General features: G+C 68.1%; 44 protein-coding genes, 2 tRNA genes, 1 pseudogene and 1 riboswitch. Of the genes and pseudogenes, 23 read left to right on the forward strand and 24 right to left on the reverse strand.

The features are described from left to right. Window positions 1–128 precede the first annotated feature (128 nt). Window positions 129–1961 carry a phosphoenolpyruvate carboxykinase (GTP) gene (locus RCH07_RS12545; RefSeq protein ID WP_326967808.1) on the reverse strand — a complete coding sequence of 611 codons (1833 nt, stop codon included), beginning with the start codon at window positions 1959–1961 and terminating at the stop codon, window positions 129–131. A 284-nt stretch (window positions 1962–2245) separates the two neighbouring features. Here RCH07_RS12545 and RCH07_RS12550 point away from each other — a divergent pair. The 5 genes from RCH07_RS12550 (at window position 2246) to RCH07_RS12570 (ending at window position 7812) form a co-directional block, all read left to right on the forward strand. Continuing rightward, window positions 2246–2319: transfer RNA gene (locus tag RCH07_RS12550), tRNA-Arg, on the forward strand. A 367-nt stretch (window positions 2320–2686) separates the two neighbouring features. Next, window positions 2687–4213 carry a dihydrolipoyl dehydrogenase family protein gene (locus RCH07_RS12555; protein ID WP_326967809.1) on the forward strand — a complete coding sequence of 509 codons (1527 nt, stop codon included), beginning with the start codon at window positions 2687–2689 and terminating at the stop codon, window positions 4211–4213. 178 nt (window positions 4214–4391) lie between these two features. Further along, on the forward strand, window positions 4392–5111 hold the full coding sequence (locus tag RCH07_RS12560) for an ABC transporter ATP-binding protein (RefSeq protein WP_326967810.1): 720 nt from the start codon (window positions 4392–4394) through the stop codon (window positions 5109–5111). Beyond that, window positions 5108–7156, forward strand: coding sequence for a YhgE/Pip domain-containing protein (locus RCH07_RS12565; RefSeq protein ID WP_326967811.1), 2049 nt, complete (start codon window positions 5108–5110; stop codon window positions 7154–7156). Before RCH07_RS12560 ends, RCH07_RS12565 begins: the two co-directional genes overlap by 4 nt. After that, the gene (locus RCH07_RS12570) at window positions 7153–7812 is read left to right on the forward strand and encodes a TetR/AcrR family transcriptional regulator (RefSeq protein WP_326967812.1); all 660 of its coding nucleotides are present in this window, start codon (window positions 7153–7155) and stop codon (window positions 7810–7812) included. The genes RCH07_RS12565 and RCH07_RS12570 overlap by 4 nt, the downstream gene beginning before the upstream one ends. A 530-nt stretch (window positions 7813–8342) precedes the next feature. Here RCH07_RS12570 and RCH07_RS12575 read toward each other — a convergent pair. From RCH07_RS12575 to RCH07_RS12595, 5 genes are all read right to left on the reverse strand, one after another. Further along, on the reverse strand, window positions 8343–9419 hold the full coding sequence (locus RCH07_RS12575) for an EamA family transporter (protein ID WP_326967813.1): 1077 nt from the start codon (window positions 9417–9419) through the stop codon (window positions 8343–8345). Between the two features lie 91 nt (window positions 9420–9510). Next, window positions 9511–10005 (reverse strand): hypothetical protein, encoded by a 495-nt coding sequence (locus RCH07_RS12580; protein WP_326967814.1) that lies wholly within the window; start codon window positions 10003–10005, stop codon window positions 9511–9513. A gap of 127 nt (window positions 10006–10132) precedes the next feature. Further along, a complete protein-coding gene (locus RCH07_RS12585) occupies window positions 10133–10660 on the reverse strand; it encodes a SixA phosphatase family protein (protein ID WP_326967815.1) in 528 nt (175 codons plus the stop codon). 55 nt (window positions 10661–10715) lie between these two features. After that, complete coding sequence (locus tag RCH07_RS12590; RefSeq protein ID WP_326967816.1) at window positions 10716–10919, reverse strand: dodecin family protein; 204 nt, start codon at window positions 10917–10919, stop codon at window positions 10716–10718. Window positions 10920–11215: 296 nt separating this feature from the next. After that, window positions 11216–12076, reverse strand: a complete 861-nt coding sequence (locus RCH07_RS12595) for a winged helix-turn-helix domain-containing protein (RefSeq protein ID WP_326967817.1) — start codon at window positions 12074–12076, stop codon at window positions 11216–11218. Between the two features lie 678 nt (window positions 12077–12754). On the opposite strand from RCH07_RS12595, the gene RCH07_RS12600 reads away from it, so the two are divergent. The 3 genes from RCH07_RS12600 (at window position 12755) to RCH07_RS12610 (ending at window position 16374) form a co-directional block, all read left to right on the forward strand. Then, entirely contained in the window at window positions 12755–13495 is a 741-nt protein-coding gene (locus tag RCH07_RS12600; protein WP_326967818.1) for a response regulator transcription factor, read from the forward strand. 3 nt (window positions 13496–13498) lie between these two features. Beyond that, entirely contained in the window at window positions 13499–15199 is a 1701-nt protein-coding gene (locus RCH07_RS12605) for a sensor histidine kinase (RefSeq protein WP_326967819.1), read from the forward strand. Window positions 15200–15391: 192 nt separating this feature from the next. After that, a riboswitch (cyclic di-AMP (ydaO/yuaA leader) is annotated at window positions 15392–15551 on the forward strand. Then, window positions 15550–16374, forward strand: a complete 825-nt coding sequence (locus RCH07_RS12610; RefSeq protein WP_326967820.1) for a hypothetical protein — start codon at window positions 15550–15552, stop codon at window positions 16372–16374. It overlaps the preceding riboswitch by 2 nt. 154 nt (window positions 16375–16528) lie before the next feature. Here the strand turns inward: RCH07_RS12610 and upp are convergent, their stop codons facing one another. Beyond that, window positions 16529–17164, reverse strand: a complete 636-nt coding sequence (upp, locus tag RCH07_RS12615; protein ID WP_326967821.1) for a uracil phosphoribosyltransferase — start codon at window positions 17162–17164, stop codon at window positions 16529–16531. Window positions 17165–17214: 50 nt separating this feature from the next. Beyond that, window positions 17215–18096, reverse strand: a complete 882-nt coding sequence (locus tag RCH07_RS12620; protein ID WP_326967822.1) for a phosphatase PAP2 family protein — start codon at window positions 18094–18096, stop codon at window positions 17215–17217. Between the two features lie 61 nt (window positions 18097–18157). Here RCH07_RS12620 and RCH07_RS12625 point away from each other — a divergent pair, with 61 nt between their 5' ends. Next, window positions 18158–18661 carry a nucleoside deaminase gene (locus RCH07_RS12625; protein ID WP_326967823.1) on the forward strand — a complete coding sequence of 168 codons (504 nt, stop codon included), beginning with the start codon at window positions 18158–18160 and terminating at the stop codon, window positions 18659–18661. A 49-nt stretch (window positions 18662–18710) separates the two neighbouring features. On the opposite strand, the gene RCH07_RS12630 is transcribed toward RCH07_RS12625, so the two are convergent. From RCH07_RS12630 to RCH07_RS12645, 4 genes are read right to left on the reverse strand one after another with little or no spacing between them, the layout of a single operon-like run. Beyond that, entirely contained in the window at window positions 18711–20003 is a 1293-nt protein-coding gene (locus tag RCH07_RS12630; RefSeq protein ID WP_326967824.1) for a DNA glycosylase AlkZ-like family protein, read from the reverse strand. 4 nt (window positions 20004–20007) lie between these two features. Further along, window positions 20008–20397, reverse strand: coding sequence for a hypothetical protein (locus RCH07_RS12635; RefSeq protein WP_326967825.1), 390 nt, complete (start codon window positions 20395–20397; stop codon window positions 20008–20010). Window positions 20398–20405: 8 nt separating this feature from the next. Continuing rightward, a complete protein-coding gene (locus RCH07_RS12640) occupies window positions 20406–20804 on the reverse strand; it encodes a 6-pyruvoyl trahydropterin synthase family protein (RefSeq protein ID WP_326967826.1) in 399 nt (132 codons plus the stop codon). A 3-nt stretch (window positions 20805–20807) separates the two neighbouring features. Continuing rightward, window positions 20808–21860, reverse strand: coding sequence for a zinc-dependent alcohol dehydrogenase (locus tag RCH07_RS12645; protein WP_326967827.1), 1053 nt, complete (start codon window positions 21858–21860; stop codon window positions 20808–20810). A gap of 118 nt (window positions 21861–21978) precedes the next feature. On the opposite strand from RCH07_RS12645, the gene RCH07_RS12650 reads away from it, so the two are divergent. Further along, window positions 21979–22066: transfer RNA gene (locus RCH07_RS12650), tRNA-Ser, on the forward strand. Between the two features lie 184 nt (window positions 22067–22250). Here the strand turns inward: RCH07_RS12650 and RCH07_RS12655 are convergent. Further along, window positions 22251–23231: a hypothetical protein gene (locus tag RCH07_RS12655; protein ID WP_326967828.1), complete on the reverse strand. Its 981-nt coding sequence runs from the start codon at window positions 23229–23231 to the stop codon at window positions 22251–22253. Between the two features lie 206 nt (window positions 23232–23437). Between RCH07_RS12655 and RCH07_RS12660 the strand changes: the two genes are divergently transcribed. The 3 genes from RCH07_RS12660 (at window position 23438) to RCH07_RS12670 (ending at window position 27440) form a co-directional block, all read left to right on the forward strand. Then, window positions 23438–24256, forward strand: a complete 819-nt coding sequence (locus RCH07_RS12660) for a pyruvate, water dikinase regulatory protein (RefSeq protein WP_326967829.1) — start codon at window positions 23438–23440, stop codon at window positions 24254–24256. Between the two features lie 150 nt (window positions 24257–24406). After that, window positions 24407–26806: a phosphoenolpyruvate synthase gene (gene ppsA, locus RCH07_RS12665; RefSeq protein WP_326967830.1), complete on the forward strand. Its 2400-nt coding sequence runs from the start codon at window positions 24407–24409 to the stop codon at window positions 26804–26806. Window positions 26807–26984: 178 nt separating this feature from the next. After that, window positions 26985–27440, forward strand: coding sequence for an SRPBCC family protein (locus RCH07_RS12670; protein ID WP_326967831.1), 456 nt, complete (start codon window positions 26985–26987; stop codon window positions 27438–27440). Window positions 27441–27467: 27 nt separating this feature from the next. Here the strand turns inward: RCH07_RS12670 and RCH07_RS12675 are convergent, their stop codons facing one another. The 6 genes from RCH07_RS12675 to RCH07_RS12700 all read right to left on the reverse strand — a co-directional run bounded on the left by RCH07_RS12675 (window position 27468) and on the right by RCH07_RS12700 (window position 33432). Beyond that, window positions 27468–28196 (reverse strand): glucosamine-6-phosphate deaminase, encoded by a 729-nt coding sequence (locus RCH07_RS12675; RefSeq protein ID WP_442784827.1) that lies wholly within the window; start codon window positions 28194–28196, stop codon window positions 27468–27470. 61 nt (window positions 28197–28257) lie between these two features. After that, on the reverse strand, window positions 28258–29250 hold the full coding sequence (locus RCH07_RS12680) for an N-acetylglucosamine kinase (RefSeq protein WP_326967832.1): 993 nt from the start codon (window positions 29248–29250) through the stop codon (window positions 28258–28260). 5 nt (window positions 29251–29255) lie between these two features. Continuing rightward, window positions 29256–30152, reverse strand: a complete 897-nt coding sequence (locus tag RCH07_RS12685; protein WP_326967833.1) for a carbohydrate ABC transporter permease — start codon at window positions 30150–30152, stop codon at window positions 29256–29258. Further along, the gene (locus tag RCH07_RS12690) at window positions 30152–31117 is read right to left on the reverse strand and encodes a carbohydrate ABC transporter permease (RefSeq protein WP_326967834.1); all 966 of its coding nucleotides are present in this window, start codon (window positions 31115–31117) and stop codon (window positions 30152–30154) included. Before RCH07_RS12690 ends, RCH07_RS12685 begins: the two co-directional genes overlap by 1 nt. Beyond that, the gene (locus RCH07_RS12695; RefSeq protein ID WP_326967835.1) at window positions 31096–32403 is read right to left on the reverse strand and encodes an ABC transporter substrate-binding protein; all 1308 of its coding nucleotides are present in this window, start codon (window positions 32401–32403) and stop codon (window positions 31096–31098) included. The genes RCH07_RS12690 and RCH07_RS12695 overlap by 22 nt, the downstream gene beginning before the upstream one ends. A gap of 96 nt (window positions 32404–32499) precedes the next feature. After that, window positions 32500–33432: an N-acetylmuramic acid 6-phosphate etherase gene (locus tag RCH07_RS12700; RefSeq protein ID WP_326967836.1), complete on the reverse strand. Its 933-nt coding sequence runs from the start codon at window positions 33430–33432 to the stop codon at window positions 32500–32502. Window positions 33433–33618: 186 nt separating this feature from the next. On the opposite strand from RCH07_RS12700, the gene RCH07_RS12705 reads away from it, so the two are divergent. From RCH07_RS12705 to RCH07_RS12730, 6 genes and pseudogenes are all read left to right on the forward strand, one after another. After that, complete coding sequence (locus tag RCH07_RS12705) at window positions 33619–34524, forward strand: MurR/RpiR family transcriptional regulator (protein ID WP_326967837.1); 906 nt, start codon at window positions 33619–33621, stop codon at window positions 34522–34524. Window positions 34525–34652: 128 nt separating this feature from the next. Next, window positions 34653–35264 (forward strand): hypothetical protein, encoded by a 612-nt coding sequence (locus RCH07_RS12710; protein WP_326967838.1) that lies wholly within the window; start codon window positions 34653–34655, stop codon window positions 35262–35264. Between the two features lie 194 nt (window positions 35265–35458). Beyond that, window positions 35459–36151, forward strand: a pseudogene (locus RCH07_RS12715) (YcnI family copper-binding membrane protein); the annotation flags it as partial. A 164-nt stretch (window positions 36152–36315) separates the two neighbouring features. Continuing rightward, window positions 36316–36990, forward strand: a complete 675-nt coding sequence (locus RCH07_RS12720; RefSeq protein WP_326967840.1) for a DUF4232 domain-containing protein — start codon at window positions 36316–36318, stop codon at window positions 36988–36990. A gap of 195 nt (window positions 36991–37185) precedes the next feature. Further along, the gene (locus RCH07_RS12725) at window positions 37186–42399 is read left to right on the forward strand and encodes an Lhr family ATP-dependent helicase (RefSeq protein ID WP_326967841.1); all 5214 of its coding nucleotides are present in this window, start codon (window positions 37186–37188) and stop codon (window positions 42397–42399) included. Further along, on the forward strand, window positions 42392–43381 hold the full coding sequence (locus tag RCH07_RS12730; protein ID WP_326967842.1) for an Fpg/Nei family DNA glycosylase: 990 nt from the start codon (window positions 42392–42394) through the stop codon (window positions 43379–43381). Before RCH07_RS12725 ends, RCH07_RS12730 begins: the two co-directional genes overlap by 8 nt. Before the next feature lie 133 nt (window positions 43382–43514). On the opposite strand, the gene yczE is transcribed toward RCH07_RS12730, so the two are convergent. Then, window positions 43515–44150, reverse strand: coding sequence for a membrane protein YczE (gene yczE, locus RCH07_RS12735; protein WP_326967843.1), 636 nt, complete (start codon window positions 44148–44150; stop codon window positions 43515–43517). A gap of 61 nt (window positions 44151–44211) precedes the next feature. Here yczE and yczR point away from each other — a divergent pair, with 61 nt between their 5' ends. Continuing rightward, a complete protein-coding gene (gene yczR / locus RCH07_RS12740) occupies window positions 44212–45717 on the forward strand; it encodes a MocR-like transcription factor YczR (RefSeq protein WP_326967844.1) in 1506 nt (501 codons plus the stop codon). 209 nt (window positions 45718–45926) lie between these two features. On the opposite strand, the gene RCH07_RS12745 is transcribed toward yczR, so the two are convergent. Together RCH07_RS12745 and RCH07_RS12750 are read right to left on the reverse strand one after the other, a co-directional pair. Next, window positions 45927–46619 (reverse strand): SRPBCC domain-containing protein, encoded by a 693-nt coding sequence (locus RCH07_RS12745; RefSeq protein ID WP_326967845.1) that lies wholly within the window; start codon window positions 46617–46619, stop codon window positions 45927–45929. Further along, window positions 46612–47301: an ArsR/SmtB family transcription factor gene (locus tag RCH07_RS12750; RefSeq protein ID WP_326967846.1), complete on the reverse strand. Its 690-nt coding sequence runs from the start codon at window positions 47299–47301 to the stop codon at window positions 46612–46614. Before RCH07_RS12750 ends, RCH07_RS12745 begins: the two co-directional genes overlap by 8 nt. Window positions 47302–47513: 212 nt before the next feature. Here RCH07_RS12750 and RCH07_RS12755 point away from each other — a divergent pair, with 212 nt between their 5' ends. Both RCH07_RS12755 and RCH07_RS12760 read left to right on the forward strand, forming a co-directional pair. After that, window positions 47514–48491, forward strand: a complete 978-nt coding sequence (locus tag RCH07_RS12755; RefSeq protein ID WP_326967852.1) for an RluA family pseudouridine synthase — start codon at window positions 47514–47516, stop codon at window positions 48489–48491. Window positions 48492–48578: 87 nt separating this feature from the next. Continuing rightward, window positions 48579–49202, forward strand: coding sequence for a DedA family protein (locus tag RCH07_RS12760; protein WP_326967847.1), 624 nt, complete (start codon window positions 48579–48581; stop codon window positions 49200–49202). Between the two features lie 22 nt (window positions 49203–49224). Here RCH07_RS12760 and RCH07_RS12765 read toward each other — a convergent pair whose 3' ends face one another. After that, a complete protein-coding gene (locus RCH07_RS12765) occupies window positions 49225–49530 on the reverse strand; it encodes a hypothetical protein (RefSeq protein WP_326967848.1) in 306 nt (101 codons plus the stop codon). Between the two features lie 101 nt (window positions 49531–49631). Then, window positions 49632–52445 carry a phosphoenolpyruvate carboxylase gene (gene ppc / locus RCH07_RS12770; protein ID WP_326967849.1) on the reverse strand — a complete coding sequence of 938 codons (2814 nt, stop codon included), beginning with the start codon at window positions 52443–52445 and terminating at the stop codon, window positions 49632–49634. A gap of 916 nt (window positions 52446–53361) precedes the next feature. On the opposite strand from ppc, the gene RCH07_RS12775 reads away from it, so the two are divergent. Beyond that, a complete protein-coding gene (locus tag RCH07_RS12775; RefSeq protein WP_326967850.1) occupies window positions 53362–54606 on the forward strand; it encodes an endonuclease in 1245 nt (414 codons plus the stop codon). Window positions 54607–54746 lie beyond the last annotated feature (140 nt).

Raw genomic sequence — 54746 nt, forward strand, 5'->3', positions numbered from 1 at the left:
TAACCTTTGCCCCCCCACCGCCCATATTTCGGCAACAATCGGGCGGTGGGGGACAAATCTTTTTTTTACCCCGGGCGCCCCCCCCCTTGCCCCAGGGGGGGGGGCCGCCGTCGTTGTTATGCTGGCCGCTACTGGGCCGCCAGTCGTTCCTTCAGGCCGTCGAACTCGGACCGCAGGGCCGCGGGCAGCGAGTCACCGAACCTGGAGTACCACTCTTCGATGGACGCCAGCTCGGTGTCCCACTCCGCACGGTCGACGCGGACGGCATCTTCCACCTGGGCGGGGGTCAAGTCCAGGCCGGAGAGGTCCAGCGAGTGGCCGGCCGGGACATAGCCGATGGGGGTCTCGACGGCGTCAGCCTTGCCCTCGATGCGCTCGATGGCCCACTTCAGTACGCGTGCGTTGTCACCGAATCCTGGCCATGCGAAGCCGCCGTCGGCTGTTCGGCGGAACCAGTTCACCAGGAAGATCGTGGGCAGGCGATCCTGGTTGGCCTTGGCGGAGAGATCCACCCAGTGCTTCAGGTAGTCACCGGCGTCGTAGCCGATGAACGGCAGCATGGCCATCGGGTCGCGGCGGACCACGCCCACCTGCCCGGCGGCGGCGGCCGTCGTCTCCGAGGAAAGCGTGGAGCCCATGAAGACGCCGTTGGACCAGGTGCGGGCCTGCGTCACCAGCGGAATGGTGGTCTTGCGGCGGCCGCCGAACAGGATCGCGGACAGCTCCACCCCGTCCGGGCTGAAGTATTCCTCGGCCAGCATGTCGACCTGGGAGATCGGCGTGCAGAAACGGGAGTTCGGGTGGGCCGCCGGCAGGTCCGAATCGGGCGTCCAGGAGTTGCCCTGCCAGTCGGTCAGGTGCGCCGGGACTTCCTCGGTCATCCCCTCCCACCAGACCCCGCCGTCGTCGGTCAGCGCGACGTTGGTGAAGATACTGTGGCCCTTGGCGATGGCGCGCATGGCGTTGGGGTTGGTGCCCCAGCCGGTGCCGGGGGCCACACCGAACAGGCCGGCTTCCGGATTGGTGGCGCGCAGTTCGCCTTCCTTGCCGATCCGCATCCAGGTGATGTCGTCTCCCAGGGTTTCGACCTTCCACCCCTCGATCGTCGGATCCAGCAGCGCCAGGTTGGTCTTGCCGCAGGCGGAGGGAAAGGCAGCGGAGACGTAGTAGGACTTCTTCTCGGGCGAGGTGAGCTTGAGGATCAGCATGTGCTCGGCGAGCCAGCCCTCATCGCGGGCCATGACCGAGGCGATGCGCAGGGCGTAGCACTTCTTGCCCAGCAGGGCGTTACCGCCGTAGCCGGAGCCGTAGGACCAGATGGAGCGCTCCTCGGGAAAGTGCACAATCCACTTGTCCGGGTTGCAGGGCCACGCGACGTCGGCCTGTCCGGCGGACAGCGGGGCGCCGAGGGAGTGCAGCGCGGGAACGAAGAAAGCGTTAGTGGCGGTGATGCGGTCCAGGACCTCGGTGCCGATCGTGGCCATGATGCGCATGGACGCGACAACATAGGCGCTGTCCGTGATCTCCACGCCGAACTTGGGATCCGCGGCATCGAGGTGGCCCATGACAAACGGGATGACAAACATGGTGCGGCCGCGCATGGAGCCGGCGAAAAGGCCGCGAAGCTTCTCCTTCATCTCCGCCGGAGCCATCCAGTTGTTAGTGAAGCCCGCATCGCGTTCCTGCTGGGAGCAGATAAAGGTCTGCTCCTCGACGCGGGCAACATCAGCGGGATCGGAGAATGCCGCGAAGGACTGAGGGAACAGCTTCTCGTTCAGCCGGGTCAGTGTGCCCGCGGCGACGAGCTCGTCTGTGAGCCGCGTGTTCTCCGCCTCGGAACCGTCTACCCAGTGGATCCGGTCCGGCTGGGTCAGCTCAGCCACCTCTTCAACCCATGCCAGCAGGCCGGCATGTGTGGTGGGTGCCTTCTCAAGCAACGGCAGTCGCGCCAGATCTCCCATTACGGTTCCCTTCCTCGGGTTCAGTCGTGTGTCCTAAATGCTAGGTGCCGTGCGGGGCCCAGTTTCGGGCCCAGACAGGGGATGACCCGGACCGCCGGAATCAAAAACACCGGAAACTCAACGAACTGCCCTGTCATTCTGTGTCATTCCCTGTCAATTTTGTGACTAAGGTCACGTAGACCGGTCTAGTTGGCCAGGTTACACCCTTTCGATTTGTAACTGCGGCCCCACCTCGCGTAAAGTAATTCGAGGTTCGGGAGCGAGAAGTTCCGGGAACCGAAAATGCGCCCATAGCTCAGCTGGATAGAGCGCCTGTCTACGGAACAGGAGGCCGGGGGTTCGAATCCCTCTGGGCGCACAGAGTGAAGTGAGACACAGTAAGACGATCCGCACCGGTCCGCCGGTGCGGATTTTTTGTGTCAGGCAACGCCGGCTTGCGGAAGGCAACGCCGGCTTGCGGATACCGCCGGAACTGTCAGTTTCGAAACAGCCGCCGGCGGCTGCTGCCCGATGCGGCGGGAAGTCGCCGGATACCGTCGAAGTGGGCATTGAGTCGAGGTGGGCATTGGGTCGAAGTGGGCATTGATTCGTCCGGCCGCCAATATCTGGCCCCCCGCCTCCGCCACGTAGATCATGCGGGGTCCGTGCTGCCCTGCCGCTGCCGCGGGATCGACACCCCGGAGGCCGGTCCTCGGACGGTCACATCCCGGGCGTAGGCTTTTGCCATGACGGCACAGCCTGAGCGGGAATTCGATGTCATTGTGATCGGCGCCGGCGCCGTGGGCGAGAACGTGGCGGCCCGGGTGGTCCGGGGCGGGCTCACCGCGGTGCTGATCGAGGCGGAGCTGGTGGGCGGCGAATGTTCCTACTGGGCCTGCATGCCCTCCAAGGCCCTGCTGCGGCCCGGCACCGCGCTCCACGGCGCACAGACGGTCCCGGGCGCCCAGGAGGCCGTCACCCGGACCCTGGATGTGGCCGCCGTCCTCAAGCGTCGCGATTCCTTCACTTCAAACTGGCAGGACGACAGCCAGGTCACCTGGGTCGAGGAGACCGGGATCGAGCTGATCCGCGGCCACGGCTGGATCACGGGGCCGCGGAAGGTGGAGGTCGCCGGACTGGACGGCAACAGCTACGCGCTCTCGGCGCGGCACGCCGTCGTCGTGGCGACGGGATCCACCCCCACCATGCCGCCCATCGGCGGGCTTGCCGACGTCGAGTACTGGACCACGCGGGAGGCGACGTCGGCCCGTGAGATTCCCGCACGGCTGGCCGTGCTCGGCGGCGGCGTGGCCGGCACCGAGCTGGCCCAGGCCTACGCGCGGCTGGGCGCCGCGGTATCACTCGTGGCGCGCGGCGCGCTGCTGGGGATGTTCCCGGCGGAGGCCGCGGAGCTGGTTGCGGCGGGCCTGCGCGCGGACGGCGTCGACCTCCACCTCCATACCGGCACCACGGGCGTCGGCGAAAACGACGACGGCTCCCTCACCCTGACCCTCGACGGCGGCCGAACCGTCACGGCGGACAAGCTCCTCGTCACCACCGGCCGGCACCCCGCCCTGGAAGGGATCGGGCTGGAAAGCGTGGGCTTCGCCGCCGCGGACGGCAAGAACCTGTTGCTGGACACCGATTCCACCGGCCTGGTAGCCGGACCAGCGGTCGACGGGACACCAGACTCCGGAACCACAGGCTCCGGGACACCAGGCACCGGATCCACGGGCACCGGATCCACTGACGACGGCTCCTGGCTCTACGCCGTCGGCGATGCCGCGGGGAAGGTCATGCTGACCCACCAGGGAAAATACGAGGCGCGCGCCACCGGCGACGCCATCGCCGCCAGGGCCAAGGGCGAACTCGACGGCGAGCCGGCACCCTGGAGCCGCTACGCACAGACCGCCAATGACCACGCCGTGCCCAACGTCGTCTTCACCGACCCGGAGCTGGCCAGTGTGGGCCGGAGCGCGCAGCAGGCGGAAAAGGACGGCTTCCGCGTCTCTTCTGTGGAGCTGCCCATCCAGGTGGCCGGGTCCGCGCTGCACGCCGATCCCTACGCCGGTTGGGCCCAGCTGGTCATCGACGAGGACCGCAAGGTCCTGCTCGGTGCCACCTTCGCCGGCCCGGACGTGGCCGAACTGCTGCACGCCGCGACCATCGCCGTGGTGGGCCAGGTCCCGCTGGAGCGGCTGTGGCATGCCGTGCCGTCCTACCCGACCATCAGCGAGGTCTGGCTCCGGCTGCTCGAGGAGTACGGTCTCTGAGCCGCCGAGGTGAGACTTCGCGCCGATGATCCGGACGAACATCGGCGGGAAATCTCACCTCGGCGGAACAGCCCGCGGACCCTGCCCGTCTCCTTCATCACAGCTCGAGCATTCTATTTGAACTGACTGGTCAGTTCGGTTAGCCTGAGAGCAGATATTCCTCTGCGAAAGGCCCCCCTTGCTCCGCGTGCACCAGCTCTCCGTGAACGGCCGACGGGACGAGCTGCTGCCGGCCACCTCCTTGCAGGCCGGGCGCGGCGACCTCCTGCTGGTCGCCGGCAACCGCCAGGACCAGCGCACCGCCCTGGCTCTGGCTCTCAGCGGCCGCCTGAAACCGTCCGGCGGCCACTTTGAATGGGACGGCACGGAATGGGACGGCGGCGCCCGGATCAAGACACTGCGGCAGGCGAGCGCCGTCGTGGACGCCGCCGGGGTGAACGAACCCGAGCAGCATCTCAGCGTCCGGGACCTCGTCACCGAGGACCTGGCCCTGGTCCCCCGGCGCTACCGGGGCCTGCTGCTCAGCAAGCCCTGGCTCAAGGTCAACCGCTTCGAGGACATCGCCGGGCTGTGGACCGAGCAGCTCCCGGCTGCCCGGCGGATCGAGCTGCTCACGGCCCTGGCCCTCGCCAACCCGCACACTGACCTGCTTGTGGTCGACTCCCCGGACCGCCACGGCCCCGATCCGGCCGACTGGCTGCCGCGGCTTGAGTCCCTGGCGTACGACGCCGGGCGGCCGCTCGCCGTCGTCGCCACTGTCATGAGCGTCCCGGCTGGCTGGAGCGGCCCCGTCGTCTGCATCGGGAACGCCGTCACGACCGGCCACCCGGGCGCCCCTGCTGACGAAGACCTTCCCCCTGACGGACCCGGAACACTCGAAATTGAGGACACAAAGTGACCGTGCTGCGGCTGGCCCGCTCCGAACTCAAACGCATGACCGGCGGGCTGCTGCCCAGGCTGACCATCCTGGCGCTGACCATGGTGCCGCTGCTGTACGGCGCCGTGTACCTCTACGCCAACTGGGATCCGTACGGAAAGCTGAACCAGATCGATGCGGTACTCGTGGTGGAGGACTCCGGCGCCACGGCCGCGGACGGACACCGGCTCGAGGCCGGCCGGAAGGTGGCCGACAGCCTGGTGGACGGGCATGTTTTCAACTGGCAGACCGTTTCCGGCGCCGAGGAGGCAGATCGCGGTGTGAGCAGCGGCAAGTACGCCTTCGCCTTGAAGATCCCGAAGGACTTCTCCGCAAACCTGGTCTCTCCCGCCGGCTTCGACGCCGCCCACCAGGCCATGCTCAACGTCACCACCAACGACGCAAACAACTATCTGCTGAGCACCATCGTGGACAAGCTCACCACCGCCGTACACACCACGGTGGCCACCGAGGTGGGAGAAGAAACCGCCAACCAGCTCCTCACCGGCTTCGGCACCATCCACTCACAGATGCTCAAGGCTTCCGGCGGCGCCGGGCAACTCGCCGACGGCGCCGCCACCCTAAGCGACGGGACGGTGACCCTGCACCAGGGCACCAGCGGGCTCAAGAACGGCGCCGCCGAGCTCTACAACGGCCAGCTCAAACTCCGGGACGGCGCGGACACCCTCAGCAGCGGCGCGGGACAGCTCAGTGCCGGCCTGTCCCAGCTCAAGGGCAGGACCGCCACCCTGCCGGCGGACACGCGCCGGCTTGCTGATGGCGCCGCGCAGGTCGCGGCCGGCAACGCCGCGCTTAACACCAAGGTGCAGGGCCTGGCCGGCCAGGTGGCCGCCTCCGAACAGGCTGCCGCCCAGGCGCAGCGCAGCCGTGTGGTCGCGGCCAACAGCCGGCTCGTCGCCGCCGGGACCGTCACCCCGGCCCAGGCGGAGGCAATCCTGGCGGACTTCGATGCAAATGCGGCACCGCCCGCAGCTCCTGGCCCGGCGTCCGGCCTTAAGTCCGCGGCAGGGCAGATCCAGCAACTGGCGGACGGGTCAGCTGCCGTCAGCGCGGGCGCGGCCAGGCTGGCGGAAGCCACCCCCGCCCTCGGCGGCGCCATCACCCAGGCATCCACCGGCGCAGACCAGCTGTCCGGCGGCGCGGCCACCCTCGCCGCCGGACAGCAGAGCGCCCTCGACGGCGCCGCAAAGCTCTCCGACGGGGCGCAACAACTCGACGACGGCGCTGCCCGGCTGGAGAGCGGAGCGGCCACGGCCTCCGGCGGCTCCCGCACCCTCGCCGATGAACTCAGCAAGGGCGCGGGCCAGGTCCCCAACCCCGACGACGCCCAGAAGGACAGCCTGGCCAAGGTCATTGCGGACCCGGTTGCCGTCAGCAACGTCTCGCAGGCCAAGGCCGGCTCCTACGGTGCGGGTCTGGCACCGTTCTTCCTCACCCTGGCTCTCTGGATCGGTGTCTTTATGCTGATCCAGGCGATGCGGCCCGTCACCCAGCGGGCGCTGGCGTCGAACGCCCCGGCGTGGAAGATCGCCGTCGGCGGCTGGCTGCCGTTCCTGGCAGTCTCGGCCGTCCAGGCGAGCCTGCTCACTCTCGTGGTGGATGTGGGCCTGGGGCTCAACCCGGCCCACCCCTGGCTGATGTGGTTCCTCATGCTGGCCGCCGCGATGGCTTTCAGCGCGATTATCCAGGGTGTGGTGGCGCTGCTCGGTTCCACCGGCAAGCTCGTGGTGCTCATCCTGCTGGTGCTGCAGCTGGTCTCCTCCGGGGGCACCTTCCCCTGGCAGACCACTCCCCAGCCGCTCCACGTGGTGCACCAGCTCCTGCCCATGGGCTACGTGGTCAATGGCATGCGGCACCTGATCTACGGCGCCGATCTGGCCGTCATCCTGCCAACGATGCTGGGGCTGCTTGGCTACACTTTGCTGGGTACCGCCATGTCCACCCTGGCCGTACGGAAGCACAAGTACTGGACCCTCAAGACCCTGAAACCGGAGATCGCCGTATGAGCAGCCGCGCGGACAGCAGCCTGTCGCCTTCCGTCGACGCCCGGACCCGGGGCGAAACGCCGAAGAAGCTCCGTCCCGCCCGCACCAACGCGACCCGGCAGAAGCTGTTCGAGGCGTCGATGGAACTCATCGGAGAGCGCGGCGTAGCCGGGGTGACGGTCGATGAGATCGCTGCGGCCGCCGGGGTCTCCAAGGGCACGGTGTACTACAACTTCGGCAGCAAGTCGGACCTGATCGCCCAGCTGCTGCGCCACGGCGTGGACATTCTGCTGACACGACTCCTGAGCGTCCGGGACGATTCGACCGACCCGCTCGTGGCGATGGAGGGGATGATCGGCCAGGCCATGGACTTCATGGATGAGTACCCGTCCTTTGCCAGGCTTTGGGTCAGCGAGAACTGGCGGACCCCCAGCGAGTGGCAGGACACCTTCACCGAACTCCGGGGACGGCTGCTCGGCGTGGTCGGAGCCGCCATTGACGCCGTGGCTGCCGTCTACCCGGTGGATTCTGCCGTGTCCCGGGGCAGCCTGGAGACCGCCATCTTCGGGGCCTGTTTTGTTGTCGGCCTGGATCGGCAGACCTACAACCCGGAGCGGACCCGGCAGCAGAGTGTCGCCGCGATTATGGCGTCCATGCGCGGCTACCTCGTGAAATAGCCCTCCTCGGGGATGATGGATCACATGCGTCACATGGGTATCAGCGGCAGGATCGCCATCGGAGCGTTTTTCGCTGCCCTGGCGCTGCTGGCGCTGGCCGGCATCACGCTGCACGGGACCGTGGGCCTGTGGTTCCTGGCAGCCTCCGTTGCGGCGTACGTGGCGTGCGTGTCCGAGGTGGTCATCCGCCGGCGGCACACCACCCTGATGGCCAGCGGGATCGGCAGCGTCCTTTTCATCGCGTTCGGCATCGCGTTCCTGCGGCAATGGGGGCTGGCGTTCAACGCCGACCCGGATGCCATGTCCGCCCGGGTGGATTCCGACCAGCCGGACCTGTACTTCTACCTGGCGGCGGCATCCGGCGCCGCCACGCTGCTGCTGCTCTTTGCCGGAACGGTGCTCCCGGGACGGCGTCCGCGCGGCGCCGCCCACGCCCCGCGGCGCCGCCCGGCGTCGACATCCGGGGGCGCCGCTCCCCGGCGACCCGCCGCCCGGCCATCCTCATCCCGGCCGGCATCCGCGGCCAGGGCTCAGTCGGCCCGGGTACCTGCTCCGCGAGCAGCATTCCCCGCAGCCAAGCGCCCGGCGTCATCTGCCGGCGGCACATCCGCGGCCAAGGCACCCGCATCCAAGGCATCCGCGGCCAAGTCATCCGCGAAGTCCCCGGCACGCCGTTCGGCGCCGGCCTCGCCCCGGCGCTGAGCCCGCGGTCCCGGCGCAAGGCCGGCGCGGGTGGCCCGGCCCCCAAAGCCCAGTACCGCCGTCGCCACCCCGGCAAGAAGCAGGAGCCCTCCGGTCACATCGGCCGGAGACGGCACCTCGCCCAGGACCAGCCACGCCGTCATCATCCCCACCACGGGGACCAGGAGCGTGAACGGCACCACGGCGGAGGACGGGTAGAGCCCCAACAACCGGTTCCAGATGCCGTAGCCCACGAGCGAACCGAAAACCGCAGTGTACAGGGCGCTCAGGAGGGTCACCGGCTGCACCTCCACGAGGGCCTGCGACACCGCGGCCGGGCCGTCGACCAGCAGCGACAGGCCCAGCAAGGGCAGCGGGACTACGGCGCCGGACCACACTACGAGGCTCAGCCCCGAGGCAGCCCTCGCCTTTCGGGCAACGATGTTCCCGGCGGCCCAGGACAGGGCAGCGGCCAGCACAATGATGAGCGGCAGGACCGGGGCCACCAGGCTTCGACCGACGGCGACGACGGCCAGGCCGGCGACGCCCAGCACGACGCCGGCAAACTGCCGGCGGCTGGGGCGTTCACCGAGGAAGCCGGCCGCCAGGAGCACTGTCAGCAGCACCTGCGCCTGCAGGACCAGGGAGGCGAGCCCGGCGGGCATGCCCAGCGCCATGGCCAGGTAAAGGAGGCCGAACTGGCCGGCGCTCATCAGGAGTCCGACGCCGACGACCGCCTGCCAGCTGACGTCCGGCTTCCGGATGAAGAAGATGCACGGAATCACCACCAGCGTGAAGCGCATGGCCACGAAGAGCAGCGGGGGCATCTCTGCCCCGTCCGGGTGCAGGCCAAGGTCGATCGCGACGAAGTTGACGCCCCACAGCACGGCGACGAGCAGGGCCAGCGCGGAATGGCGAGGGTTCACACTGCCACTATGCCGGTTCCGGCCGCGGCCTGCCCCTGCGACGCGGGTTCAGCCCGACGTCCAGGGCCGGAGCCCAGGGCCGGCCTGGAGGTCAGAGGTTCCGGGGATGGTCACCCCGGGGCTGGTTGTCTCCGGAGTTGGGGGCAGGGTCGCCCGTGACGGGGTTCCGTGTGCTGCGGTCCCGCCGGAGTTCCTCGCCGCCGCTTCCTTCCGGGGGCGCGTCCTCCGGCGCCCGGGTATCACCGTGTTCGCCGGTAACAACGTCCGGATCCAGCTCATCGGCCTTCTGGAGTTGCTCGTGGGCGCCGGCATGGCCCCGGTCCGCCTCTTCCTGGCGAGCACGGGCTTCTTCGCGCAGGCGTTCCGCGTCGACTTCCGCCTGCTTCGCGTCCGCTTCGGCGCGGGCAGCCTTCGCCTCGCGTTCCTTTGCGCCGAGCTCGTCCGCACGGGCGTGCTCGCGCATCTCCACAGCCCGGTTGCGGTCCTCGGCCATCTTGCGTCTGCGGCCGAACATGACCGCCACGGCCACGATCGCGAGCACCACAACGACGCCGACGATGATCCCTATGAGCTGTCCTGAATCCACGATGATCAACCTCTTCTCTAGGCCCGACTGAAAACCATGAGTACACAGGATCAGTAAACAGCGGAATCGCCGGAATGACTATGCGTTCGGGGCTTCATTCGGGCACGAGGCAGCGCCGTCAAGCCGGCTACTTGGACCGGGGTACCTGGAACTGCGTGAGCCGGGCGTCCTGGCCGTCCAGCTCGGCCCAGGACTTCTCGGTCTCCAAAACGGTAAGCCCGCTGGTGGGGTACCTGGTGGCTGCGTCCATGTAGGCATCGTGGTTGGAATCGCGCGAGGCCAGATGCATGGCGAGATCCTGCACGCCGGGCATATGCGAGATCACCATGAGAGTGGTGACGGTGTCCGGGACATGGTTGATGACAGCCAGCATCCGCAGGGCCGAGGTGGCGTAGAGCCCGTCCTCAAGTTTCGGCGTGGGTGCCTTGTCGCCGAGTTCGCTGCACACCCAGGTGCAGGTCTGGCGGGTCCGCAGGGCACTGGAGCACAGGATGAAGTCGGGAATCACGCCATGTTTGAGCAACCATTTTCCGGCCAGGGGCGCATCACGGTGACCGCGTTCTTCCAGCGGACGGTCATGATCCGCGACGCCGCCTGGCCAGTCCGCCTTGGCATGGCGCATGATCACCAGCCGTTTGATGTGATGCGCGCTCATGGTTCAATCCTAGTGCTGGGGCTGATCCCCGAGCGCGCATCCCACGGAGGCCTCGTCAGTCGTCGAGGATGAAGGTCACTTCAAGCACGACGTGCCAGGCAACCACCGCGCCGTCCTTAATTTCAACTTTCTGTTCCTTGACCCACGCGCCGGTCACATTGCGCAGTGTCATGTTTGCCCGGTCGATGCCCTCCTTAACGGCAGCGTCGAACGAGGTCTTGGAGTTGGCGCTCAGGGTAGTAATACGTGCAACAGACATGGTTCCTCCCAATAGTCGGATCAACGCTCCGAGCCTACGCCGCACCCCCGAAACACAACAGAGTCCAACAGCCACCCAACAGCCGCGAAGGCCAAAACCCGGCAGCCAGCCCACGCAAAGCCCCCGCCGCCAGACGTGAGGGCGCTGCCCGGCGGAAGCGAAGCGGCTTTCCGCGTAGTGCCGCATCGCCGACTGAGGAACGAACGAGGTGGCTAAGGCACGGCGGAAAGTCGCTGAAGCTGCCGCGAAAGCGCCCGCCCCCAGAAGAGGAACGGGCGCTTTGCGCAGGTTAGAAGCTAGATCGAGTATTCCGGAGCGGCCCAGACAACAACCTCGGGGTGCTCATAGAACCGGTACCCCTGGCCGCGCACCGTCCGCACCGTGTTGGCGAGGCGTCCGAGCTTGGAGCGCAGGCGGCGGATGTGGACGTCGATAGTGCGCTCATTGGGCACCTCTTCTGCGTTGCGCCACAGGCCCTCGAGCAGCTCGTCACGGCCCACGGTACGGGTGCCGTTCTCCACGAGGTAGTTCAGGAGCTCGAATTCCTTGAACGTGAGGTTCAGGGATTCGCCGTCGAGGTGGACCTCGCGGCGGGCCAGGTCGATCAAGACACCGGACGGCCGCGGATCCTGCGGCTGCTGCAGGCGGGCCGCCTCGGCGCGCTGGCGGGCGCCACCGGTGGGGTCACCAAAGGTAGAACGGACGACGTCGAGCGCTGAACCCGGGGCACTGGCCGGCGCAACGGCGACGGCGGCATAGCTTTCAGCACCGGAGACAAGGGACTGGGCGTAGGTGCGGATCTCCTGGGCAAGCTTGGCAATAGATGTGCCGGCAGCCGCCGCAGTCTCTTCGTCAATACCCATGTAGAGCACAAAGCCGCGGGCAACATTATCGGCCGGGACAGGCCGCACCGGGCTGCCGTTGCCCGGCGCAACCACGGGAGTGGGCGCCGTCGCAAGTTCGGCCGGAACGGCGCGGAGTTGACCGTAGGAACTCGGGTTGTAGCCCTGCGCCGCGTAGCCCGGGGCCGGGAAGCTGATGCCGGATCCGGTGGGGAACGACGGGCTGCCGCCGAACCCCTGGCGGATGCCGGAGGCCTGGCCGGCCTTGCTGGCGTTACGGACGGAGATATGGACGTATCCGGATGCAACTGACATGGCTTGCTACCTCAATGTGAATGGCCGTCATCGCGGCTCGAATGCTAGTTTCCCCGCAATGAAAAATGGGGAGGGGCGCCCGACACCGGGCTGGGGCGAATGCCTAGAAACTCTTGGGGTGTAAAAGTTAGGCGTGCATTCGACAACAGCGCATCTCGGAATCAGCGGGTGAGCTGAACCAGGAAGCTGCGACTGCAGGTGCTGTTGAGTTCTTGTTCACAATTGAAGTGTGCAACGTAACAATGAAAACTTGCAAGTAACAATGGATCCCACAGTCCACGTTGTGAGACGAAAACCGGAAATGTAGTGCAGATCACAATTCTTCTCTGCCAGTCAAATATCGGGAGTTGTGCATAGTGCACGCCCACTTCGGCGATGCTGTCGAAGATTCTTCGGCTAGAGGGTGCGATGACTTGAATTTATTCAGACTCGGGCGATTCGGCAAAACCGTTCGCCTACTGATCATTCAATGTCCACCGTCCCACAGAGTGGGCACCCTGACTGGCCCCGAAAATGCCTCGCGGCCGGGTGCTGCGGGCTCCGGCAGGTTGCGGTGGCCGTTAGTGTTCGTTGTTCGCTCCGGTGCCACGGCAGCATCCAGCTCGCTAGGCTGGGATTCACAGGTGACGCACAGGATCCCCAAAGCCGCGCCTAACCGGCAGAACGGAGAGTTGTCCCATGGCCACCTCGCACTCCATGACCAATAACCTCCCTCTTCTCGCGCATCCGGACGGCTCCCCTATCCGTGCCCTTGTGGTGGACGACGAACCCAGCCTCTCCGAGCTCATGAGCATGGGGCTGCGGATGGCAGGCTGGTCCGTGGCGGTCGCGAGCGACGGACCCGAAGCGGTGAAACTCGCCAAAGAGTTCCGCCCCGACGTACTGGTTCTCGACGTGATGCTTCCCGGATTCGACGGCGTTGAGCTCCTCGGCCGGATTCGCTCCTTCGCCCCGGAAGTCCCGGCCCTGTTCCTTACTGCCAAGGACGACGTCCAGGACCGGATCACCGGCCTCGCCGCCGGAGGCGACGACTATGTCACCAAGCCATTCAGCATGGAGGAGGTGCTGCTGCGGCTGCACCGGCTGGTCCAGCGCTCCGGTGTGGCAGCAATAGACACCGCCGAACTCGTGGTCGGGGATCTGGTCCTCAACATCGACACCCGGGACGTCACACGGGCCGGCGAGGAACTGCACCTCACGGCGACGCAGTTTGAGCTCCTGCGCTACCTCATGGAAAACCCCAAACGCGTCATCAGCAAGGCCCAAATCCTGGACCGGGTCTGGGACTACGATTTCGGTGGCCAGGCCAACATCGTCGAACTCTACATTTCCTACCTCCGCAAGAAGGTTGACGCCAGCCACCCGTCCATGATCCATACCGTGCGCGGCGCCGGCTACGTCCTGAAGCCGGCGGAGTGATCCGTGCCCACTCGCACCCATAGGACAGGCGCCGATCAGCCAGGCGCCCCCGGGCGAAGCTGGCGCAACCCGTCCACGTGGCATCTGCGCACCCGGCTGGTCCTAGTCACCATGGGCTTGCTCGTGGCGATCTGCGGTGCCGTCGGAGTGTTCAGCTATGCCTCGATGGACCTGTTCCTGACGAGGCAACTGGACTCGCAGCTTGAGCAGGCGTCCGGACGGGCCCGGGAATTCGGCCGCCCCGGACCAGGGAACGGCGACGTCCGCCGGGATCCGCTGGAAGCCCGGGGCCAGGGCGTCGGCACCCTCAATGCGCGGATCCTCAACGGCGTCGTCAGCAGCGCCGGCTTCCTCGCCGATGATGCCAGCCGCAAATCCCTCTCCGCCGGGGACAGCGAGATACTGGGGGTGCTCACACCCAACGTCGGCCCCGTGGACCGCGTTCTCTCCGCTGGTGCGTACCGGCTCACTGCCGCCCGGGCCCCTTCCGGCGACGTCATAGTAACCGGGCTGCCGCTCGCCGAGAAGCAGAACACCCTGGCCTCGCTGGTGTGGACCATGGTGGTGGTCTCCGCCGGCGGTCTCGTACTGATCGGCCTCGCCGGCACGGCCCTGATCCGCCGGACCATGAAGCCGCTCGAACAGCTGTCCGGAGTGGCCACCCAGGTCTCCCGCCTACCGCTCGACGCCGGCGAGGTGGCACTCGCCGTGCGGGTTCCGGCGTCGGCGGCGCATCCCGGCACGGAAGTGGGAAGCGTTGGCTTTGCGCTGAACCAGATGCTGGACAACGTCTCCAACGCCCTTGAATCGCGGCAGCAAAGCGAAATGAAGGTGCGCCAGTTTGTGTCCGATGCCTCGCATGAGCTGCGCACCCCGCTGACCGCCATCCGCGGCTACACCGAGCTGATGCGGATGACCGAACACTTCACGCCGGACGGGGAGAACTCCCTGGCGCGGGTGCAGAGCCAGTCCCAGCGGATGACCACGCTGGTGGAAGACCTGCTGCTGCTGGCGCGCCTGGACGAGGGCCGGCCGCTCAAGTTCAGCGACGTCGACCTCACCCGGCTGGCGATCGAGACGGTCAGCGACGAGAAGGTCATGGCCCCGGACCACCTCTGGCAGCTGGAGCTCCCGGAAGAGCCGGTGGTGGTCCGCGGCGACGCGACCGCACTGCACCAGGTGCTGGCGAATCTGCTGTCCAACGCGCGCAAGCACACCGGCCCCGGTACAGCGGTGGTCACCGGAGTGGCGCGGCTCGCCGACGGGAGCGCCGTGGTGACGGTAACGGACAACGGCAGCGGGATCGCCCCCGAGTTTGTCGGCCGGATCTTCTCGCGCTTCGCCCGGGCCGACGCCGCCCGCAAAAACCCGGCAGTCACGACGGCCGCACATGCCGCCACCGGGGCCTCCGGCAGCCCGGGGGTGCCGGGTGCGACGGCAGCGACGGCGGCGACGGGCGCGACGGGTCCGACGGGCGCCCCGGCGATGCCGGGTGCGACGGCGGCGACGGGTCCGACGGTGGCTGAACCCACGGCCGAGGGGACCAGCGGGCTGGGGCTCTCCATTGTGCAGTCGATTGTGGAGGCGCACGGCGGGACTGTCGAGGTCATCTCCCGGCCGGGCCGCACGGAGTTCACCGTCCGGCTTCCCGCTGGTCCGCCGAGCCCGCCGAGCCCGCCGCTTCGACGGTTCCCTGCCGGCTAGACGACACTTAGCGTCGAACCCGCCGGGAACCATCGAAGCGGGGCTCAGGCTAGGCCGCGGAAGCACAAGGCGACGCACCGCCGTCGCCCTGCTTGTTACCGAAATGTGACATTTGTTTCCGGCTCCTGTACCGTTTTTAGGGTGCGGCCGCCACAGGGCCGCGCATCCGGACGGACGCCAAACTCTGCCGCTTCCCGGATTCCGCTCGACCAGGCAGAGGCGGGGAACCCAGAGTTCCCGGACATTCTGCATCTTTGCACCCTTGGGGTGAAGCCGACACGTGAGATTCCGTGCGGCCGGATATCGCATCCGAACCCGACAGCTAACTCCGCAGGCGTTGAGAGGCGATCATGACTGAATTCAAAGTACCAACGCGCCACAAGAGCGCCCAGCAGGCAACCCGTTCGACGGCTTCGCGCCACCGCGCGGCGGACACCAATCCCGCGTCAACCCGGTCCCGGTTCACCGCGAGCCTCGGATCCACCGGCCGTCGCGCCGCCCTCGTTGCCACCACCTGCGCGGTGCTCGTCGGGATCGGGGCTGCCGGGCAGGCCGCCGAGACCGCCAACCGCAACGCCAGCGCCGGCAGTTCCAGCGGGGCTTCGGCCACCACCGCCGACCCGCTGACGCACCTGGACTTCGAACGTGTCCGCGTCGATTCGCAGTCGGCCCTTCCCGACACCGCCAGTCTCGCGCCCCAGACCGAAGAGGTGAAGCCCGCTGAAGTCCCCGCCGCCGCGGCTCCCGCACCCGAGCCTGCTCCGGCACCCGCACCCGCACCCGCACCCGAGCCTGCTCCGGCACCCGCACCCGCACCTGAGCCCGCACCGGCACCGGCACCGGCACCGGCCAAGCCCGTTGCTGTCGACGACCCTGCCGGCGCGCAGGCCTACGCTGCCGCGCAACTGGGAACTTACGGCTGGGCTCCCAGCGAGATGCAGTGCCTTCAGACGCTGTGGACGAAGGAATCCGATTGGAAGACCACCGCCACGAACCCCAGCAGCGGGGCATACGGTGTGGTCCAGTCCCTGCCGGCCGAGAAGATGGCCAGCGCTGGCCCGGACTACCGGACGAACTACCGGACCCAGATCAACTGGGGCCTGAACTACGTCAAGGAGCGCTATGGCTCCCCCTGCGGCGCCCTGAACTTCCACTACGCCAACAACTGGTACTAGACAGCCGGCACGGCCAGCCTGAAGCACGGCCAGGCGAGGAGCCCCGGATCCACAGGATCCAGTCCATGCGGTTCAGGTGAGGCCGCGCCGGTGTTTTCCGGAACCCCCCGGAACCCCCCAGCCGCCTCCGGCGCCAGTTTCGCCGACGGCGGGCTTAGCCTGCCACGCCGTAGAGGCGGTCGCCGGCGTCGCCCAGACCCGGGACGATGTAAGACTTTTCGTTGAGCTTCTCGTCGATGGAGGCGAGGACGATGGTCACGTTGGCGTCGGCAAGCTCCTCTTCCAGCTTGGCCAGGCCCTCCGGGGCGGCCAGCAGGCAGATGCAGGTGACGTCGGAGGCGCCGCGCTTAAAGAGGAACTTGATGGCCTCCCGCAAGGTGCCGCCGGTTGCAAGCATCGGGTCCAGCACGAAGATCTGCCGGTCCGTGAGGTTCTCGGGGAGTCGCTCGGCGTAGGTGATGATGTCAAGGGTTTCTTCATCCCGGGCCATGCCCAGGAAGCCAACCTCGGCGGTCGGGACCAGCTTGGTCATACCCTCGAGCATGCCGAGCCCGGCGCGCAGGATAGGGACCACCAGCGGGGTGGGCTTGGTGAAGGCGGTGCCGATCGTGATGCTGACCGGCGTCTCGATGGTCACCGGCTCGGTGCGGACGTCGCGGGTCGCCTCGTAGGCGAGGAGCGTAACGAGTTCCTCGGTGAGCTGGCGGAAGACCGGGGAAGGGGTGTTCTTGTCCCGCAGAACGGTGAGCTTATGGGCGACCAGCGGGTGGTCCACAACGAGAATGCGCATGGGTCAAAACTATCACCCGGCGGCAGTTGACCCGCCCGTCGGACCGCGGGTCACCCGCCCGTCGGACCGCGGGCGCCGAGCCCGTCCGCAGTGGTGTCTTCGTTCCCGGCCGCGCTCCCGGCAGCACCGGTATCGGGGCCGGGGCCCGCACCCTTCGCGGGGCCTGGGCCGCCGCCGTCGGGGCGTCCGTCCATCAGGTGCGCCGGATGGTCGAAGGTCGGCGCCGGGCCCGCATGCCCGCGGTGCCGCAGCACATGGAACAGCCGGTGTGCCAGGATCACGATGCCCAGCCAGGCAAGGCCGAGGAGCCACGCGGCGATCACATCCGTCATCCAGTGATGCCCCAGGAAAACCCTACTCAGGCCCATCGCCGCGACGAAGATCACACCGGCGGCGATCACCGCGACGCGGGCCGAGGTCTTCTTGAGCTGGAGGCAGGTCAGATAAACCAGCACGCCGATGACCACGGTGGAGTTGAGTGCGTGCCCGCTGGGGAAGGATGGGGAGGTTTCGTAGGGCGGCACGGCATGGACAAAATCCGGGCGGGCGCGGCCCACCAGGTTCTTCCCGAACGTGGTGGCCGTGATGGACACAGCCGTGGCACCGCAGACCAGGATGATCGGCCGCCAGGTGCGGTTTAGCCAGGTGAGCCAGGCGGTGAGGATGCTCGCCAGGATCGGCATGCCGATGCTTCCGCCAACATTGGTGAAACCTGTGGCGGCCGAGTTGATCTCCGGGGTGCGCAGGTCTTCGGCGAGGGCCAGCGCAGGTCTGTCCAGATTCGCGAGTCCCGCCTCGTCCACCACGTTGTCGTACACTTCGGCGCCAAGCAATGCCAGCGCCACCACAACAACTCCGCCGGCCAGCAGGGTGAGCCACAGGGCAGCGTAGGGGACCACCCATTTACCCCAACGCTCTGCAAAGGTCTTCACGGCCGTCTCCTCAATCCTTTGCTTTTCACAGCTGCCCTTTCGTCGAAACTATCATTGAGCAATGACTTCTCCGGAGCCCCGCCATACAGAGTGGATGGGCCTTGCCCTTGCTGAGGCGCGGGCTGCGCTGGCAACGGCGGACGTGCCGATCGGCGCCGTCGTCATCGGGCCCGACGGCGCGGTGCTCGGCTCCGGGCGCAACGAACGCGAAGCGCTGGGGGACCCGACGGCGCACGCCGAGATGGTGGCGATCCGCGGGGCCGCGGCCCGGCTGCGGCAGCGAAGCGTCCTGGCCGGCAGGCCCGGTGACGGCTGGCGGCTGGCGGACTGCACCCTGGTGGTAACGCTGGAGCCCTGTGCCATGTGCGCCGGGGCGGTGGTGCTGGCCCGCATTCCGCGGGTGGTGTTCGGCGCGTGGGACGAGAAAGCCGGGGCGGCCGGCTCGGTGTTCGACATCCTCCGCGAACGACGGCTCAACCACTGGGTGGAAGTGTATGCCGGGGTCCGGGAACAGGAAAGCGCGGCCCTGCTGCGCGACTTCTTCGCCGGGCACCGCGGCAGCTGAACCTCGGTCATCACCGCTCCCCCTCTGTGCCTGATTCGCCTGGCCGGCGCTATTTTCCCGCGGGGGCTGTTGCGGAGGCTGATGCGTCAGCTGCCGCGGATGCCGCCAGCGCGTCGATCCGTGTCTGCCGGGTGGCCGGTGAATCGAGGCTGAAGGCGCGGAAGTCGGCCAGGTCCTCCCGGATCCAAGCCTCCACTTGGGCGATCCGCCGGGTCACCGCCGGAGTTGTGGTGTGAAACAGCCAGGGCACGATCCGTTCCTTGCCCGGCTCGTACTGCCATAGCCCGATGATCCGGCCGCGGTCCAGGATGGGGTGGTCGGGGAGGTCGGCCTGCAGCCCGAGCGGGGCCATCACCTGTCTGCCGGTGTCGCCCCTTTCAGCGCCGTCCTCGTCGAGCATCTCCGCGGCGTTGCGGCGCAGCAGCACCAGCGAATCCGTCCCGGCGAGCAGCTGGATCTGCTCTTCGGCAGGTTCCTCGAACGCGGCGAGGAGTTCGACGTCGTCGGGCAGCATCCACAGCCCCCCGCCCCCGGCGGTGGTCACCTCGACGGCGCCGACGGCGGCCAGCGCCGCCCTGCTCTGGGCCACGGTGAAGGCCGTGAACCACTGGGACTGTTTGAACGTGGCTCCGCCGGTCCAGCCGAGGTAGCGGCGGATGAGCTCTGCCCGGGATGCGTCGGCGGCGAGCGGGTTGGGCGGCAGGCCCCAGAGCTCGTAGGCGTAGCGCTGCTGGTCCAGACGTCCGGTGGCCGGCACGCGGCGGATCCGTCCCTGTGATTGCAGGATGCCGAGGGCAGTGGGCAGGGTGGTGGTGGCGCCCTTCTTCCTGCCTTCTTCGCCGAGGTTCCGCACGGAGTCGCCGAGTTCGTCCTTGAGCTGGCGCGGATCCAGCGGCGCGCCGGCTTCGGCGAGGGTGTGCAGCACCTGCTCCTCGAGCAGCGTGATTTCGCCGCGGTCCACGCCGAGCCGGCCCACGACCTTGACCGTCGCCTCGGCCGCGTCACGCCCCAGTTGCAGCGCCCAGGCGAAGTCGTCCCGGCCCAGGACGTACGTGCAGCCGCGGGCGGTGGGGAGTTCGAGGATCCGATGCGCGTGGACGTCGGCGTCCACCTGTTCGCGTCGGATGCCTGCGCGGGCGAAGAGCGTGAGGTAAGGGTTGGCGCCGCCCACGGAGCGCGCCCAGCCGGCCCGGGCAAACACCTGTTCCGCGCTGCAGCCGGCGAGCGAGCCGTCGAGGCCCTGCCGGTGCCAGGCCCAGGCGCGGAGCCGCTCCGAGGTGAGGGTCCGGGCCGGCGGCGCATTCGCGGCCAGCGTCTGGGTGCTGAGGGGCTCTCGCATCATGGGGTCATTGTCCAACAGCTTGTGCGGCAGGGGAATCGTCTGCGGCGGTCTTCTCGTGCGGCTTGGCTGCCGGGCGCCGCCCGGGTCGCTGCCCGGGCGCCCTGCCGACGGGGCGCCGTCCGGGGCGCCGTCGAGGGCCGCCAGCACCGTCAGTGCGGTGGCGTTCCAGCCCGGCAGGGTGGTCTCCCCCGGCCTGGCCCCGGCCGCAGGGCACCCAGCCGCCGCCGGTCCGCCGCGCTGCCCACCGGCCAGTCGCCGTCGAGCGGCACGTCTCCACGGCGGATCCCAGGACGGACAGCTCCCGGGTGAGGGCCGCGTTGTAGGCGTTGCCGCCGTAATTGTGGCGCACGTTGCCGGGCACCACCAGGCGGATGCGGAGGCCGGACGGCCGCACGGGGCTTCCTATCGGGCGCCGAAGTCGAGCGAATAGCTGGCCCAGGCGTCGGGTGTCTCGCGCAGGGTGACGTCCAGCCCGGCGAGTTCCTGCCCGTCCTTGCCCCCGCGGATCCGGGCGGCCACCGCGTCTGCGATGTACTGGGCCAGAGCCTCGGTGGTGCTCAGCTTCCCGGCGAAATCGGGGTGCTCATCCAGGTTTTTGTAGTTCAGCCGCTCGAGGATCGAATCCAGCACCCCGCCGGCCTCACCGATGTCCAGCACAATCGAGTCATCGTTCAGAGCCCGACGGCGGAAAGTCACCTCCGTGACGAAGGTGGCACCGTGCAGTCCCTGGGCCGGGCCGAATGCAGCTCGCGGGAGGCTGTGGGCGATCATGAAATTGCGGCGGACAGTCAGGCTGAACACGGTCTAGCACCTCGGGTCTGCTGTTGCGGGGGCATCAAGGGCGGGGCATTCGATGACTGGATATTCAATGACGTGGCAGAGCGCGTCCAGGGTGCCGTCAGAGAGCCGCTGGACGACGTCGGGAAGCTCGTCGAAGCCGGAGGACCCGGTAAGGAAAACTTCGAAGAGGGGATCGCTCAGCAGCGAAACGGCGAGCCGGAGCCGGTCCGCGTTGGTGCGGCGGTGGCGGCGGGCGCGGGCCACCACGCCCACCTGGCTGGCGCGAATGGAGAGCCGGCGGGCATGGAAATCCTCCCCCAGCGGCAGCGTGACACTCCGGTCGGCGTACCAGGACATTTCGATGACGTCGCCCTCGTCACCCACAAGCTGCAGGCTCCGTTCCAGGCCTTCCTGCGAGGCGGAGCAGTGGATGACAATGTCGCAGTCCGGCAGGGCGTCGTCGGGGTGGCTGAAGACGACGCCGAGCGTTTCGGCGAACGCGCGTTTGGCGGGGTCGACGTCGATCAGCTGCAGCCGGCCGAGCGGGAAAGTGCTGAGCAGTTTGGCCACCATGCCGCCGACGAGGCCGGCGCCGATTACGGCAACGCGATCACCCAGGCGGGGCCCGGCCTCCCATAGTCCGTTGACGGCGGTCTCGACGGTTCCCGTGAGGACGGCGCGGCGGGCCGGAACGCCGTCGGGAACCAATGTGAGGGAGTCGACCGGAACGATGTAGCGGTTCTGGTGCGGGTACAGGCAGAAGACCGTCTTCCCTGCCCAGTCCGCGGGGCCTTCCTCGACGATCCCGACAGAGAGATAGCCGAACTTCACCGGGGACGGAAAGGAGCCTTCCTGGTTGGGCGCGGCCATTTCCCCGGCCACGCAGTCAGGGACGCGGGCGTTGTGCACCACCAGTTCGGTGCCCTTGCTGATGCCCGAGTACAGCGTCCGCACGAGGGCTTCGCCGATGCCGGGGGCGGGCAGCGCCTCGCACCGAAGTTCCCCCTGTTCGGGGCCGACGGTCCAATATGCGGTGGCCGTGGTCTGCCGAGCCGTCTTCTGGTCTGCGTTGCTCATCTTGCTGACGAATCTAGTCCCCTGCCCATGCGCGGGGAAGAGCCGCGCAGCCCGGGCGCGCCGTGTTGAACTGCCCGTTTTGTGGATGAGCGCTTTGCTCCGGTAGCCTGTTCAGGTTGGTGACGTGTCCGAGCGGCCGAAGGTGCAACACTCGAAATGTTGTTTGGTGAAAGCCAACGTGGGTTCAAATCCCACCGTCACCGCCAAGTGGCAAGGCCCCTGCTTCCCTTGCAAACAAAGGGAAGTGGGGGCTTTTTCTTTGTCTGTAACTTACTCGTTGGCAAAGAATTGGCAAGAATTCTTGTACGGCGTGCTCGCCCAGCCGCCAACTGTGCGCTTCGGCCCATGGCCGACGGGCAGTCACGGCCCCGGACCGCAAAAGGCCCAAAACTAGTAGCTCAGCTGCGGCGTGACGGTAATTGTGTCCGCACCGACGTCCAGGCGCGCATTGAAACTGAAGTCGACAACCACATCCAGATCCGAAAATCCACCGCTAAAATTGTCCTGTTGCCTGGCCGTGACACGAGCCTTCCCAGCGAGCGGGGCAATTGTCCACTGTCCATCGAATGCTTCGATGCTTACCGCCGGATACTCGGTGATTGTCCAGTTGATGGTTCCGTCTTTCACCAAATTGCCCGTGGAATGGTAGAACGGGCAGCCCGGCTGGAGTCGCTGCTCTTTGACGGCCTCCGCCGCACACGTGTCGAGAAATTCCTTGACCTTCAAGGCTACCGTCTGGTTCAGTTCGTCCGTGGCTTGGGTGAGAAGAATAAGTGGTGGTACGGGAGAGTCGGTCCCCGACACAATCGCACGGGTCGCAGGAGCAGAGAAGTAGTCGCCATTCAGGGACGCCTCGTACTCTCCGGGGTAGAACACGGCAAACTTGTTTCTTCCGCCCGGCATATTCACGGGTACACCGTTGACCGTAGCCTCGCTCGAATTTACGACGGTTACTTCCACAGTGGGCAGGGGCGCAGGAACAAATGCCCATTTACTGAAGACCAGCCATTCCGTCCCGGAACGTTCCAGCAGAAACTCACTGCGCTGCTGCCGTCCATCGATCGTGTAGTCCACTGGCACCATGACTCGGCTGCCTCCGCGTGGTTCCGTATCGCCGATTTCTGCATTCGAAATCCGAGCGGCTGATGTCTGCAGCGCGGAACCGTCGAGCATGGCAGCGTTCGACTGCGGGACAGAAGCCCGAAGTATCCCGAGCGCCCGCCCACCCTCGCCATCTCGGAGGGCTTGCAGATACTCGCGCACGGGCTGTTGGGGGCTTGCGAGCGAGTTATTGACAAGGGCGACCGACACGATGGCCGCCACGACGGCCAGCATCAACACCAGCAGCCACCGGGCCGCGATTCGGACCACTGCCTGACTCGTTCTCACACACCCACGTTACCTGCACTACGGAAAGGACTCAGACGAATAGCTCCTTCGTGCGGCGTCGAGGGCCGCGCCGCACCGGGCTTCGGCGACGTGAGATACACGCCATGCCCTCCGGCCGCCGCCGGCCACGCGCCGGAACAAGCGCGTCATTGGCGAATGCGCCGCTCCCCCTGGAGGACAATGCGTCTATGACCAACGACGCTCCCCGCCCGGTCTACTTCCTCTCGGACAGTACGGGCATCACCGCGGAAACGCTCGGCAACACCTTGCTGACGCAGTTTCCCGAGAACGATTTTGACCGGATTACAGTCCCCTTCATCACGACGGTGGACCAGGCGCGGGCGGTGGCCAACGTCATCGACGGGCTGGCAGCCACCGGCCTGCGCCCCATCGTCTTCTCCACCGCGGTGACCACCGATATCCGCCAGACCCTGGCCACGTGCAACGGAATCATCGTGGACCTGATCGGGACGCACGTCGGCGTGCTGGAGAATGCCCTTGGCACCCAGGCGAGCGGGGAACCGGGCCGGGCACACGGCCTGGGCAACGCCGCGCGCTACCAGTCGCGGATGGCCGCCGTCGAATACGCCATGGAACACGACGACGGCCAGAGCCTGCGGGCACTGGAAAAGGCCCAGGTCATCCTGGTGGCCCCGTCCCGCTGCGGCAAGACCCCCACCACCATGTATCTGGCCCTGCAGCACGGCATCTTCGCCGCGAACTTCCCGCTGGTAGACGAGGACTTCGAAAGGGAGGGGCTCCCCAAGCCGCTGCGGCCTTTCGTATCGAAGTGCTTCGGCCTCACCACCAACCCCCTGCGCCTAAGCCAGGTCCGCACCGAACGCCGCCGCGGCTCACCTTATGCATCGCTGCGGCAGTGCGGTTTCGAGCTGCGCAGCGCCGAGCGGCTCTACGTGTCCCACGGGATTCCCTACCTCAATTCGGCCAGCGTCTCGGTGGAGGAAATGGCTGCAACCATCCTGCAGCAGATGAAGCTCAAGCATTAGGGAAAAGTTTCACAAAGTCTCTGTGGTGCAGCTCATGTGGAAACCCGGCCGGAGACCTGTCACTGTGGAAGAACTTCCGCCCAACAACCGGTCATCGCCGAACGCGGGGCGGCGCCCCCGCATGCCACCATCTGCAAAGGAGCAGCAACCATGACGATAGACATCCTGTGGTTCTCAGAACTCGGACTCAAGGATCTGGATCGGGTAGGTGGTAAGAACGCCTCGCTCGGCGAGATGGTGCAGAACCTGACGTCCGCCGGCGTCCAGGTTCCGGACGGCTTCGCCACGACGGCGGACGCCTACCGCAGTTTCCTGGCTGATTCGGGCCTGGATCAGAAGATTGCCGACAGGCTGGTGGGGCTGGATACCGACGATGTGACGGCTCTGGCCGCGGCTGGCAAGGAGATCCGGACGCTGATGCGCGAGACCCCCTTCCTGCCGGATTTTGAAGTACAGATCCGTGACTCCTACCAGAAGCTGGTGGACAAGCACGGCGGCGGTGACCTTTCCTGGGCCGTCCGTTCCAGTGCCACGGCGGAAGATCTGCCCGATGCCTCCTTCGCGGGACAGCAGGAAACCTTCCTCAACGTTCGCGGTATCGATAACATCCTGGTGGCCATCAAGGATGTGTTTGCGTCCCTCTACAACGACCGGGCTATCGCCTACCGCGTGCACCACAAATTCGAGCACGCCGAGGTGGCACTCTCGGCCGGCATCCAGCGCATGGTGCGTTCCGACGTCGGCGCCTCCGGCGTGATGTTCACCATGGACACCGAATCCGGCTTCAATGACGCCGTCTTCGTCACCTCCTCCTACGGTCTCGGCGAGGCGGTCGTCCAGGGTGCCGTCAACCCTGACGAGTTCTACGTCTACAAACCCGCGCTGCAGGCAGGCCGCCCCGCCATCCTCAAGCGCGGACTGGGCGAGAAGGCGCTCCAGATGACGTACACGAGCAACCGCGAAATCGGCCACACCATTGACTTTGTGCCGGTTGAGGCTTCCCTGCGGAACCGCTTCAGCCTCACGGACGACGACGTCGAGCAGCTCGCCCGCCACGCGGTCGCCATCGAGAACCATTACGGGCGACCGATGGACATTGAATGGGGCAAGGACGGGATCGACGGCGGCCTGTACATTCTGCAGGCGCGCCCGGAGACTGTGCAGTCCCGCAGGACGTCCGGCAGCCTGAGCCGTTTCCGCCTGAACGGGTCCGGCCGGGTCCTTTCCGAAGGGCGCGCCATCGGACAGCGGATCGGCGCCGGCCGCGTGCGCATCCTGACCGCAATCGACCAGATGGCCGCCTTCGAAACCGGCGACGTCCTCGTCGCGGACATGACCGACCCGGACTGGGAACCGATCATGAAGCGTGCCTCCGCGATCGTCACCAACCGCGGCGGCCGCACCTGCCACGCGGCGATCATCGCCCGCGAACTGGGGATCCCCGCCGTCGTCGGCACCGGAGACGTCACGGACGTCCTGTCCGACGGCGTCGAGGTCACCGTGTCCTGCGCGGACGGCGAGACCGGCTTCATCTACGAAGGTCTGCTGGACTTCAGCATCGAGGAAACCGAGATCACCCAGCTGCCCGAGGCGCCGGTCAAGGTCATGATGAACGTCGGCACCCCGGAGCAGGCGTTCACCTTCGCGCAGCTGCCCAACCACGGCGTGGGCCTTGCCCGGCTGGAGTTCATCATCAACCGCCAGATCGGCATCCACCCCAAGGCGCTGCTGAACCCGGACGACCAGCCGGCGGACGTCGCCGCCCAGATCCGGGAGCGGATCGCCGCCTATGACAGCCCGCGCGACTACTACATCAAGCGCCTGGCCGAAGGCGTGGCCACCATCGCGGCGGCGTTCGCGCCCGAGCCGGTCATTGTGCGCATGTCCGACTTCAAGTCCAACGAGTACGCCAACCTGATTGGCGGACCGGCCTACGAGCCGCACGAAGAGAACCCGATGATCGGCTTCCGCGGCGCCTCCCGGTACCTCGAGCCGTCCTTCCGGGACTGCTTCGATCTGGAGTGCGAGGCCCTGTCCTTCGTCCGCAACGAGATGGGCCTGACCAACGTCAAGCTGATGATCCCCTTCGTCCGCACCCTCGACGAGGCCAGCGGCGTCATCGACCTGCTCGCCGAGAACGGGCTGCGCCGCGGCGAAAACGGCCTCGAGGTCATCATGATGTGCGAACTGCCGTCCAACGCGCTGCTGGCCGACGAGTTCCTGGACTACTTCGACGGTTTCTCCATCGGCTCCAACGACATGACCCAGCTGACCCTGGGCCTGGACCGGGACTCCGCGATCGTCGCCGGCAGCTTCGACGAACGGGACCCGGCCGTCAAGAAGCTCCTGAGCATGGCCATCAAAGCCTGCAAGGCCCGCGGCAAGTATGTGGGCATCTGCGGCCAGGGACCCAGCGACCATGCGGACTTCGCCGAATGGCTGGTCGAAGAAGGCATCGATTCCGTCTCGCTGAACCCCGACACCGTCGTGGACACGTGGCTGCGCCTCGCCGGCGCGGCAGCCGGCGCCACGGGCGCTGCGGCCAGCTGAGACCACGGAGCTAAAGGGACACCCCGGTCTTCGGACCGGGGTGTCCCCTTTTGCCCGGCACTCCCTGTCCGTCGTTCCCTCGCCGGGGAACCGGGCGTCGGCCCGTCCGCCCGGCGGCCGGGCCGAGGAGTGTGGCGAAATCGCAGGGCAAGCTGTGGCGGGCTGTCATACTCTGACGATGGCCGTCTACTTCGAATGCACCACGCGGACACGCACGCCCAGACCGGAGCTGTTTGATCTCGCCCGCAGCATCGACGCCCACAAGGACTCCATGTCGCGGTCACGGGAGGACGCAGTCGCCGGCGTCAGGTCCGGCCTTATCTCCCTGGGGGAAGAGGTGACCTGGCGGGCCTGGCACTTCGGGGTCCCGATCCGGATGACGAGTCGGATCACCCAGATGGAGGCGCCGGACTACTTCGTTGATGAGCAGGTCAGGGGCCCGTTCCGGCGGTTCCGGCACGTCCACGAGTTCAGCGAGGATTCCCACGGAACCACCATGGTTGATCGGATCGAGTTCACGGCCCCGTTCGGCCTAATCGGGCGTTTGGCAGAGAAACTGGTTCTGGCTGTATATCTTCGGAAGCTCATCGAGGCACGCAATCGGCACCTCACAGCGGACTCCCAGGGCGGATAACGCCAACAGATTCACCCGGCCGCGCCGCTAAACCCGGGCGCGCTGCAGCCGGCTGGCCGCGGCACTGTCCAGAAAGAGGGTGACGTGCGGGTGGCGCTGGATGAGCGACGCCGGGAAGTCTTCCGTGACGGGCCCCTCGACGGCGCGCGCCACGGCCCCGGCTTTGCCTTCGCCATGCGCGAGCAGCAGCAGGTGGCGTGCCTCGGCAATGGTGCCCAGTCCCTGGGTGATGGCGTGGCTGGGGACGTCCGCCGCCGAGTCGAAGAACCGGGCATTGTCCAGCCTGGTGCTGGCCGCGAGTTCCACAACGCGGGTCCGGGAGGTAAACGCGGACGGCGGCTCGTTGAAGGCCAGATGGCCGTTGGAGCCGATGCCGAGGATCTGCAGATCGATGCCGCCGGCGTCGCGGATCCTGCGGTCAAAGTCCGCAGCCTCCCGGATGGGGTCCTCTGCCAGCCCGTCCGGGGTGCGGACCAGTGCCGGATCCAGGCCAAGCCGCTCGATCACCTCGCGGCGGATGACCCGGGCGTAGCTCATTTCATCGGCGGGGCCGAGCCCCAGGTACTCGTCGAGCGAGAACCCGCGGACACGGCCCAGCGCCGGGTCCATCCCGGCCAGCGCCGCATAGAGCGGCAACGGCGAGGAACCCGTGGCCAGCCCGAGGACCGCCGTCGGAGCCCTGCGGACAAGCCCGGCTATGAGCTCCGCTGCGCGCGCTCCGGCTTCCGCGCCGGTAACGGTCTCGATGATCTTCACATGCAGTTCCTTGGAGGTGGGCGGCCGGACTCGGGTCCGCCCGGCGGCAAAGGAGCCGTCGTCACGGCCGGACCTGTTGCGCGGTGTTCTGCCGCGAGGTCAGATAGGGTTCCTGGTCCGGGAACCCCGACGGCGCCCGGAGCAGTTCGCGGGCCAGGATGAGGGCTCCCTCGAGGGAGCCTCCCAGCGGCGCCCGCAGCTCGGCGTCGGGCCGGACGGCGCTGAACCGGGCAGCCAGCGGCTCTAGCAGCAGCGGCCCGACGTCGAACAGCCCGCCGGTGTAGGTGGCCAGCGGCGGCACCCCGGGGGCCAGCGAGGCGGTCAGGTTGTCCGCCAGCAGCACCCCGGCACGCGTCCAGATGCCGGCGGACACGGGGTCCCCGGCGTGCGCGGCCCCGGCCACATCCTTGGCGAAGGAAGCAAGAATACCGGCGCGGTCGTCCCGGGTGTAGATCTTCCGGGGAAGTTCCTCCGGGGCGCCCCAGCGTTCGCGCAGCAGGGCCAGCAGCGCGGGCGAACCGCCGGGCCGGCCGTCGTGGGCGGCCAGTGCGGCCTGGAGCCCGGCGGTCCCGATCCAGCTTCCGCTGCCAAGATCACCGAGGACGTGTCCCCAGCCGTCCACCCGGTGCCAGCGGCCGGCGAAGTCGCTGCCGAGGCCCACTACGCCGGTGCCGGCGGACACCACGGCACCGCCGCCGAGGCCGATTCCGCCCACCAGCGAGGTGACGGCGTCCGAGGCCAGGGCCACCGGGATGGGTCCCAGTTGGGCGCGGAGGGTGCGGTGCGCCTCAGCGGTGCCCGCGGTGAGGCTGAGCAGCCCGCTCATCCCGACGGCGGCGGCGCGGAGCTGCCCGCCCCGGCCTGCGACGGCCTGCAGGGCCGGCGGCAGCAGGGATTCGAGGATGGCTGCCAGCGGTATCCCGCCGGAGCGGACCTCGATCCTGGCCCCGGCGAACGTCAGCGGCGGCTCGCCGGCCGGGGCGTCGAGGCGTTGCACGCCCGCCCGGCTGCCGCTGCCGCCGATGTCCAGGCCGAGGATCCATTCTGTCTGCATACCGCTTATTTGCTCATGCCGGCTGTGAGGCCGGCGACGATCTGCTTCGTGGCCACGAGGAAGAGCAGCACCAGCGGGATAGTCGCGATGACCAGGCCCGCGAACAGGGTGGGCCAGTCCGTCTGGTATTCCCCGAAAAACGTGGTCAGCCCGACGGGCAGGGTGTAGTTCTCCTTGGAGCGCATCAGGATCAGCGGGTAGAAGAAGTCGTTCCAGATCGGGACGAAGCGGAAAACGACCACCGTGGCGATCGCGGGTTTCACCAGCGGCAGCATGATGTGCCAGAACATCGTGAAGCTGCCGGCGCCGTCGATCCGGGCCGCTTCCTCCAGCTCCACCGGAAGCTGGCGGAAGAACGACGTCAGCACAAAGACCGAGAACGGAATGCTCAGCGCCGCGTAGACCATGATCAGGCCGAACTTGTTGTCCACCAGCCCCATCGTGTCCAGCAGGTAGAAGACCGGAAGGATGGCCAGGTAGACCGGCAGCATCAGCCCGGACAGGAACACGGCCTCGATAATGCCGGTCACCCGGGACTTGCTCCGTGCCAGTGCGTAGGCGGCCAGCAGCGAGACCACGGTGGAGATGAGCACAGAGCCGATCGTGACGAGCAGGGAGTTGACGAAGAAGGTCCCGAAGGACGCCTGGACCCAGGCTTTGGTGTAGCTGGTGAAGTTCGGGTTCAGCGGCAGCGCCAGAGGGCTCCGCGCCATCTCGCGGGTGGTCCGCAGCGAGCTGAACACCATCACCAGCAGGGGCGCGACGGCGATCACCGCATAGACCCAGAGGAAGCCGGACACGGCGAACCTGCCGGCGGCCCCTTTCCTGGGGGCTGGCTGCCGGCGTTTCGGTGCCGAGGCGGCAGCGCCGGCGTCGGGCTTCTTCGCTGTCAGGAGACTCATCAGGAGAGCTTCCTTTCCCTGCGTCGGATGATGGACGTGAAGACCAGCGCCACGCCGAAGATAAAGAGGAACAGCATGGTTGCCAGGGCCGAGGAGATCCCGATCGCGTTCGACGCCCCGGATTCGAAGGCGGTCCGGTAGAACATCAGGGACAGGACATCGGTGGCTCCGGCCGGCGAACCGGAGGACCCTCCCATGGCGTACGGCAGCGCGAGCGCCTCCATGGATCCGATGAAGGTCAGGATACTCACCGTGCCGATGGCCGAGGTCAGCAGTGGCAGCGTGATCAAGCGGAACCGCTGCCACGCCGTCGCGCCGTCCAGCGACGCCGCCTCGGTCAGCTCCTCAGGAATACCGCCGAGGGCGGCACCGTAAAGCAGGATCGGGAATCCCAGCCACTGCCAGGCCGTGACGAGCACAATAACCCAGAGCGCCGTCGAGGGCTGTCCCAGCCAGGGTTGCGCCAGATCGCCCAGGCCCATCGCCCTGAGCAACGCGTTGACCGGGCCGAACAGCGGCGAGAGCAGCAGCGTCCACAGGTAGCCGATCACCAGCGGGCTGACCAGGTATGGCAGTGTGTAGAGCGTCTGGAACAGTCTCTTGAAGCGCCGGCGCTTGTACAGGAACGAGGCAATGGCCAGCCCGACCGTGTTCTGGAAGACCATCGCCCCGGCGAACAGCAGCAGGTTGTGCATCAGCGCCCGCGGCAGATCCGATTTGAACGGCTCGGCGGTGAAGAGCGTAAAAAAGTTCCCGACGCCGGAGAACGCACCGCGGGCGGTGCCCTGCCAGTCGAAGAAGGAATAGCTGAAAGCCGTGAGCATCGGGTAAAGCACGAAGATCGAGAAAATGACCGCCGCGGGGGCGAGAAAGAACACCGTGGCCGGCCAGCCAAGCGCAGTCCCCGGCCGGCGGGGACTGCGCCAGCGCGGCGCGGACCGGGTCAGCTCTTTGGCTTGAACCACTGTGCGACTCCGTCCTGGACCTTCGCGGCGACACCTGCGGCGTCCTTGCTGCCCAGGAACAGTTCCTGGACCCCGGCGCCCATCAGATCGGTGCCGGAGGGCTGGCCGTAGCGGAAGTCGACCAGCAGGGTGTAGGGGGCGGGGTTCTTCTGGTAAAGGTCCCAGATTTCCTTCATGACCGGGTCGTTGAACGAGACGCCCGCGACCGGAGAGAACTGCTTGAGTTCGTCGACCACCTTCTGGCCGAACTCTTTGGTGCCCATCCACTGCAGCAGCTTCAGGGACGCCTCCTGCTTGGGCGACTTGGCGTTGATGGCCCAGTTGCCGTCGGCATAGGCCGGCGAAACGGGCTTCGGCGAGGCCGATCCGTCCCGGACCGGAACCTGGAAGGCACCAAGGTCAAGGTCCGGGTTCTGCTTCTGGAAGAAGGCGAGTTCGAAAGAGCCGCCCGGGAACATGGCGGCCTGTTCGTTGCTGAACAGCACCTGGGCGTCAGTGTAGCTCACGCCCACGACGTCCTTGGGCATAAAGCCCTGCAGGTCCTTGAGGTTCTGGATGGAACTGACGTACTTGGCATCGGTGAAGGTCTTCTTACCGGACTGGACGGCGTCGCGGAAGTCCTTGCCGCCGTATTCGGCGGAACCAAAGACGTCATGGATGAACGGCATCATCCAGGCGTCCTTGGCGCCGACGGCCAGCGGAGTCATGCCGGAGCCCTTGATCTTTTCGTTGACCTTCACAAAGTCGTCCCAGCTCTTGGGAACCTCGACGCCTGCATCCTTAAAGATCTTTTTGTTGTAAAAGACCTGCATGGTCTGGGTGGCGAACGGAACGCCATAGACCTTCCCGTCGGTCTTGGCCTGGGCGCCCGCCAGGATGGTGGGGTCCATGGTCTTCAGTCCGTCCACCTTCCCTGTGACGTCGGTGAGGTTACCGCCGACGATCAGCGGCTGCAGGGCGCCGTAAGCACGGGCCTGGACGACGTCGGGGCCGTTGCTTCCGGTCAGGCCGGTAGAGAGGATCTGGTTGTACTCGGTGTTCTTGAAGGCCTGGAAGTCGACTTTGACGCAGTTCTTCTCTTCATAGGCCGCGAAGATCTTCTTGTAGGCATCCACATCCTCGGGGCGCCAGGACCAGATCTTCAGCGTTTCCGGCGACGCGCACCCGGCGGCGTTTGTGCCGGCAGCTTTGTCCGCTGCGGTCGACGGTGAGCCGGGCGCGCAGGCGGTGATCGGCAACATGGCGAGCGCAAGTGCCGCGATCAGGTGCCTGGGTCGTACCTTCATTGGTTGATCCTTCTGCTTGGAGGGGCGTGATGCGGGCGTGTTCGGGATGTGTGGTTGATGCCGGCGGCTGCCCGTGGCTGCGAGCCGCCGCCGGTGTCAGACGGCGAGGGAGTCGACGGCGTCGCGCACGCCGCCGCCAACGGCATCGATGGCGTCCCGTGACCGGCCCGGGCCGGTTTCGGTGAGCATCGACACGAGCGCCACCTTCAGGTCGCCGTCGGACGCTGCAAGCGCGGCGCGGCAGGGCTCCTCGCCCTGCCCCGTGGCTTCCATCAGGATCCGGACCGTCCGGGCCCGGAGTTTTTCGTTGGTGGCCAGCACCGAGACCATCAGGTTCGACCAGGTCTTGCCGAGCCGGATCATCAGCGCGGTGGAGAAGCTGTTGAGCATCATCTTCTGAGCGGTCCCGGCCTTGAGCCTGGTTGAACCGGCCAGGGCTTCCGGGCCGGTATCGGCAGCGAGCACGAAGTCGGCCAGCGGCCCGAGCTCCGGGTTCACGGCGCAGGTCATCAGCGCGGTGGGAACGCCGAGCCGGCGGGCACGGTCCAGCGCCCCGCCCACGTAGGGCGTGCGCCCCGAAGCGGCAATGCCGATGACGACGTCGCCGGCCCTGACGTCTGCGGCGTCCGCGAGGCCGGCCTCCCAGGAGTCCTCAAGGTTCTCGACGGCGCGGACCAGCGCTGCGGAGCCACCGGCATGGTGGGCGATGACGGTGCCCTCGGCCAGGTTGAAGGTGGGCATCAGCTCTGCCGCGTCGATGATCCCCAGCCGCCCCGAGGTTCCGGCGCCGAAGTAGTGCACCCGTCCGCCGTCGGCGACCGCCTGCGCCGCGGCCTCAACCAGCAGGGCCATTACCGGCAGCACCTGCCGGACGGCCGCCGGCGCGATCCGGTCCTCATCGTTGAGCGCCTCCAGGATGCCGAGCGTGGTCCGCTGGTCCAGGTCCAGTGTCCGCGGGTTTCTCCCCTCGGTGCTGATATCGAGCCAGGCGCTGCTCAACTGTGCGCTGGTGTGGTTCTCTGAACTCACCGATTTTCCCGTCTCTCAGAAGGCGTTCCGTGATGTGCGTCACCTGAGAACTTACGGGCTGGGTGCCGTTGTGTCAATCGCTTACAACTCAGCGCTTGTCTGTGTAATCTTGTTACACGCCAGGACCGGAATCTTCCGCTGGCACCGCGGGGCTTTCAGTGCCCCCCAGCTGAAGGACGGCCTCCCGTGAGCGCAGTGACAGGAAACATATCGTCGCGGACCGTCCTGGTCCGGATCCGGGCGGCACTGCCCTCGCTGCGCCCTTCCGAGCAATCCATCGGCAACACTGTCCTCGCCGAGCCGGCCCTCGCGGCCACCCTGTCGATCGGTGAACTCGCCGAGAAATGCAGGACATCGACAACCTCGGTGGTCCGCTTCTACAAGAAGATCGGCTACCAGGGCTACTCGGACTTCCGGCTGGACCTGGCCCGGGAAACCACCCGCGAACAGGCTGTCGCCAATGTGAGCGCAGAGATGTACGAGGACATTGCGAAAACCGACTCGCTACAGGATGTGGTGTCCAAAATTGCCTTCAACGAGACGATGTCCATCGCCGATACCGCCCAGGTCCTCGACGTCGCCAGGCTCGCGGACGCCGTCGCCGCGCTGTCCGGCGCGAAACGGATCGACATCTTCGGCGTCGGTGCCAGCGCCTGGGTGGGCCAGGACCTGCAGCAGAAGTTCCACCGGATCGGGATGACGGCGCACAGCTGGTCCGACGCCCATTCGGCCTGGACGTCAGCGGCCCTGCTCGACGCCGGGAGTGTGGCGGTAGCCATCTCGCATTCCGGTTCGACCCTGGACACGATCGAGGCCCTGCGCATCGCCGGCGAGGCAGGCGCCCGGACCGTCGCCATCACCAACCATTCCGACTCACCGCTGGCCCATCTCGCCGAAATCGTGCTGACCACGGCCGCACGCGAGAGCCCGTTCCGCTCCGGGGCACTCGGCAGCCGGATGGCTCAAATGATGGTCACCGACTGCCTGTTTGTCGGCGTCGCCCAGCAGTCCTACGACGCCTCGATCGCGGCGCTCCGGAAGACCTACTCGGCCGTCCAGGGACGGAAGGTGGCACCCGGCGTCCGGCCCTGACGTTACCCTTCGCGGCACGGGCATTTCGCGGCGCCGGCAAGAATTCGCCGCTAGAATCAGGGGACAGCCCGCGGACGGTAGCGCCAGCGGGCGTAACCATAGGCCGCCGCTGGTGAAGGGAGTGCTCCGTGCGTACAGCCGCAAGAGCACCGTTCCACGCCTTACGCTCGGCCATGGTGGCACTCACGGTTGTTTCCCTCGCCGCCGGCGCCCATACTCTGGCCGGCGGGGAACTCCCCGTCCCGGGAATCCTGCTGGCGTTACTGGCCCTGACCGGGCTGGCCTCCACCGCCGCCACCCGGCTGAAGCTCAGCTTCCCCGCCCTGGCGGCCCTGCTTGGCGCCGGGCAGCTCATGCTGCACGAGGCTTTCGCCCTCAGCGGGCAGGTGCCGGCCGGCGCGATCGGGTCCGCGCATCACGCCGGCGCAACCCTCGCACCGGTCGCCGCAGACCAGATCCATCTCCAGCTGCCTGCACTGGGCTCGACACTTCCGCTGCTGATGTTTGCCGGCCACGCGCTGGCAACGCTCGCCTGCGCCCTGCTCCTTGCGAGGGGTGAGGCCGCGCTGTGGTCGCTCGCCGCGTGGCTCCGCCCGCTGCTGCGGCTCCCCGCACCGGTGAAGCCCGACGCCGGCGAGGCGCCTGTCGCGGCCGGCTGGCCCGCGGAGGCCGCCCCGCTCCCCTGGCGGAACCTCCGGCGCGATTGCCGCCGCGGCCCGCCCGCCGTCGTGCTTTCCTGACCTTCCTGATCGGCCGCGGCTGATCCTGCCGACGACACGGCGGGGCTTTGCCGTGCCATCCCATTTTTTGTGCGCCCGCCCGCCGTGCCGCGCGCACGCCCGAAAGGAACCTGCTCTTGAAGACCTCCCAGAAACCAACCCTCCGCCGTCGCGCCCTCACCGCGACGGCCGTGGCCGGCGGAACCGCCGCCCTTATGCTCGCCGGCATCAGCGGCGCCTCGGCCCACGTGGGGGTCACCCCGGACAAGACCGCCGCGAACTCTTACGCCCTGCTCACCTTCGGCATCCCGCACGGCTGCGATGCCGCCGGCACCACGAAGGTGACCATCACGCTGCCCGCCGAACTCAACGACGCCCAGCCCACGGTAAACCCGAACTGGACGGTCCAGAAGGTCACCGAGCAGCTGCCCGAGGCCAAGAAACTGGCGGACGGGACTTCCATCACCAAGCGGACCAGCCAGATCGTCTACACCGCAAAGGCGCCGCTGGAACCGGCCCTCCGTGACGCCGTCGTGCTGTCCGTGAAACTGCCCGATGTGGCCGGGAAGACGCTCTACTTTCCCACCCTGCAGAACTGCGAGCAGGGCCAGACCGACTGGTCGCAGATTCCGCAGGAGGGCCAGGACCCGCACTCGCTGAAGGCACCGGCTCCGTCCGTCGCGGTCACTGAGGCTGCCGCACCTGCCGGGCACAGCGCCCAGGCGGCCGCCGGCTCCGACACCATCTCCGGCGCTGCGTCCGGTACCGTCCCCGGCGGCGCGGCGGGCGACGGCGGCGCGGCGGGCGACGGCGGCGCGGCGGGCGACGACGGCGCCCAGGCCCGCAGCTGGGCCGGACTCGTTGCCGGAGCCGGCGGCCTGGCGCTGGGCGGTGTGGCATTGCTGCGGAGCTGGAGGGACGGGCCCGTGCCGGTCCGCGCTCCGGCACCCGGCTCCGCACCCAGGGAGTTGCTGACCTCGGTTGATGCCCGGAAATCACAATCCGGGCATCAATCGGGCGCCGCCGTCGTGGCGTCGTTGACTCGGGCCACAACGGGCATGAAGGTAGTGCCATGACGGCTCAGCGAATCAACACGAGACTGGTATTTACGACGGCGGCAGCAGCGGCAGCGCTCTTGCTCAGCGGCTGCGGGGGCGGCGGCACAGCCCAGTCCCAGACGTCCGGCACCCCGGCGTCCTCCCCGGCCAGCTCCGCTAGCCAGCCCGCCAGCCCGCCCCCGGCCACTGGCACGGGCGCGGCAAGTGGTCCCGCTTCGTCGGCTCCCGCTTCGTCGGCTCCCGCGGCGCAGGCGACCACCCAGGCCGGCCCCGTCCTCTGCAAGGCTGCCGGCCTCACCGCCGGCACCGATTCCACCGGCGGCGGCGCGGCCGGCAGCGTCTACATGCAGCTGATCCTGACGAACTCCGGCGCCGAGCCGTGCCTGCTGAAGGGCTTCGCCGGCGTCTCCCTCACCGCCGATGCCGCCGGCGCCGCGATTGGTGCCGCAGCGTCCCGTGACACGGCCATGCCGTCCGCCGATGTGCTGCTCGCGCCGGGCCAGGCCGGAACCGCCACCCTGCGCTACACCCAGGCCCGGAACTACTCCGACTGCACCGTCGTTCCCGCGGCAGGCTTCCGGATCTACCCGCCGGAGGACACCGCATCCCTGTTCCTCGCCCAGCCCAGGGACGCCTGCAGCAACGCCGGTCCCGAGCTGTTGACCATCAGCGCGTTCAAGGCCAGGTAGCTCCGCTGTCGCCGAGGTGAGGTTTCGCGCCCATGCCCGCCTGAATCATGGGCGCAAAGTCTCACCTCGCGGGGGTCTGGGCCGCTCGCGGCGGCACCGTCCCGCAACTTCCCGCGGCGGCGGTGCCAAGTTTGCTTATGCCGCCCGGATTACCACCCGCCATTTCCTGTCGGCACCTTAGGGCATGATGGAGGAATGACGCGCCAGGAGCTCTCCGGCGGCGTACTCGCTGCCGATGCCATGGACCGGTTCAGCCGTCCGACCCGGGACTGGTTCCTGGGTGCATTTGCCGCGCCCACCCCGGCCCAGGGCGGCGCCTGGAACGCCATCTCCTCCGGCTCGCACGCCCTTGTGGTCGCTCCCACGGGCTCGGGCAAGACGCTCGCGGCGTTCCTGTGGGCGCTGGACCGGCTGCTCGTCTCCGCACCGGCAGATCCACTCGCCCCCGCCGAGCCGCCAGTGCTGCCGGGGCCCGGCGCCGCAAAAGCTTCCCGGCAGAAGGCCCCCAAGCGGAAAACCCGGGTGCTGTATATCTCCCCGCTCAAGGCCCTCGGGGTCGACGTCGAACGCAACCTCCGCGCGCCGCTGATCGGCATCACCCAGACCGCCAAACGCCTTGGCCTGCCCGCGCCGCTCATCACTGTCGGTGTCCGCTCCGGCGACACCCCGGCGTCGGACCGCCGCTCGCTGCTCAGCCACCCGCCGGATATCCTCATCACCACGCCCGAATCGCTCTTCCTGATGCTGACCTCCAAGGCGCGGGAGACGCTGGCCGAGGTGGACACCATCATCGTCGACGAGGTCCACGCCGTCGCCGGCACCAAACGCGGCGCGCACCTGGCCGTATCGCTGGAACGCCTCGACGAACTGCTGCCTAAGCCGGCCCAACGGATCGGGCTCTCGGCCACCGTGGAGCCGAAGGAACTCGTGGCGCAGTTCCTCGCCGGCTCCGCGCCGGTGGAAATCGTGGCGCCGCCGTCCAGGAAGAACTGGGGTCTGACGGTCTCTGTCCCGGTGGAGGACATGTCCGATCTTCCCGGGGCGGCCGGGGCGTTCGATTCCGGCCCGGCGTCGGGGCTTCAGCCGCAGGCATCGATCTGGCCTCATGTGGAGGAAAAGATCGTGGACCTGGTCCTGGCCAACCAGTCCACCATCGTGTTCGCGAATTCCCGCCGGCTCGCCGAGCGGCTGACCGCCCGGCTCAATGAGATCTACGCCGAGCGGCAGCTGATGGCCGCCGGCGGAGGCTGGGGCGAGTCGGGCGCCGGGGCCCCGGACTTCGAGCCGGTGCCCAATACGGCGCCGGCGCAAAATGCGGTGCCGGTTGCGGCGCCGCCCGCCGGCACGGCAGCGCTGCCTTCCTCCACCGCGACACCGGCGCACATGATGGCGCAGGCCGGCAGCACCGCCGGCGCGGATCCGCTGCTGGCCCGGGCCCACCACGGCTCGGTTTCCAAGGACCAGCGCGCCCTGATCGAGGACGACCTGAAATCCGGCCGGCTGCGCTGCGTCGTGGCCACCTCCTCCCTGGAACTCGGCATCGATATGGGTGCCGTGGACCTCGTGGTGCAGGTCGAGTCCCCACCCTCGGTGGCCAGCGGGCTGCAGCGGGTGGGCCGTGCCGGGCACCAGGTCGGCGAGATTTCCCGGGGCGTGCTGTTCCCCAAACACCGAGCGGACCTCGTGCACACGGCCATCACTGTGGAGAGAATGCTCGCCGGAAAAATCGAGCGGCTCGCTGTCCCGAAAAATCCGCTGGACATCCTGGCCCAGCAGACCGTCGCGGCCACTGCCCTTGGTTCCATCGATGTGGAGGAATGGTTCTCCACGGTCCGGCGGTCCGCTCCGTTCGCCTCGCTCCCCCGCTCCGCGTTCGAGGCCACGCTGGACCTGCTGGCGGGCCGCTACCCCTCCGACGAGTTTGCGGAGCTAAGACCCCGGATCATCTGGGACCGGAACGCCGGCACCATTGAGGGCCGGCCGGGCGCGCAGCGGCTCGCCGTAACCTCCGGCGGGACCATCCCGGACCGCGGCTTGTTCGGCGTCTACATCATCGGCACCGAAGTGGAGGGGTCCGGTTCCTCCGGCGCGGCCGGCTCCGCCAGTGGCGACGGCAGGGCCGCGAGCCCGGCCGCCGCCGCGGCCAAAGGAGGCCGGCGGGTCGGCGAACTCGACGAGGAAATGGTCTACGAATCCCGGGTGGGTGATGTCTTTGCCCTCGGCGCCACGAGCTGGAAGATCGAGGACATCACCCATGACCGGGTCCTGGTCTCGCCCGCCTTCGGACAGCCCGGAAAACTCCCTTTCTGGAAGGGGGACTCCCTCGGCCGGCCCGTGGACCTTGGCCGCGCCCTCGGCGCGTTCATGCGCGAACTCTCCGCGTCCGACGTCGGACCCGCCACCGAACGTTGCAGGGCCAGCGGACTGGACGATTTCGCCGCCAACAACCTGATCCAGTACCTCACCGAACAGAAGCTCGCCACCGAGGTGGTGCCCAGCGACACGACCCTCGTTGTGGAACGCTTCCTCGACGAACTCGGGGACTGGCGCGTGGTGCTGCACAGCCCCTTCGGCATGCCCGTCCACGCGCCGTGGGCCCTCGCCGTGGGGCAGCGCCTGCATCAGCGCTACGGAATGGACGGCTCCGCCATGGCCGCTGACAACGGCATTGTGTTGCGCGTACCCATGATGGAGGACGAGCCGCCCGGAGCCGAGCTGTTCCTGTTCGACCCAGAGGAACTGGAGCAGATCGTGACCGCGGAAGTCGGCGGGAGCGCCCTGTTCGCTTCACGCTTCCGCGAGTGCGCCGCCCGGGCACTCCTCCTGCCTCGGCAAAACCCGGGCAAGCGGCAGCCTTTGTGGCAGCAGCGGCAGCGTTCCGCCCAATTGCTGGATGTCGCCCGGAAATACCCCACCTTCCCTATCGTGCTTGAGACGGTGCGCGAATGCCTGCAGGATGTCTATGATCTTCCCGCCCTGAAAGACATCGCGGCCTCCGTGGAACGGCGCGAACTGCGGATCGTGCAGGCCACCACGCAGCAGCCCTCCCCGTTCGCTAAGTCCCTGCTCTTCGGATATGTGGCACAGTTCCTCTACGAGGGCGATTCTCCGCTGGCCGAGCGCCGGGCCGCCGCGCTGGCGCTGGATTCAACCCTGCTCAACGAGCTCCTGGGCCGGGTAGAGCTGCGCGAACTGCTCGACGTCAAGGTCATCGACGCCACCGAACGGGAGCTGCAGCGCCTCGCCCCGGACCGGCTGGTCCGCGGGCTGGAGGGCGTCGCGGATCTGCTGCGTCTCCTGGGTCCGCTGACCCCGGCGGAAGTCGCCGCCCGGCTGGAACCGGTGGCCGTGTCCGCGCCCGGAGCTGAACCGGCTTCCGCGCCCGTGGCCGGTGCCGGACCACCCGAGACCCGGGAGGACGGGCCCGCCCCGGTGGCTGGACCCCTCCCGGTGGCCGGACCCCTTCCGGTGGCCGCGCCCGCGGACCCCCTTCCGGACGTGCCGGTCGCCGACGCCGCCGCGCACCTGGCCGCGCTCCAGCGCGTCAACCGCGCGATCAAGGTGAACATCGGCGGCGTCGAACGCTACGCGGCGGTGGAAGATGCCGCACGGCTGCGCGATGCCCTTGGCGTGCCGCTGCCCATGGGTGTCCCGCTGGCCTTCATCGAGCCTGTCGCGGATCCGCTGGGCGACCTCGTTTCGCGGTACGCCCGCACGCACGGGCCCTTCACCTCCGCCGAGGCGGCCATTCGGCTGGGACTGGGCGTCGCCGTCGTCGGCACCGCACTGAAACGGCTCGCCGCAGACGGCCGCGTGGTGGAGGGCGAGTTCCGCCCGCACGCCACAGCGCCGGAAACGGCCGTAGTCCCGGCAGCGGCCAAAGCCCCCGGAACCGGGGATCCTGCTTCGGCCGGCGGCACGGACGGGGCCGGGCACAGCATCCCCAGCGCCCCCTCGCTGGCCGGCGTCAGCGAATGGTGCGACGCCGAGGTCCTGCGCAGGCTCCGCCGCCGCTCCCTTGCCGCGCTGCGCGCCGAGGTCGAGCCGGTGGACGCCGCCGCCTACGGCCGGTTCCTGCCGGCCTGGCAGAACGTCAGAACCGCCGGCACACGCAGCCAGTCGGCGCTGCGCGGGCTGGACGGCATCATCACCGCCGTCGACCAGTTGTCCGGGGTGCCCATTCCGGCCTCGGCCTGGGAACCCCTGATCCTTTCCGGCCGGGTGGCCGGTTACCAGCCCGCCATGCTGGATGAGCTGATGGCTGCCGGCGAGGTCCTATGGTCCGGTGCGGGTTCGTTGCCGGGCAATGACGGTTGGGTGAGCCTGCATCTGGCCGAATCGGCCGAGCTGACCCTCAATCCGTCCGTGGACTTCGAGCCGGGCGACGCGCAGCAGCGGCTGCTGGACCATCTGCGGAACAACGGCGGCGGCTACTTCTTCCGCCAGCTGACGGACATTGCGGGTGGCATGGACGCGGTGCTGAGCGATCAGAATGTGGTCTCCGCGCTGTGGGACCTCGCGTGGGCCGGCCGCATCACCGGCGACACCTTCGCCCCGGTGCGCGCGCTGATTGCCGGCGGCCACACCGCGCACCGGCAGGTGGGCCGGGCGCCGCGGGCCCGGGCGCCGCGGATGAGCCGGCTGGGACGCGCCCACGGCACCGGTCTGCTGGGATCCCCCGGGCTGAGCGGCGGCCGCTACGGTTCAGCAGCCGGCACTGCGTCCACTCCCCCGATGGCCGCCGGCCGCTGGTCCGCGCTGCCGGCACCGGAACTGGACGCCACCATCCACGCCCGGGCCACCGCCGAACTCCTGCTCGACCGTTACGGCGTAGTCACCCGCGGCTCGGTTATGGCGGAGAACATCCTCGGCGGCTTCGGCCTGATGTACAAGGTGCTGGCCCGGCTGGAGGAAGCCGGACGGTGCCGGCGCGGCTACTTCATCGAGCACCTCGGCGCGGCCCAGTTTGCCGTGCCGGCCACGGTGGACCGGCTTCGGTCGTTCGCGGAGGACACCCAGCTCACGAAACCTGAGCCCGTGGCACTGGCCCTCGCCGCGACGGACCCCGCCAACCCCTACGGCGCGGCCCTGCCATGGCCCGCCTTGAACGCCGAGGCCGGCACGGGCCACCGGCCGGGCCGGAAGGCCGGCGCCCTGGTGGTCCTGGTCGACGGCGCCCTCATCCTCTACGTGGAACGCGGCGGCAAAACCCTGCTGGCCTTCAACGATGACACCGAGATCCTGGCCGCGGCCGGCGCCGCCCTCGTGGGAGTGGTCACCCGCGGCGCGGTGGACAAACTCATCATGGAGAAAGTCAACGGGCACGGCATCCTGGACACGCCCGTTGCCGCCGCCCTGGCCCACGCCGGCGCGTATTCCACCCCGAAAGGATTGAGGATCCGTGCCTGAGGGCGACTCCGTCTTCCGTGCGGCCGCGGAGCTCCATGCCGCACTGGCCGGCCAGCGGCTGATCTCCTCCGACTTCCGGGTGCCGCGTTTCGCCACGCTCAAGCTCGGCGGCTGGACCGTGCAGGAGGTGGTGCCACGCGGAAAGCACCTGCTCATGCGGCTGCAGGGGCCTGCGGGTCAGGGTCCTGCGGGCCAAGAGCCGACGGATCAGGGTCCTGCGGGTCGGGAGCCTGCAGGCCCGGGGCCGGCGGGCCGGGAGCCTGCAGGCCCGGGGCCGGCGGGCCGGGAGCCTGCAGGCCCGGGGCCGGCGGGCCGGGGTCCAGCGGAACTGGACCGGCTGACCATTCATTCCCACCTCAAGATGGAGGGAACCTGGCAGGTCTATCCGCCGGGCGGGCGCTGGCGAAGGCCCGGCTTCACCGCCCGGTGTGTCCTGCGCACCGCCACGGCGGACGCCGTCGGGTTCTCGCTGGGCATCCTCGACGTGGTCCGCACCTCCGAGGAAGACTCGATCATAGGACACCTTGGTCCGGACCTCCTGGGCCCGGACTGGGATCTGGCCGAGGCGGAGCGGCGGATCCGCGCGGCCCCGGACGTGCCGATCGGGGTCGCGCTGCTGGACCAGCGGAACCTCGCGGGGATCGGCAATATATACCGCTGCGAGGCGTGTTTCCTTTCCGGCGTCCACCCTGCCCTCCCTGTGTCCGCGGTACCCGATCTGGCCGGCCTCGTCACCACTGCCAAGGCGCTGCTGGAAGCCAATCTGGGCCCGGGCCGCCGGACCACCGTGATGAATCCGCGCGGCAGGCTTGTTGGCCGGAAGTCGGGGCTGCCCGGCTACTGGGTCTACCGGCGTGAGCACCAGCCGTGCCTGAAATGCGGGACCCCGGCGCGCCGCGGGGTCCTGGCCAAGGCCACCGGGACGGAAGAGCGGGACATCTACTACTGCCCGAGGTGCCAGCCGTTGCCCGGTCCCGGCTAGCTAGGCTCATGACGCGGAAACGATCCTGCGATGCGCTCTTTGCCTGACGACGCCCGAATTCCGGTGTCGAGCGGAAATCTGCGCGTCGCCGGCGATTTCCAGCGTCGCCGGCGTTCGCGGCGCGTTCGGCGTTCTACGGCACGGGGCGTGCGGCGGCAGGATCGGCCGCCACCACCGGGACCTTCGGCTTAAACTCCGGCACCGTGAACCGCGGCAGCAGGAGCTGGACGAGCGGCCCGATCGCCAGTGCGTAGAGTACGGTGCCGACGCCGATGGACCCGCCAAGCAGCCAGCCGGCACCCAGCACCACCACCTCGATTCCGGTCCGGGAGGCCCGCACCGACCAGCCGGTGCGCCGGGCCAGTCCGGTCATCAGGCCGTCCCGGGGACCCGGTCCCAGGCGGGCGCCGATGTAGCAGGCTGAGGCGATGCCGTTGAGCAGGATGGCCCCGGCAAGCATCCCGATCTGCCCGCCGAGGTGCGATAACGCCGGAATCAGCGCCAGCCCGACGTCGGCAAACACCCCCACCAGCACGGCATTGCAGAGCGTGCCGATGCCGGGCCATTGCCGGAGCGGAATCCAGAGAAGCAGCACAAGGAAGCTGACGATGACCACCACGGTGCCGATACTCAGCCCGGTCTTCACCGCGAGCCCCTGATGGAAGACATCCCAGGGATCCAGGCCCAGCCCGGCGCGGATGAACATCGCGAGGGATACGCCGTACATGGCGAGGCCAAGGAGGAGCTGGAGAAGCCTGCGGGTCATCATGACGCCCATTCTCCCCGAGAACTGGCCTTGCAATCCATAGCCAGTTTGAAATACTGGTTCTATGTCCGGCTCACTGAACCCGAGCTCCCTCGCCCGCCTGCTGGGCGACTGGAACCTCGGCGCCGCCCCCGCCTACCGTGAGCTGGCCGACGTCGTGCGTCTGCTCGTCCTCGACGGCCGTATCCCCCTCGATGTTGCCCTGCCCAGCGAGCGGGCCTTGGCCACGACGCTGGGCAACAGCCGCACCACGGTGACCGCCGCCTATGCACGGCTGCGCGAGCAGGGATTTCTCAGCACCGGCCAGGGCAGCCGGGGCCGGACGTGCCTACCGCACCAGGGATCGCGGGGCAGCCATCAGGGCGGCGCCCTGAACCCGGGCGCCACCCCGAACCTGAGCGGCGCCCCCGGCCTGGCTGTCCCGGCCGGGATCCTCGACCTGGCCTATGCCTCGCTGCCTGCCAGCGGCGAGGTGGTGCACCGGGCTTTCGCCTCGGCCCTCACGGAGCTGCCGGCACTGCTGCCCGGCTTCGGCTACGACGCCCTCGGCGTGGGTGCGCTCCGGGAAGCCATCGCGGCGCGGTATTCGGCGGCCGGAGTGCCCACCAGCGCGCACCAGATCCTGGTGACCTCGGGTGCCCAACACGCGCTGAACATCATCCTGCGCACCCTCGCCGGCCGCTCGGACAAGGTCCTCTTGGAACATCCCAGCTACCCGAATGCCCTCGACGCCATCCGCGCCGCGGGCTGCCGCCCCGTTCCGGTGGCCATGCCCCCGGCCAGCCCGACAGGCCGATCGGGCTGGGATCTGGACGCGCTCGAGGCCGCCCTGCTACAGCAGCGGCCCGCGCTGGCCTACGTGGTGCCGGACTTCCACAACCCGACCGGGCGGCTGATGCCCGATTCCCAGCGGCGCCAGCTGGCCCGTGCCGCCGCCGCGGCCGGCACCGTGCTCGTAGTGGATGAGACGTTGCGGGAATTAAACCTCGACGGCGTCGCATCCATGCCGCTGGCCGCCTTCAGCCCCGCCGTCGTCTCCATCGGTTCACTCAGCAAGTCGCACTGGGCCGGACTGCGGACCGGCTGGATCCGGGCCGGCGAGCCGCTCATCCAGCGCTTCGCCGCGGCCCGGACCACTATGGATCTCGGCGGCCCGGTAGTGGAACAGCTCGCCGCCGCCCACCTGGTCAGAGCGCTCCCGGAACCGCTCCCGGCGCGGCTCGCCTCACTCCGCGGCAACCGGGATGCGCTGCTGGAACTCATCACCGGGAACTTGCCCACCTGGCAGAGCGAACGGCCCGACGGCGGGCTGTCCGTCTGGTGCCGGCTGCCGGCACCGATCAGCACCGCACTGGCCGTGGTGGCCCCTGACTTCGGCATCAGGCTCGCCGCCGGGCCCCGCTTTGGGGTGGGGGGCGCCTTTGAGTACTACCTCCGCGTGCCGTTCACTCTACCGCCGGAGCAGCTCGAGGCTGCGGTGCGGGCATTGCGTGCGGCGCAGGACCGGCTGGAGGCGTCGCCCCAGCTGCGGAGGAACCTCACGGCCGCGCCGGCCGCTGCCATCGCCTGATCCATCCGCGGACTGGGCGCGGGCCGGGTGCGGGCCGGGCGCGGGCCGGGCGCGGGCCGGGCTAATCCAGCCGCTGCCCTGTCTGGCGACGCCCGTACTATCCTGCGCTGCGCAAAATGCCCGGCGACACCCGAATTCGGGTGTCGCCGGGGTTTTTGCGCGTCGCCAGGGCATTTGCGCGTCGCCAGGGCGTTCGGGTGTCACCAGGGCTAGGCATAGACCTTCGCCAGGAAACCGCGCCAGGTCTTTGCCGTGGTTTCGGAGTCCCCGCCGACGCTGAAATCGTGCACCGTCATGCCCACCGGTGCGCCAAAGGCGTTGCGGCCGAAGAAGCGGTACAACGTGTCCGCCGTCCGCAGGCCCAAGAAGTTCCCGTTGGCGAAGTCCACGTCGCCGGTGAGCCGCCCGACGCCGTCGAGCTCCAACTCCACGGTTCCGCCCGGCGCCGCACCCTCCACCCCCATCGCTTTCCTGAGCCGGTCAAAGCCGTCAGCGGCCTGCGAAGCCGCGGGCGCCTGGACGTCGGTGAAGACCACCGGCTTACCGTCGAAATACTTGAGGTACTGGCCCAGGGTGTGCAGGTAGAACTCGGTGTGCTTGGTGGCGCCGTCGTACTGCCCGTCCCAGTTGTCCGCGAAGATGCCGCTGTGGACGTAGTGCAGCTTGGTCCGGCCGCCGCCGAGGGGTGCCAGCACATGCTCCAGCTGGTTGAACCATCCATCCGCGCCGTCCATCCGGGAGACCAGGTGGGTGGGGTACTCCTCGACGGACCGCACGGCCGGCCATTCGTCCGTGGGGAACATCCAGGCCGGAGTGTCCTTGGTGACCGCGTTCCAGACCCGCTCCGGGGTGCCGGGGAGTTCGGCGTCGTAGACGATCTCGAATTTTCGTTTCTCAGGCATTGTCCTGCTCCTTTGCTGTTGGGGTTGTCGTCGATTCTTGCGGGGGTGATGCTTCCACTGATGGCTTGAGTGCCGGGTGAAGCGCGACGACGATGCGGTACCTGCGCCCGCCACCGGCCGGGGCGCCACCTGCTGGCCCGCCACCCGCAGGGGCGCCGCGAGCGCCGTCGTCGTATTTGTTCACGAGCCGGGTGACGGCGGCGCTGAACTCCTCGGCGAAGGCAGCCCGGTCCTTGGCCGTCCGGAAGGTAATCTCGCCGTCGATCGCGAAAGTGGGGAGTTTCTGCCTGGCCGCCGCAGCGCCGGCGATCAACTGGCCGACTTCCTGGACCAGCCGGCCGGCGAGCGCCAACAGCCAGAAGGCGGAAAACCGGTCGGAGAACCGGCGCGGATCCGGGGCCACCGATGCCAGCGCCGCCGGGGAAATCAGGTACGAGGCCGCCGTCGCCCGCATAATGCGCTCCGTGACGTTGCCCTTCCGGCGCTCCTCGACGAGTTCGACCAGACCGTGCCGCTCCAGGGCCTTCAGGTGGTAGTTCACCTTCTGCCGCGAAAGCCCCACCTTGGCCGCGAGCTGCGTGGCCGAGCCTGGTTCGGCCAGCTCCAGCAGGATCCGGGTGCGGATGGGGTCCAGCGAGGCCTCCGCCGCGGCCGGGTCCTCAATCACTTCGATGTCCAACATGGCTCAAGTCTGGCCTCCGACAGTTTTATTTGTCAAGACCTTTTTTGCCGTCGGTTCGCCGTTTCGACGGTTTCCTTCCGGTTCGATGCCCGGAAGCATCTAGCCGGCGGGGAACCGTCGAAATGGCGGGTGCGGGCGAGGTGCGGGCGGGGTGCGGGCGGGGCGAGGGCCGGGGTGGGGGGAGGGCACAGGCGAAGTAGAATGGGTCGGTGATGCGATCCCCCCTTCCCGTGCGCGACGGCGTCAACGCCACCCGTCTCCGCCTCCCGGACGAGGGCCCCTGGGACACCGCGATGGACTACATGATGCACCGCTGGGGCCACATCGACCCGCAGGGCATCGAGGACCGGTTCGACGCCGGGGAGATCGTCGGCGAGGCCGGCACCGCGCTGGACCGCACCACGCCGATGCGGGACAACACCTTCATCTGGTATTACCGCACGCTGCCGCCGGAGACCCGGATTCCCGTGGAACTGAACATCCTGCACCAGGACGATCACCTCCTCGTGGTGGACAAGCCGCACTTCCTGCCCACGACACCCGGCGGCACCTACATCCAGGAGTCGGCCCTGGTCCGGCTCCGGAACCAGCTCGGGCTGCCGGATCTCATCCCGATGCACCGACTGGACCGCATGACGGCCGGCATCCTGCTGCTCTCCACCAACCCCGAGACCCGGGGCAAGTACCAGGTGCTCTTCGAAAAGCGCCAGGTGCGCAAGGAGTACGAGTGCGTCGCCGCGGCCGAGCCCGCCGCCGGGCACCCTGCCGTCGACTTCCCTGTGGTGGTCCGCAACCGGATGACGAAGTCCCGCAGCTACCTGCTTGCCGAGGTGATCGGCGGCGAGCCCAACGCGGAGACCCGCATCGAGCAGCTGCGGACGTTCGACGCCGGCCCGGACGCCGGGCCCAACGCCGCATCCGACAACACTTGCCAGCGACAGGCCAGCCAGCGCCGCACGCTGTACCGGCTGGAGCCGCACTCGGGAAAGACCCACCAGCTTCGTGTGCATATGGCGTCGCTGGGACTGGGAATCGTCAACGACGCCTTCTATCCGGAGCTGCTGGACAAGGCCCCGGACGATTACACCAAGCCGCTGCAGCTCCTGGCCCGCGGCATCAGCTTCGTTGACCCCATCACCGGCACGGCCGCGGAATTCCGCAGCGGGCTGGAGCTCAGCGAGGCACCGTAGCTCCGCTGCTGGGGCCCCTCCCGCGGTTAGGGAAGGCTGCGGCCCGTCAGGACACGGCGAACCCCGGAAGTGCGATACCTTGTGCCCATGGACTTAGGCAACGTGGACGCTTGGGGCGCCGCGATCTATTTCTGGGTGATCCCCATCGTCATGAGCGACGCCATCTTCCCGCCTGTTCCATCCGAAATGGTGGTGATCACCGGCGGCGCCCTGGCGGCGGATGGCCGGGTCAACGCGTTCCTCCTCGTGGTCCTCGCGGCCCTCGCGTCCTGGCTCGGCGACATCCTGGTGTTCCAGCTCTTCAAACGTCGGCTGAGCCATGTGCTGGACCGCTGGCGCTGGGGCCGCACGTTTCATCAGGCCGTGCACAGAGCCATCGGAAAGGCCGGCCGGTCCTCCACCTACGGTGCGATCATCGGCGTCCGGTTCATCCCCGGCGGGAGGCTGGCGACGACGGCAGCCGCCGGCATCGCCAACGTCTCCACCCGCGGCTTCAGCCTCTGCGCCGCCCTCGGCGGGATTCTCTGGGCGGTCTGGTCGGTGGGCCTCGGCTACGTGACGGGAGCGGCCACCGGCCTGCCGTTCTGGGCGAGCTCGCTGATCGGCGTCGGCCTCGGGATCGTGATCGGCGTCGTCATCGGCATTGTCATCACCCGGCGCCGGGGCGACCGCTCCCCCGTGGAGGGCCCGGAGCAGGAACTGGATTTCTGACGCCGGCTCCTCCCCTTGCGGGCTAGACCGGCGCCCAGCGGCCCCGGTTGCGGCGGAGCACAGTCAGGTTTCCGGTCACCGCAACGCGTTCGACGGCGTCGCGCATCATCGCCGCCGACTCCCGCGCCTGGTTGTTCTCGCCGCTGTACGAGGTGGCTTCCACCAGGAATCGCAGACTCAATTGCGGCACGCCGCCGGCCAGCTCCAGCTGGTTCGCCTCGACATGGTGCCGCGTCTCCAGTGCCTCCACGGCTGCCGCCATCACGGCCTCCGGCGGGTTGCCCGGCTTGAGCCCGGTGATCTTGAGTCTGCTCTGGAACGACGGCATGGAACAACCCTATCCGCCCCGCCGACGCCTCTTCACCTGAGGTGAGGGCGTGCCACGAAAAGCACGGCGGAACGTGCGGGAGCGTCAAAATCGGGTGACGGTTACCCCGTGTTGCGCAGGCCCGCGGCGACTCCGTTGACGGTGATCAGCATGGCGCGCTGGAGGCGCTCGTCGATCCCGGCCCCGGATGTGCAGCCCGCCGCCTCGGCCCGCACGCGGCGCAGCAGCTCCACCTGCAGGTAGCTGATCGGATCCAGGTACTGGTCCCGGATCTCCAGTGAGCGTTTAAGCGTGGGCTGGGCGTCCAGGAGCAGGTCCTCGCCGGTGAGCTTCTGGAGCTCGGCCACGGTCAGCTCGTATTCGGCCCTGATGGCGCGGAACAGGTGGTGCAGCTCCGCCGGGACCAGGGTGGAGACGTAGTAGCCTGCGATGTCCATGTCCGTCTTTGCCAGCGTCATTTCCACGTTGGAGAGCACGGAGCGGAAGAACGGCCAGCGCTCCATCATCTCCACCAGCTGGGCCGAGTTTCCGGCGTCGCGGGCTGCCCGCAGCCCGGAGCCGACGCCGAACCAGCCCGGCACGATCTGCCGCGACTGGGTCCAGCCGAACACCCACGGGATGGCACGCAGGCCCTCGAGCCCAGCACCGGAATCGGGCCGCTTGGACGGCCGCGAGCCGATGTTCAGCGAACCCAGCTGCTCCACCGGGGTCGACGCCATGAAGTAGGCGGGCAGGTCCGGATCATCGATCAGCGTCCGGTACCGGGCAAACGCGGCGTCGGAGATGGTCTCCATGACGTGGGCGTAGCGCTCGCGCTGGTCCTCCGAGGTGCGCGGAGTTCGGTGCAGCGCGGATCCCTGCATGACCGCCGCGAGGGAGAGTTCCAGGTTCTCACGGGCCAGCTCGGGCAGGGAGTACTTGTCCGAAATGACTTCGCCCTGCTCGGTGAACTTGATTTCGCCCTCCAAGACACCGTTGGGCTGGGCCATGATCGCGTCATAGGTCGGCCCGCCGCCGCGGCCCACGGAGCCGCCGCGGCCGTGGAAGAGACGCACCCGGACGCCGTGCTTCGCCGCGACATCGCGCAGTTTGCGCTGGGTCTTGTGGATCTCCCACTGACTGGTCATCACGCCGGATTCCTTGTTGGAGTCCGAGTAGCCGAGCATGACTTCCTGCACGTCCCCGCGGAGCCGGACCAGCTCGCGGTAGGAGGAGTCGGCGAGCAGCCGGTCCACGATCTCGGCCGAGGCCCGCAGTTCCTCCACGGTCTCCAGCAGCGGGGCGAAGCCGATCCTGGCGTACGGGGCCTCGCCGAAGAGACTCACGAGCCCGGCCTCGCGGGCCAGCACGGCCGCGGCCAGGACGTCGTCCGCGCCGCGGGTCATCGAGATGATGTACGTTTCGATGACGTCGGGGCCGTAGGTCCGTAAGGCCCGCCGGATCTCACGGAAGACGTCGTACGTGCCGTCCGCGACGCCGTCGAGCTTGATCGGGTGGCCGGAGAGCGGGCGGCGGGAGGCCAGCTCCGAGCCCAGCACCTCGAGCCGCTCGGGCCGGCTCAGTTCCGCGTACCGGACGCCCGGACCGCCGAGCCGGTCCATCAGCTGCCCGACGGCGTCATGGTGGTAGTCGGCGTGCTCGCGGATGTCCAGGGTGGCCAGGTGCAGGCCGAAGGAGGCGATGGCGCGGCGGACCCGGGCCAGGGCGCCGTCGGCCGCAAGTGCGCCATGGTGGTTCCGCAGCGAGTGCTCCAGAAGTCCCAGCTCGGCCAGGAGCTCCGCGGTGGCTGTGTAGTCGCGGCCCGGCTCATGCGCCGAGCCGGCCGCCACGCGCCGCGCGGTGTTGAGCAGTTTGGCCTTGATACAGGTGAGTTTGAGTCGGTACGGCTCCTGGGCGTTGAGCTCCAGAACCCTGGGGTCCAGCCCCGGGAGGTTCTTGAGGTCGACGTCGATCGAGTCCAGCAGTTGCCGGTCCGCCCCGGCGAGCGCCGTCGAGTTGGAGAGGATGGAGATGAGCCCGTCGATCAGGCCGATGCTGATCCGGACGGCGTGCTGGTTCTGGAGCTGCAGGACCTCGCGGGTGACGGCAGCGGTGACGTTGGGGTTACCGTCCCTGTCACCGCCGATCCAGGACCCGAAGCGGATCGGTGCCTTCTCCGCCGGCAGCGTGACACCGTGCTCGCCGAGGAGGTCGGAAAGGTCGGAGAGCATTTCCGGCATGGCATCGGTGAGGATACCGGTGAGGTAGTAGATCGCGTTCCGTGCCTCGTCCACCGGTGTGGGGCGGACCTGTCGGAGCTCGTCCGTCTGCCACATCTGGTCGATTACCTCAGCGAGCTGGCGGTCCTGCCGGCGGCGCGCGGAGGTGCCGTCCTTCGTGGACTCGGCGAGGATGTCGGAGAGCCGGCGGACCTTGTCCAGCACGGAGCGGCGGGAGGCCTCGGTGGGGTGCGCGGTAAAGATCGGCCGGACGTCGAGCTCGTTGACGACTTCCTGCAGCACGGCGGTTCCGGCCTGGGCCGCGATGTCGGCGACGGCCCTGGCGAGCCAGCCGTCCTTTTCCCGGCGGTTGCGCAGCCCGCGGACGCGGTGGACCTGCTCGGCGGCGTTGGCCAGGTGGAAGTAGAAGGCGAAGGCACGGACCAGGTCGGTGGCCTGCTCAAGGGGCAGGGAGCCGAGCAGCTCGCGGACCTGCGCGACGACGTCGTACGAACTCCACGGCCCGGTCGCATCGGCACCGCCCCGGGCGGCCTCCTTGGATTCCTTGGTCAGCAGGCGCACCTGTTCCACCCGGTCCAGGAGCTCGGGGCCATGCTGGCGGACAAGGGATTCGCCGAGGAGGGTGGACACCCGGCGGACGTCGGCCCGCAGCTCGGAGGCCAGATCGGTGCCGGGATTCATTGCAGTGTCAGCCATGGAAACTATCTCTCGAGGGGTCGACTTGGCTCGTACACTGCGTTGGATACTGTGAGCCGGGTTACGTGGTCCTAAGGGATGCTACCCGCAGCCCGGGCAGCAGGGGAATCCGTCTCAGATAGTGTCAGGCTCTTTGACCGGGATCTCGCGGGGTGCTGAGGCCGGCGCCCCGCGGCCGGACTTTTGCCCCGGTCCCGCGGGCGGCAGGACAATCCGGCCGGGGGAGCTGAAAGCGTCTCGCGATTTCGTAACACCTTGGCCCATCCCAGCCGGACCGGCCCAGGCTCCGGGGGCGCCGGTCCCCCCGCCTCCGCGGTCGTCGTCCTTGCCGCAACGTTTGCAGCGCTTATATAAGGCGCCGTCGTCGGCGTGTTCGATGTGCCAATCGTGCTGAATGTTCAGCTTGCACAGCAGGGCCTTGAGCATGATCTTCTCCGATCGATTCGAAAGCCGGCGGAGGTCGGTAATCTAATCATCGCCTTCGTGCCGCCGCCGCAGAAGACATAGGGCTGGCTTCTTTCTTCCTGCTCTAAGAATCAAAGGGGTCAGGCGCAAAGTGGAAGGACAGAGCGCCATCCGCCAACGCAAAGTCTCCCGTGGCACCGTCCCGTGGCCTTCGACAGCGAAACCTCCAAAGGCCGGGCGACGTCGGGCAGTCCTTCAACACTTTCTAACAGTGGCGCAGCATTGTCACGCACTAGCCCCAAAGCCGCAGCCAGGCACAGCGCTATCAAGCGAGCCCGCCAGCTGAACGGCGCCCGAACCCCCGCTGAATTGCCAGGGAATATCCGGTGCCCCGCCCTGCCGGCTCTTCCGTTGAGCATGTTGTTGACATATCTTGATTTGTCATTGACAAATACTGTCAATGACACTCGTGCCGTCACCCTCGGCGATCAGCCTGCCTCAAGGAGCCCCAATGAACGCTGCCCCGCCTCCCCCGGTCCCGCCCGTCCGGCTGCGAAGAGCGCGAGCCGGAACGGCCGCACGCAACCCGCTGCTCGCCGTCGCGCTGGTCCTCAGCCTGCTCTTCGCTTCTCTGGTGGCGCAGTCCGCGTCGGCGCCGGGATCACAGGCCGCCACACCGCTCACCGTTGCCCAGGCCATCGCAACCCAGAACGGCTCGACGGCGGCGGTGGCCGGCTTCGTTGTGGGCCAGCCGACGGCGGCGGGCACCGTGATCCGCAGTGGCTTCTCTGGTGACACGGCCATTGCGATTGCAGACTCGGCCACCGAGACCAACACGGCAAAAATCCTCTACCTCCAGGTCACCACGGCCTACCGCACCAACTTCGGCCTCCGGAGCAATCCTGCACTCCTGGACAGGAGGATCGAGGTCACCGGCCAGCTGACGGCCTATTTCTCACACCCCGGGCTAAAAAGTCCCGGCAGCATGGCCCTGTCCGGGCCGCCGTCGCCAACGCCCACAGCCACAGCCACCACGACAGCAACGCCCACGCCAACGCCCGCCCCGACCCCGGGCGATTACTACGGCCCGGCCGCAGGGAAGACCGGGACAGCGCTGGAGGCCAGCCTGCACCAGATCATCTCCGGTCAGCGGCGCCTCAGCTACGACCAGGTCTGGGACGCCCTCAAGGACACAGACCAGGACCCGGCCAACAGCAGCAACGTGGTCCTGCTGTACACCGGCCGCTCACAGTCGAAGACCACCAACGGCGGCGGCGTGGATGACTGGAACCGGGAACATGTCTGGGCGAAGTCGCACGGCGACTTCGGCACCGCCACGGGCCCCGGGACGGACGTCCACCACCTGCGTCCCACCGATGTCACCGTCAACTCCGCGCGCGGCAACAAGGACTTTGACCTCGGCGGCACCCAGTCCGCGGAGGCACCGGGCAACTACACCGACGCCGATTCGTGGGAGCCCCGCAACGCCGTCAAGGGCGATGTGGCCAGGATGATCATGTACATGGCCGTCCGCTACGAGGGAGGCGACGGCTTCGCCGATCTGGAAATGAACGACCTCGTCAACAACGGCTCAGCGCCGTACATGGGAAAGCTGAGTGTGTTGTTGGAATGGAACCGGACGGACCCGCCGGACTCCTTTGAACAGCGTCGGAACCAGCGCATTTATGAGGTGTGGCAAGGCAACCGGAACCCGTTCGTGGACCACCCGGAGTACGCCGACGCCATCTGGAACTGACCGCGTTCCCCGCCCCGGCAACGTAGCGGTCTGTCGGGGCGGGGCCTAGTACTACAGTCGCGTTTATTTTGGCTGTATCGGCGTTTTAATCGGACTTTTGCCCCGAATCCTGTTAATCATGACGGGTGAACGATGATATT

The sequence above is a fragment of the Arthrobacter sp. CG_A4 genome (assembly GCF_035985125.1).
In the GTDB taxonomy this organism is placed as follows: Bacteria; Actinomycetota; Actinomycetes; order Actinomycetales; family Micrococcaceae; genus Arthrobacter.

Excerpts from the sequence above, each read along its gene's own strand:
- RCH07_RS12585 (WP_326967815.1), bottom strand. The coding sequence starts at position 10,660 with ATGAGCGCGCATCACATCAAACGGCTGGTGATCATGCGCCATGCCAAG.
- yczR (WP_326967844.1), top strand. The coding sequence starts at position 44,212 with ATGTCCGGCTCACTGAACCCGAGCTCCCTCGCCCGCCTGCTGGGCGAC.
- RCH07_RS12645 (WP_326967827.1), bottom strand. The coding sequence starts at position 21,860 with ATGAGCAACGCAGACCAGAAGACGGCTCGGCAGACCACGGCCACCGCA.
- RCH07_RS12755 (WP_326967852.1), top strand. The coding sequence starts at position 47,514 with ATGCGATCCCCCCTTCCCGTGCGCGACGGCGTCAACGCCACCCGTCTC.
- RCH07_RS12630 (WP_326967824.1), bottom strand. The coding sequence starts at position 20,003 with ATGATGCGAGAGCCCCTCAGCACCCAGACGCTGGCCGCGAATGCGCCG.
- yczE (WP_326967843.1), bottom strand. The coding sequence starts at position 44,150 with ATGATGACCCGCAGGCTTCTCCAGCTCCTCCTTGGCCTCGCCATGTAC.
- RCH07_RS12570 (WP_326967812.1), top strand. The coding sequence starts at position 7,153 with ATGAGCAGCCGCGCGGACAGCAGCCTGTCGCCTTCCGTCGACGCCCGG.
- RCH07_RS12610 (WP_326967820.1), top strand. The coding sequence starts at position 15,550 with ATGACTGAATTCAAAGTACCAACGCGCCACAAGAGCGCCCAGCAGGCA.
- RCH07_RS12670 (WP_326967831.1), top strand. The coding sequence starts at position 26,985 with ATGGCCGTCTACTTCGAATGCACCACGCGGACACGCACGCCCAGACCG.
- RCH07_RS12765 (WP_326967848.1), bottom strand. The coding sequence starts at position 49,530 with ATGCCGTCGTTCCAGAGCAGACTCAAGATCACCGGGCTCAAGCCGGGC.
- RCH07_RS12660 (WP_326967829.1), top strand. The coding sequence starts at position 23,438 with ATGACCAACGACGCTCCCCGCCCGGTCTACTTCCTCTCGGACAGTACG.
- RCH07_RS12745 (WP_326967845.1), bottom strand. The coding sequence starts at position 46,619 with ATGCCTGAGAAACGAAAATTCGAGATCGTCTACGACGCCGAACTCCCC.
- upp (WP_326967821.1), bottom strand. The coding sequence starts at position 17,164 with ATGCGCATTCTCGTTGTGGACCACCCGCTGGTCGCCCATAAGCTCACC.
- ppsA (WP_326967830.1), top strand. The coding sequence starts at position 24,407 with ATGACGATAGACATCCTGTGGTTCTCAGAACTCGGACTCAAGGATCTG.
- RCH07_RS12760 (WP_326967847.1), top strand. The coding sequence starts at position 48,579 with ATGGACTTAGGCAACGTGGACGCTTGGGGCGCCGCGATCTATTTCTGG.
- ppc (WP_326967849.1), bottom strand. The coding sequence starts at position 52,445 with ATGGCTGACACTGCAATGAATCCCGGCACCGATCTGGCCTCCGAGCTG.
- RCH07_RS12720 (WP_326967840.1), top strand. The coding sequence starts at position 36,316 with ATGACGGCTCAGCGAATCAACACGAGACTGGTATTTACGACGGCGGCA.
- RCH07_RS12725 (WP_326967841.1), top strand. The coding sequence starts at position 37,186 with ATGACGCGCCAGGAGCTCTCCGGCGGCGTACTCGCTGCCGATGCCATG.
- RCH07_RS12685 (WP_326967833.1), bottom strand. The coding sequence starts at position 30,152 with ATGAGTCTCCTGACAGCGAAGAAGCCCGACGCCGGCGCTGCCGCCTCG.
- RCH07_RS12555 (WP_326967809.1), top strand. The coding sequence starts at position 2,687 with ATGACGGCACAGCCTGAGCGGGAATTCGATGTCATTGTGATCGGCGCC.
- RCH07_RS12680 (WP_326967832.1), bottom strand. The coding sequence starts at position 29,250 with ATGCAGACAGAATGGATCCTCGGCCTGGACATCGGCGGCAGCGGCAGC.
- RCH07_RS12695 (WP_326967835.1), bottom strand. The coding sequence starts at position 32,403 with ATGAAGGTACGACCCAGGCACCTGATCGCGGCACTTGCGCTCGCCATG.
- RCH07_RS12775 (WP_326967850.1), top strand. The coding sequence starts at position 53,362 with ATGAACGCTGCCCCGCCTCCCCCGGTCCCGCCCGTCCGGCTGCGAAGA.
- RCH07_RS12590 (WP_326967816.1), bottom strand. The coding sequence starts at position 10,919 with ATGTCTGTTGCACGTATTACTACCCTGAGCGCCAACTCCAAGACCTCG.
- RCH07_RS12625 (WP_326967823.1), top strand. The coding sequence starts at position 18,158 with ATGACTTCTCCGGAGCCCCGCCATACAGAGTGGATGGGCCTTGCCCTT.
- RCH07_RS12750 (WP_326967846.1), bottom strand. The coding sequence starts at position 47,301 with ATGTTGGACATCGAAGTGATTGAGGACCCGGCCGCGGCGGAGGCCTCG.
- RCH07_RS12545 (WP_326967808.1), bottom strand. The coding sequence starts at position 1,961 with ATGGGAGATCTGGCGCGACTGCCGTTGCTTGAGAAGGCACCCACCACA.
- RCH07_RS12595 (WP_326967817.1), bottom strand. The coding sequence starts at position 12,076 with ATGTCAGTTGCATCCGGATACGTCCATATCTCCGTCCGTAACGCCAGC.
- RCH07_RS12600 (WP_326967818.1), top strand. The coding sequence starts at position 12,755 with ATGGCCACCTCGCACTCCATGACCAATAACCTCCCTCTTCTCGCGCAT.